The following is a 57,342-nucleotide window of genomic DNA, read 5'->3' as shown; positions in this document are numbered from 1 at the left end:
ATTGAGGCGCATCCGACCCACCGCCGCCCCGCGCCGAGCCCCGCTTTCGCGCGCCGATCGGCGATGGATCGCCGAGGCGGCACCCCATCAAAGAAAGACCGACATGCTTTTGCAACTCTTCCTCATCGTCGTCGGATTCGCGCTCCTCGTATGGGGCGCCGACCTGCTCGTCAACGGCTCGAGCCAGATCGCCGCGCGCGTGGGCCTGCCCGACCGCGTGATCGGCCTCACGGTCGTCGCCGTGGGCACCGCCATGCCCGAGCTCGTGGTGAGCGTAGTCTCGGCGATCGACGGGCATGCCGATATGGCGTTCGGCAACGTCGCCGGTAGCTGTCTGGCCAACCTCCTGCTCATCCTCGGCATGAGCGCCGTCATCACGCACCTGCCCCTGGCCCGCCACACGCAGCGCTTCGAGATTCCCGTGAGCGTGGCATCCGTACTGCTGCTCATGCTGCTCGCCAACACGGGCGGAGAGCTCACCGCCTTCGAGGGCATCATCCTGCTCGTCGTCTTTGCCGCCTTCATGTCCTACACCGTGTTCCTGGGACTGCGCGAGGGCGATAGCGGCCACGACGACCTCGATCCCGAGACGCAGCTCGAGCCCCACGAGCTCGAAGATGACGACGCCGACGCCGATGAGCCCCGGGGCATGCTCGTGTCCATCGCGCTCGTGCTGTTCGGCATTGCGCTGCTCAAGTTCGGCGCCGACTACGTGGTCAACAACTCCGTGTCCATCGCCACCACCCTGGGTATCAGCGAGCGCGTCATCGGCATCACCGTCATCGCGCTGGGCACGTGCTTGCCCGAGCTCGTCACCTCCGTCGTCGCCGCATTCAAGGGCAACACCGATATCGCCGTCGGCAACGTCGTGGGCTCCAACATCACCAACGTCCTGCTGGTCATGGGTGTGCCGGCGCTGTTCTCCCCCGTTGCCTACGCCACTGGGTACAACCTCGATTTCGCCCTGCTCGCCATCTTCTCCATCATGCTCGTGGGCTTTGCCTTTGTGGGCACCAAGCACACCATGACCCGCCGCGAGGGTGTCATCTTCGTGTTCCTCTACGTCATCTACATCGTGGCCTCCACCGTACTGTAGGACGCCGACTCGCACCGACTGAGCGCGCGACCGTCCCGCATACATCGCCCGGCAGATCGGGCACTTCTCACAGACCAGACCCGTGAACCCCAAGTTCGCGGGTCTTTTTATGGCACTCGATGCACCCCTTGCGTTCTATATTTTAGAACATATGTTCTGTTTTGTGCTATACTCTTTCCACAAGATTTGGACGGGAGGGGGCCGACGTGAACGCATTCAACCGCTATGCGCCTTTTATCCAAGACTTCATCTATGCCCATGACTGGGAGAACTTGCGCTCCATCCAGGTTGCCGCAGCGGACGCGATCTTCAATACCGAAGACAACGTCCTGCTCACCGCATCGACGGCGTCGGGCAAAACCGAGGCGGCCTTCTTCCCCATCCTCACCGAGTTTTGGGAAAACCCGCCGGCAACCGTCGGGGCCCTATATATCGGCCCGCTCAAGGCCCTCATCAACGATCAGTTCCAGCGGCTCGACGCCCTTTGCGAGGAAGCGGACATCCCGGTCTGGCGATGGCACGGGGATGTCTCCTCTTCCCACAAGGCAAAGCTTCTCAAAAAGCCGAGCGGCATCCTGCAGATCACTCCGGAATCGCTCGAGGCGCTGCTGCTCCACCGCCACGCAGCGGTCGGGCGTCTGTTTGGCGACCTGCGCTACGTTGTTATCGACGAAGTTCACTCCCTACTGCGGGGAGATCGCGGTGGACAGGCCCTCTGCCTCATAGAGCGCCTATCTCGCATGGCGGGGGTCAATCCTCGGCGTATCGGACTATCGGCAACCATCGGCGACCCCGAGCGCACGGGAGCCTTCCTCTCAGCTGGCACAGGAAAGGGCTGCGTCATCCCACGCTTTGAGGAACCACGCCGCACATGGCGCCTCTCCATGGAGCACTTCTATATGGCCGGGCCACAGGCGCCGGAGCGTGCCGTCGAAGCCCTTGGCACGCTCGAAGCCGATGTGGTGCATGGCAGTAACCCGCATAAAGCTTACGCGGATGACGAGGTGCGCATCGATGCGCTTCTCAGCGGAGAAATCATGGCGCGAACCGACATCGCGCCACAGGAGGCCGATCCAGGCCTCGGCTACATCTTCGAGCACACGCGCGGACGCAAATGCCTCGTCTTCGTCAATTCCCGCGAGGAAGCCGAGGCCGTCTGCTCGTGCCTGCGCTCGTATTGCGAAGCCCAACACGAGCCCGACCGCTTCCTCATCCACCACGGCAACCTCTCTGCCTCATATAGGGAGAGCGCCGAAGAGCTCATGCGCGATGACGAGCAACGCCAAACCACCATCACCACCGCGACCCTGGAACTCGGCATCGATATCGGTCGGCTCGAGCGAGCCTTCCAGATCGACGCGCCATTCACCGTGTCGAGCTTCCTACAGCGGATGGGGCGCACGGGCCGGCGCGACCTGCCGCCCGAGATGCACTTCGTCATGCGAGAAGAGCAACCTGAACCGCGAGCGATGCTGCCCGAGACCATTCCCTGGAAGCTGATCCAGGGAATCGCCTTGGTCCAGCTTTACCGCGAAGAGCACTGGGTCGAACCCCCGGCGCTCGACCGCTTGCCCTACAGCCTGCTGTATCACCAGGTCATGAGCACACTCGCGAGCTGCGGCGAACTCACACCAGCAGAGCTCGCGAACCGCGTGCTCACCCTCTCGTACTTCCATCGCATCAGCGCCGACGACCTGCGCTGCCTGCTGCGCCACCTCATCGAAACAGAGCACATCGAGGTCACCGAGGGAGGGGGTCTCATCGTCGGGCTATCCGGGGAGCGAATCACCAACTCCTTCAAGTTCTACGCGGTGTTCCAAGAAAACGAGGAATTCACCGTACGATGTGAATCCGCGGAACTCGGAACGATTGTGAACCCGCCACCTGCAGGGGAACGCATCGCCATTGCAGGCCACTGCTGGCTCGTCGAAGAGGTTGATTGGAAGCGGCATCTCGTTTACTGCACCCAGGTGAAGGGTCGCGTTCCCGCCTATTTCGGCGATTGCGCGGGCGACATCGACACCCATGTGCTCGAGCGCATGCGGCGCGCACTCGAGGAGAACGACATCTATCCATACCTGATGGGCAACGCCCGCGCACGTCTCGCGCAGGCGCGCCACGTCGCAGCCAACGCAGGGATAGCCGGCAGGAACCGCGGCTCAATCGCCGTGTGCGCCAAAAACCGCATCGATGACGCCGAGGATATCTGGGAGGCCGATGAACACGGCACGATCCATTGCGTCGGCTCCGCGGTCGCACCAGCTGACGCACGGACCCCAGACGAGACGCGCATGGCAAACGAGGCCGGGGTCGACCCGTCAATGGGAGCGGGACCTCTCATCAACCTGGGCGGAGACACATGGGCGCTCTTCCCATGGCTGGGTAGCTACGCATTTCTTGCGCTCGAACGACTGCTCAAAATCAAGTGCGCAGCCGAACTGGGAATCAAGGGGCTCGATCCGTCCCGCCCCTATTTCATGCAGTTTCGCATGAAAGCGGATGCGCGCACGTTCTTCGAGGTGGTAGCAGCCGAAGCCGAAATGGACTTCGACCCAATCGAGCTCCTATATCCCGGCGAGGTCCCCTACTTCGACAAATACGACGAATTTTTGCCCGCCGAGTTGGTCCGCAAGGGCTTTGCCGAAGGCGTGCTCGACATAGATGGCATGCGTCGGAGAGTCATCGGTTGGCGCGATGCGATGATGCGGGGAAGGGAGCTGTAGTACGGAAAGAGCGCGTAGCAAGATGCGGAGAGGCGGGGGCAAAGATCGATCGATGGGGCTACAGCGGATTGACCTCAAGCAGCAGAGACGATGACGCGCGGTCATATGAAGCGCCGAGGACTTTCGACGCAAAGTCATGGCAACCGGCCACCGTGAACGAGGGGAAATCCTCAGTCGTCTCCACGTTGTTCCCGCCCGCGAGCTCGTCACTGTAGTCGGCGAGACGATAGACTCGCATCTCCGTATCCGATCGAGATGTCTTGTGCATTACGGTCGGCTGGATGGAACACGAGGTGATCGCGCATACATCGCCGATCTTCTCCACCGTGAGACCGGCGAGACCGCCGACGGTCCGAGGCGCTTCCATCTGACGTGAGATGAGATTGCCAAGCGACCAGAAGACCGGCACACGCCGTCCATCTGGTCGATGCATCAATTCAACGGGCTGCAAGACATGCGGATGCGTTCCGATGATCGCGTCCACCCCCGCCTCAACCAGACGAGAGGCGAGACGTCGTTGCGCCGCATTCGGCTCGTAGACATACTCAGTCCCCCAGTGAGGGCAAGCGATGACGATGTCGGCACCCGCCTCGCGAGCACGGGAGACATCCGCCGCGAAGTTCGACCTGTATAAGCTTTTGACGCAATACGGATGCTCGGCCGGCATGGGGATGCCATTGGTGGTCTCTGTGTAGTTGAGAATCGCAACCGCAATGCGACCGCGAGTGACGATATGCGGCCTATCTGCCGCTTCATTCGAATCGGCAATGCCTGGCACGAGCATCTCCGGATGCCTTTCGCGCCAAAAACGCAGGGTCGCTTCAATCCCCTCGAAGCCCTTGTCGAGCGCATGGTTAGTCGCGGCGAGCGCGACATCGATGCCGGCGGCCGCTTCGGCATCGCCGAGCTCCTGGGGACTGTTGAAGGTCGGGAAGCCAGATAGGCCCATCTCCACCCCGCCCAACACCGTCTCCTGGTTGACCATCGCTATGTCGGCAGATTTGAACGTGGGCGCGATCGCACTGAAAAGATGGTCGTAATTGCGCGTGCCGTCGGCGCGCTCGCCGCTCATCCAAATGCCGCGATGTGCCAAGACGTCTCCGCCCATAACGATCGAGACACGATGCGCACCCCGTTCGCTGTCCTGAATCGTCGCAAGCGAGGCGTGACCCGCAGCGTCGAAGTCACGCGATCCCACCTCACCGGGGAGACCCGAACAACCCGTCGCACATGCTGTCACAACCATGCCGAATCCCGCCGCGGCAGTTGCCAGGAAGCGGCGACGGGTCATGCCGCCGACAAGTGCAGACCCGGGCCGTTCGTCCATCGCAGAGCGAATGGAAGACGCACGCGCAGGACCGTCCTCACGGTCGAATCGGGCATCGGGGCGGTTGAGACCGAGATGGGACCCAAAAAGGGCCTCGCTCTTAGACATCGCGCATGACCTCGCCGTACAAGGCCTCATCGAGAGGCAGCCCACCATGGAAGGAATACGCGCCGTCGGTTGCGATGAGCAGATAGTTGTCCTCGGCGCCAAACGCGGCATCCTCGCAAGGAACCACATGGACATGCGAGAATACCGCTGCGGCGGTCGCGACGGCGTCGCGGAGAAAATCGATGTTCTCCCCACCCGCGGAACTAACGACATTCGCCAGGTACAAACCTCCGGGATTCAGGCAGACCTTGACCTGGCACAGGGCCTCCACCGTGGCGAGGGCGCGAACGGGCTCGCAGCCCGCAAAGCAATCGTTCACAACCGCATCGTAGCGCGTCCCCTCGGCAAGGGCTTGGGAGATAAACGTACGCGCGTCCGACGTGATCAGGCACAGCCGATCGGCGGCGATGTGCTCGAGCTCATCGAGGAAAAACCACCGGCGAGCCAGCCTCGTAATGGAGGGGTCAATTTCAACGACATCCATGTCGAGGGCCGGATGCGCAGTGAGCGCGTGCTTGGGATACGCGTATCCGCCGCCGCCCATCACGAGCACGCGATCGATGCCGCCACCCGTTGCCGTGCGCTTGGACGCCTCGGCATCGAACATGCGGTCGAACGCCCGGTAGTACGCAAACACCGGCTCAAAGCGTCGCTCATCCAAATACGTGGCGCTCTGATACACGCCGCCCTGCTGGAGAACGCGCACCTGATTGCCAGCAGCATCTCGAACCTTCTTCACCCGCGCCATGCCCGACCTGGTGCGCACGAGCTGCAGGCATTGAGACCCTACAAAAATCGCCGCCGCGCCGACGGCGACGGCGCCGAGGGCCACCCCCGCCGCGATTCCGGCGCCCGCAGAAGCGTTCGAGGGCTTTTGAGTCATGAGAGCTCCTTTTGCTGATACAGGCCACAATCGATGAAGCCGAGATGGCGATAGTATTCACGCGTGCCCACCGCGCTGATCACATTGAGACGGCTGTAGCCTGCCTCACGAGCGATCTCGGAGGCCCGCTCGACGAGACGACGACCCAAGCCCAGGTGCTGGGCGGATGTTCCACCTGCGCCAAGCTGTGTCGCCATGCCGTACACGTGGACCTCGCGGATCATCGCCTCACCGATTGCGATCGGCGCCGGGCCGCCCGCGAACCCGCTCGCAGCGGCCTCGGGCGCCGCCTCGACGGAAGCCGCGAGGGCGCGCACGTACCCCTCGTCCGGCAAAGACAGGCGCAAAAAGCCCGCGATGCGATTCTCGGGCGCCACCCATTGCAGGAAGCGCTCGCGCGTGTTCGACGTCTCGTACTCGACGACCTCCATGCGCAGACCCTCGACGGAAACATTACCCGTGGCGACCTCGCGAAAACGAATCTCCTGGACGCCCCGCACGTCGTCCTGGGACCGCAGGCGGTTCTCGACGAGCTGGCGAAGGTTCGGCTTCTTATTCCCCGCAACGATATCGTGCGAGGAGAAATCGCGGATCATGCGCGAGATGCGGCAAAACGGAGGGGTTGCGGCGACATCGCTCACCAAGATATCGAGCAACTCTTCTTCCGAATAGGGCGCCCACTCCCCCGCTTCGAAACGCTCCTGCAGCCGCGCGCCCTCTATGAGCGCGCACGGGTAGAGCTTGATCTCGTCGGGCTGGAACGGCAGGCCGCGCACAAGGCGCAGGTAGTCCATCTTGTCGCGCTCCGGTGTAGAGCCCAGCAGGTTGACCATCGCGTGCGCGTGGATTTTGAACCCGAACACACGCAGCAACTCGAACGCCCGCTCGATCTGGGAAACCTCGATGCCGCGGTCGTTCGCATCCAGCACGGTCTGATCAAGGGACTGGATGCCCATCTGCACCTTCGTGCATCCGAGACGGCGGATCGTGGTGAGCGAGGCTGGATTGATGGCGTCCGGACGCGTTTCCACCACGAGCCCGACCACGCGGCAACGGGCGGTTTCGTTCTCGCGCTGCAGCCGCTCGAGCTCATCGAATGTGGCGACCTGCTCGGCTGCGACGGCGCGCCAAGGGGACCCGACGCCGTAGTGCTCGGAAAATGCCTGGTTGTAAGAGCATGCGTGCTCGTCCAGCTGGCGCTGGAGATCTTCCGCCGCACGACCGAACTGCGAACCGTCCTGAGGGAATCCGAGCTTTCGGTATAGCTCTCCGCGTTCCTCGGCACTCGAACGGGCGAGAGCGAGGGGCGGCCCATCATCTGGCGAGCGCGCGGCGGAAGCGCACGCCCCGTCTACAGCGGGCTCGAACTCGTTCAACGCGCGGAACAGCTCCGCGATGAACCACACCTGATAGCCCCGCGGATAGTCGCTCCAAGTTCCTCCGAGCACGATGAGCTCGATCTTGTCGATGGCGTGACCCATCTGGTTGAGCGCGGTCAGGCGTGATGTGACCTGCAGATACGGATCGAACCAGTTTTGCTCGGCGCGTTCGCACGCGGGTTCGTTGTGCAGATAGCTCTTGGGCATGCGGATATCGTTGGGGCAGAACAGGCAATCGCCCCCGCACGGCCAGGGCTTGGTGATGACCGTGATGGTCGCCACGCCGGAGGCGCTGCGACGAGGCTTCATGCGCAAAACGGCGAGGAGCTGTTTTTCAAGTTCGGGGGTCACGCCCCACGACTCCCAGCGGGCGCGGTCCCCGCTCTTTACCTGCTGGTAGAACGGCAGCAGGCGGCGCTTGGCGAATGCGCGCTTGTCTGAGCCGGAACGACGCGCGGCGGCGTGCCCCATCTTGAGCAAGGTGCGGTCGTCGACGTTCCTGCCGGCGCGCAGCTCTTCGAGTATGTCGAGAATGATCTGTTCCATGGGCCCATTGTATATGAGCACCGCGCCGCCGCCCCAACGGATGCGAGCCGAGCCACATTGTCGTCTCTGCGCTCCGCTTTACAATAGCCGTACCGATATGACCGCATTTTTGCCGGGAGCCCCATGGACCTCACCACTGCGCACGAACTCATCGAGCTTAACAACCGCTTTTATGCCGAGCACGCAGCATCATTCTCCGCAACGCGCAGTGCGCCGTGGGAGGGCTGGAATCGCGCGGCCGAGCTCCTGGCGCAGCTCCATTGGCCCCGAGCGCACAGCGGCGCAGACCGCCATTCGCCGCTCGCCCTCGATCTCGCCTGCGGCAACCTGCGCTTCGAACGGTTCCTCCTCAACGCCCTTCCCGACGTCGACCTCCGATTCCACGCTGTCGACGCCTGTGCCGACCTCGCGAAAGACGCCTCCCAGATCCCCGGCGCGGACTTTTACGAGATGGATGTTCTCGGGAGCTTTCTCGATGACTGGGCACGGCTCGGCGCCCTTGGACACACCGCCCCGAATCGCCGCCTTGCCGACGCCGGCATCCCCGAGTGCGACCTGGCCGTTTGCTTTGGTTTCATGCATCATGTCCCAGGGTTTGACATGAGGGCGTCCGTGCTCGACGCAATCGTTGAACGCACCGTGCCCGGCGGGGTTGCGATCGTTTCATTTTGGCAGTTCATGCGCGATGAGAGACTTGCGCGCAAGGCCCTCGTGGCCGATTCCGCCGCCCGCAAGGCCGCGCCGAGCGGCACGTTCCCGCTCGGCGAAAACGACCACTTCCTCGGCTGGCAATCCGACCCCTCCCCCTTGCGCTACTGCCATCATTTTGACGAATCGGAAATCGACGAGCTTGTAGCATCTGTGGGAACACACGCCCGCGAGGTCGCGCGCTACTCCGCGGACGGGGGCTCTGGTACCCTCAATCGGTACCTTATGCTCGAGCGAGTCGCATAATCAACCCGCTCCGCCCAGAAGCTCCAATCCCATCCGAGAGGCCCCCATGCACGCACGTATGCCCAAGAACTTCGTCCTCGACCAGCGCATCGAGCGCGCGTCCGACGCCATCGAGACCGGCGCCGCGGCGTACCGGGGCCGTTGGGCCGAAGCATGCTGCCCGCTCATCCCGGGCGGCGTCGAGCGCTTCGATCATGTGCATCTCGATTTGGGCTGCGGCAAGGGCGCTTATATCGCCGCCATGGCGCAGCGCCACCCCGACACCCTGTTCATCGGCATGGACAGCGAGCCCGTGTGCGTTGTGCACGCAGCCCAGCTCGTTCTCGACCTGAGCCTCAAAAACGTGCTGGTCATTCCCGGCGATGCCGCCAACCTCGCCGGCATCTTCGCACCCGGCGAGCTCTCGAGCATCTCCGTCAACTTCCCCACGCCCCATCCCAAACGCCGCCATGCGCGGCTTCGCGTAACCACGGCCGAACATCTCGACGGGTATCGGTCGCTCATCGCCGAGGGCGGCATGCTCATGCTTCGCACCGACAGCCTGCCGCTGTATGAGTATTCGTTGCCGCAGTTCAAAGCCATTGGATGGGAAGTGGTGTGCGCCACGCATGACGATCGCGCCGCCCATCCCGAGCAGCCCATCACCGAGTACGAGCAGCGCCTCACCGAACAGGGCGCGACTGTACACGCGATCTATGCGAGGCCCGCGAGCAAGCCTGCCACGCCCGAGCAGATCCAATTCGCTCTCGATATGCCCCAAAGCCTCATCGACTATCTGCCTGAGGACCTTTTCGCCGATGACTACATCCCGTACGGCATGAGCTACGCCGTCGACAACCTTCGCAATCGTCGCCAACATCTCGCAGCGCGGCAAAATGCATAAATCCATTACCTATTAAGCTTCCGCTGCATATCTTTTTCTCGTTTGCCGCGTAATGGGCGCACGTTTTCCCGATGATGGTCAAAATACCCTGATTGTGCGGCGAAGCTGCGCACGCCGCGCAACAAATGCCCAGGATTCAATCGGGCGACCGCGTTGGCAACGACCGCGCCGAAACGGACTGTCCGTCAGGCGATATCAAAACCCCAGGATTTTTCTAGCAGTGGGGATATACATGCCTCTCGACGGGGCTCGCTCAGCGCACAATCAGGGTATTTTGACCACTTCTGTGATTCCATATATTTAGCGACCCCCTATCGAGGCCTGAACGGCTCGCTTTTACGCCCCGAACCACTAACGACCGGCGCCCAACGCTCCAAGCGCACGTCCAACACGCCGCGTTCGGTCATAATAGGCACAGCAACATCGACGAAACGGAACGCATATGCCTGACGCGACCAACTTCACCGACCCCTTTGCCCACGGCTCCCTAGGCTCGCTCGCACCTAGCTGGTGGGAGCCGGAATCTGATGAAACCGAACAGGCCTCTGAGCCCGAACCCTGGCTGACACCTGAAGAGGCATACGAGCGATTCATGGAATGGGTCTCCTCTCGCGGCATTGAGCCCTGGGAACACCAAGAAGATGCGCTGTTCTCCCTGGCCGCGGGCAGCAACGTGATCTTGGGCACGCCCACGGGCTCGGGCAAGTCGCTCGTAGCGCTCGGCATGATGTTCATGGCCATGGCCAGCGGACAGCGCGCATACTACACGGCACCCATCAAGGCCCTCGTTTCCGAGAAGTTCTTCTACCTGGTCGACATCCTCGGCCGCGACAACGTGGGCATGATCACCGGCGACTCGCACATCAACACCGGCGCCCCCGTCATCTGCTGCACCGCCGAGATCCTTGCCAACCAAGCGCTGCGCGAGGGCGAAGACACCGATGTGGGCTGCGTCGCCATGGACGAATTCCATTTCTTCTCCGACCCCGACCGCGGGTGGGCCTGGCAGGTCCCGCTACTCACGCTGCCCCACACGCAGTTCCTGCTCATGAGCGCCACCTTGGGCGACATGACCGCCATCGGCGATACCCTCACCCGCACCACCGGCCGCGACCTGGAGCTCATCGCCGACGCTCCGCGCCCGGTGCCCCTCTCCTACGAATACGTGAAAACCGCCCTGGAGGGGACGGTCGAACTCGCGCTTCGTCAAGGCGACTCACCGCTTTATATCGTGCACTTCTCCCAGGACGCGGCCCTGCAGTCCGCCCGCGCGCTGGCGAGCTACGGCGTTGCCAGCAAAGAGCAGCGCGAGGCGATCAAGGAGGCCATCAAGGGAGGGCGCTTCACCACGGCGTTCGGCAAGACGCTCAAGCACCTCATCTCGAGCGGCGTGGGCCTGCACCACGCCGGCATGCTGCCCCGTTACCGCCTGCTCGTCGAAAAGCTCGCCCAGCAGGGTCTTCTTCCCGTGATCTGCGGCACCGACACGCTCGGCGTGGGCATCAACGTGCCCATCCACACCGTTCTACTCACCGGTCTTACGAAATTCGACGGCTACAAGCAGCGCCGCCTGCGTTCGCGCGAGTTCCATCAGATCGCCGGGCGCGCGGGCCGCTCGGGCTTTGACACCGAGGGCGTGGTCATCGCCGAGGCGCCGGAGTTCGAGATCGAGAACCACAAGGCCGAGCTCAAGGCCATGGGCGACCCCAAGAAGATGAAGAAGCTCAAGAAAAAGCGCCCGCCGGAGGGCTTTGTCACCTGGAACGAAGACACCTTCACCCGCCTGATTGAGAGCGAGCCCGAGACCCTTAAACCCCGTCTGCGCATCACGCACTCCATGGTGCTCGCGGAGGTCGAGCAGGGCGGTGACGCATGGGAGCGCGTGCTGGCGCTCATCGACGCATCACTTCAGACCCCCGAGGAGAAGGCCAAGCTGAAGGGCCGTGCCGCCGAGATCTTCGCCACGCTCATCGACGCTGGGGTCGTGGTCCGAGAGGCTTGCGGGACGGACGCGGACGCCAATGGCGACAGCGTCAATTCGGCTCAGACGGTCTCGCTCACCGAGGCCCCCGAGAACCTGGAGGAGCTCAGGGCACTCGACGCCGAGCGCGATGAGGAGGACGACGCGAATGACGAGGTCGGCCGCGCGATCGTCGAGGCGAGCGCGGCAACGGGCCACCCCCTCGACGGGGCGGCGAACTATTTCCTCACCTTCGACCTGCCTGAAGACTTCGCCCTCGACCAGCCGCTCTCCCCGTTCCTGCTTGCGGCGCTTGAGCTGCTTGATCCGGAAAGCCCCACGTACACCCTCGACCTCATCTCCATGGTCGAGGCGACGCTCGAGGATCCCAAGCAGATTTTGCGAGCACAGGAACGTCGCGCACGCGATGCGGCGATGAACGCCATGAAGGCGGAGGGCGTCGACTTTGAGGAGCGCCTCGACCGTCTGCAGGACGTCACCTACCCCAAGCCGCTCGAAGAGATGCTCGACGTTGCGTTCGCCACGTACTGCGCGCAGGTCCCGTGGGCAAACGATTACGAGCTCAGCCCCAAGTCGGTCCTGCGCGACATGCTCGAAACCGGCTGCGACTTTAAGAGCTACATCGCGCAGTACAAGATCGCGCGCTGCGAGGGCATCCTGCTGCGGTACCTCACGGAGGCCTACCGTTCGCTCGACCGCACCGTCCCGGTGGAGCGTCGCACCGAGGAGCTCGACGATATCGTGTCCTGGCTGGGGCTTGTGGTGCGCTCGGTCGACTCGAGTCTTGTGGACGAATGGGCCAACGCGGGCATGGAGCCGGACGCGGCGCCCATCAAGCACGGCGACGAGGTGGTTGCCGATCGTCGCGGCATGACGCTCATGGTTCGCAACACCCTGTTCCAGCGCGTGCGACTGGCCGCCCTCGACCGCGCCGACGCCCTCGGCGACCTCGACGTCGACTGGGGCTTCAGCGAGAGCCGTTGGGCGCGCGTGCTCGATGCGTTCTACGAAGCACACGAGGACCTGCTCACCGACGCCGATGCGCGATCCACCGCGTTCCTCGAAATCGACGAATCGGACGAGCAGACCGATCACGTCTGGCACGCGCACCAGGTGTTTCACGATTCGGACGGCGACCACGACTTTGGTATCATGGCCGACGTCGACCTGGACGCCACGCAAGACGGCGACGGCATCGTCTTTAAGAACTACCGGGCCGGCGTGATCGAGGACCTCGTTAGCTAGCCTCTGTTCCTTCCATCGATTCTCCCGCGCATCGCCGGCCCGCTCTCATTGGGCCGGCGATGCGCCGTATTAAGTCATTTTTAACCTCCCGTTAAGCACCGTGACCAACCTGTCACGCAGGCGTCACGGGAACGCATGGGGCTCTCTTCATCATGGTTGGCATAACGAACATCCAAGGAGTTGAGCCATGGGTACCTATGGGAGAAATGACGACCGACGCCCTCTGAGGGAATTTGACGGACCCCTTGAGGGAGGCAGATTCCGAGCCGATCACGGAACACGGCAACGACGTGCCGCCGCACCGCAACAGACCGGCGCGCCCCGACGAAGGCCCGCCGCGGCCAATCGAAGGCCCGGCACGGCGCCGAGAGCACGGAAACCCAAATCGCGCATGGGAAAGATGGCGATCATCGGCCTCGGAATCGTAATCGCCTTCGTTCTTGCGACCCAATCGCTCACGCGACAGGATGCAGGGACGGACCGAAGGAGCGCACCGTCCCAAGAGGAAACCGCCCACTCGACACCGGCACACGCTTGGCGCAAGGGAGAGGTCCCGTTCCTATACCAAATCGACCCCCAATGGTCCGACGAACCCTATGCGGGAGGGAACATCCACGAGAACGGATGCGGCCCGACCTGCCTTTCCATGGTCTACATATCGCTCACGGGAAAGGCCGACCTCGACCCCGCGGCAATGGCACGTTTCAGCGAACAAAACGGCTTCACCGTCGACGGCATGACGGCCTGGGCGCTTATGACGGACGGCGCGGCGATGCTCGGCCTTCGCAGCGCCGAACTCTCCGCAAGCGCCGACGTCGTCCGTGCCGAGCTCGAGGCGGGGAGACCGGTCATATGCAGTGTGCGACCCGGCGACTTTACCACCACGGGGCACTTCATCGTGCTCGCAGGCCTGACCGATGACGGGCAGGTCATGGTGCGGGATCCAAACAACGCCGGCAACGGTGATCATCCCTGGGACCTCGACCGGATCCTTGGCCAGTGCGCGAACCTGTGGAGCTTCTCCGCATGACCCCGCGGATGGGTCGCCGCGACCCCGTCCGCGCGGCGATTGATGAGGCCCCATCTGCGCACCGAGCCCTCGCGCGCCCGGCGCTGTGACCGTCGCGCACGCGCGCCTCGCACAAACGCGCTACCATGGGCTCATCAACCCCGTTGCGACATATCGCACAGAAAGGTGGCATCGCACATGAAGCTCGCAGTTCCCTCCGTTGGCGAAGGCGGCCTCGAGGCCCAGCGCTCCGCCCACTTCGGCCACGCCGACTGCTTCACGATCCTGAACGTCGAGAACGGCCAGGTCTCCCTCGAGGGCACCATTGCCAATCCCCCGCACGAGGAGGGCGGTTGCATGCGCCCCGTCGGCATCCTCGCCGACGCCGGCATCGACGCCATCGTGGCCGTGGGCATGGGCATGCGGCCCATGCAGGGCTTCGCCGCCGCCGGCATCACCGTCCTGCACGACGCCGAATCCCCCACCGTGGGCGCCGCCGCCGAGCGCGTTGCCGCCGGCCAGCTCGAGGCCATGGGCCCGGAGCACGCCTGTCATCACTAGAATCTGCGGCAGCATCCCCATTCACGCCAAAGGCGTCGTCCGCCAACGTGCGCGGACGACGCCTTTGTTCATGCGGGTTCTTTAAGCCCATCCCATCATCACGGCAAACAATGCACTGCCAAACAGCACCACGACCATGGTAATGACCCCGTAGACGGTTTCGCGCAAGATGCCCCACCGCGCGAGCTTTGGATATCTCGCGCGCAGCCTCCGACGATCCATCAGGAGATACGCCCCGATGATGAGGAGCGGATCGACGCACAGGATGTTCTGCGCGAACAAATACTCCATCGACCGTCCCGCGTCCTTGGGCATGGGATTGAAAATCGTCTCGACGCTCATCCACAGCATCATGGCGAGCATCACGAGAATCGCGCTGTTCCAGACACGTCCCGCCCATGAGGGGATCAGTGAAAGCGGATTCCAGTTTCTCAGCGCCGGCAGCCTAAAGCTCATCGAGCGGACGGGGATCCGCCTGCCCGTCGCGCACGTCGATGCGCAAGGGCGCGATTCGGCCGCGATCGATACCGCCGCGCCAAAATCCGCAACCGAAGCATATCGGTCGGCGGGATCGAACGCGCAGGCCGTGCCCACGAGCTGCGCCCATGTCTCGCCCATGCCCTTCTCCCTGCACTCGGCAGCCCCGCAGGTGTTCGGGGGCTGCTCGCCCGTCAGGCAGAAATACAAGATCTTGCCCAGCGCATACACATCGGTTCGCTCGTCGGTCTGGCCAAAGCCGAACTGCTCGGGCGGGGCATAGCATCGCGTGAGGAAATGCGTGGTGTCGCTCGATGCGTCCGGATGCCACATCCGCGCGCTTCCAAAGTCGATGACGACGGCCTTGCCATCGCGCATGATGACATTCGATGGCTTGAGGTCGCGGTGTATCAGAGGGCGCGGCAATGCCGTGTGGAGCTCCGTAACCGCTCGGCTCAGCGGCGGCAGCACGAGCATCGCCAGGCGCTCCCCCGCGCCGATAGCCCTTTGCAGCGCGTCGACCGTGCATCCGTCGACATGCTCCATCACCACCGTCAAGGTGTTCCCGCTGCGCGCGCACTCGACCAATCGAGGCACACATGCGAGGCTTTCGCCCCGCTCTTGAGCGCGCCACAGCTCCTCGTACGCCGCACCGGCGCCGGAAGCGGCATCGATGACCTTGCGAACGTACCTGCCGGCGACGCCCTCCCTCGGACGGCCTCGCACCAGTTCCGTCGTCTCAAACTCCGACTGCTTGATCACACGCTCGACATGCCAGGTCGTGGCCTCGGCAGATTGAGTCAAGTATGCCTCAAGCTCGTGATGGAACGTCTCGTCCCCAGAGCTCGAGGCATCGGCCGCGGATATGTCATCGGAATTCTTCATGGCCTGCATCATACCAGCGCGCAAGGACAATTAGCAGACGGTCTCCTCGCCCAGGCGATAAAGTTCCTCGTTGACCTTCTGAAGGCTGCACCCCTGGTCGATGCAGAAGATGATGATCGCGTCGCGGCGGCACTTCGGGTTGAGCGAGCTCACCCCTGCGGCGCGCAGCGCGCGATTCGTCTCCCGCAGCGTCAGCGCCATGGCAAACGCGATTTGAAGGACCTTGTCGCGCGAGGGATTGCGGGCCCCGGTGAAGATCTGATAGCCGAATGTCTCGTTGAGGTCGGCCATGCGCACCACGCGCGAGCGCTTGAGGTTCTTTTTCTCGAGCATATGGCACAGGAACTCGGACAGCGTCTCGGCGGAAAAATCGTGTCCCTCGATGAAGCCGTCGAGCGTCGGTGCCTCGATCAGCTCCTGCAATACCTGCTCTGTCAATCGCTCTGTCATGCCGTCCTCACCCAGTGCCCTTCACACCCATGGTATACCGCGAGACGACGAACCGAATCGCGCCGCCCAGTCATTTCCCGCCGTCGCGCCGATATCGGCACGTTACGCCACGGTCCAAGTCACAGCGGGATCGTCCGCGATGGGGCTGGAGAAGTAGAGCACCTTGGACAGCGTCCCATCGAAGTAGATGTTGCCCGAAACCGATCCGCCGACGGAAAGGTCACCGTAGCTGATCGCATTCTCCTCGCCATCGAAATACGTGGTATCGCTGCGAACGCCCGTCTCGTTCTCCCCCTTCCAGTCGTATGAACTGAAGGAGACGGGCTCATCGCCGTTGTTTTCGTAGGTGACGTTGACCCGGGTCACCTCGGTCCCATCGTACTTGACCAGACCTGGAGCCACCTCGTTGACCGTCACGGACAAGCCGTTTTCGAGCTCGACCTTGGAACCAATCGCCAGCTCATCTGCGGGCTTCGGCTCGCCGTCCTCCCTCTTCCCATCGCCCTCAGACGACTGAACGGCCTGAGGCCCGTTCATCGCGTCGTCGACAGCGGCGCCGTACATGCTCTGGCTCATCAGGACGGCTGCAACTGCCACGACATTCACCGCGACCGCAATTCCCGCCAAACCCTTGCCCGCCCGCTTGCCGCGAGCGCACGAGACCATGCCCGCAATCGCAAGCGCCGCGCCGATCAGCGCCACGAAAAACGAGATGTTGTTGACGAACGGCATCAATGATGTGAGCAGAGCCAGAATGCCGATGATCATGCCCACGATCGCAAGGCCGGATCGACGCTGCTTGCCAGAAGCCTCTTCCATGGTTTCATCCTTCCACGACAGAGGGCCCTTCCGTCGGGCCCTCGACTGGCCCCATTATTGGAAAGCGCCCCCTGGGTTTCATTAGCCCGCAGCTAATGAGCCGACACCCCATCGTCGTGAGGCATGCTCTACCATGTTCACCAGAGAGAGAACCGGGAGGCACCAATGGCGAGCAATAAAAGATCGGCGCGTGCCAAGCAACGCGCGGCATTCGAGGCCGGGTTTGACGGAAACGCCATGGGCGACCTGTTCACCCGCGAGCGGGAACGCGAGGATCGCCTCGATGCCGAACATGAGACAGCGCTCCGCCGCAAGGCCTGCGAGTCCAAGAACCGCTACTCGAGCAAAGCGGAGGCGGAGGACGCCATAGCCTCATGCGCCGAGCACGGGCGTCGCGGGCTTTCGGCCTACCGCTGCCCCTACTGCAACGGATGGCACCTCACGAGCCACCCGCGATAAGTCGGCCGGCCGTCGTTGGGCCGAGCGCCACTCGCAACCGGCGGGCACCGACCGCCCGCCAAGAATCGCCTAGGCTTGAGCCTGGGCTTGAGGGTAGTAAGGGCATTCGCACCCAAGGCAGACCTTGTTCCGATCCGCCACGGCACATGTCGGGTCGAGCTCCCCGAGCCTCAGACTCGTTCCGAAATACTCGTTAAACCATGGCACAGCCGCGCGAACGGCGATGCGCGAATCTCGTTTGCAGCAACGAGGCGACCCCGCCCGGGCGATGGCGCCCAGGATCTCCGAGACCATGAGCTGCCCCTCGCTCCACCCTTTGGAGCGCAAGGGCGCGTTGCCGGCCAAAACGGCGAACGCCATGCCGCAGGAGGCTGCTGCTCCGCATACGCCCCACTTGGCGCATGCGGCTCCCGGCACACAAGCCGCACGGGAGTCGAGTTCGGCCAACGCCTCGGAAAGGCCGGCGCCGTCGTGGTGAACGGACGGCCATGCGCAGGTCATCAACGCGGCACCGACCAAAAAGTGATGCACGGGCCCAAACGCCGCGCAGCGCTCATCGGACATAAGCTCCTCCAACAGCGCCGCGGGATCCTCTCCCCGCCACGCCAAACACGTCTCGTGGATCCATGCCGTTCCATCTGAGCCCACCGTGTACCTGCCTTTCCCATACAAGTATCGATATCCGTCGATATGTTATTATATCGACGGATATCGATATTTAGCAATAGCAGGTAGACATAGGAGAATCAGAGTATGGGCAAGCCGGTCGTAGCATTCGTCTGCACGCATAACGCCTGTCGGAGCCAGATCGCGGAGGCAATGGCGCACCTTTTCGCGGGCGACGTCATGCTCGTCCGCTCCGCGGGAACGCATCCGGCCAAGTCCGTCGATCCCGATGCCTCGCGTCTGCTGGCAAGCGAATACGGATTCGACATCGCATCGCTCGAACCCAAATCCCTGACTTGCCTACCCGAAGTCGACATCCTTATCACCATGGGATGTGGCGTTGAATGCCCCTCCCTGTCGGCAATGTATCGCGAAGACTGGGGGCTGGAAGACCCAACCGGCAAGGGCGACGACGCGCTCCTGCAAACGATGCGCGTCATCCAGCAGCGGGTCATCGGGCTTAGGGCGCGCATCGTGGCCGGCGAGTTCAACCGCGAAAGGCTCGCATCGAACCTCAAGGCGCTGGGCGATCCCAACCGTCTCCGCATCGTCGAGCTGCTATGGGCTGGCGATGAGCAGTGCGCCTGCAACCTCCTCGCGGAGCTCGAGATCTCGCAACCCACGCTCTCCCATCATATGGCGGCGCTCCGAGACGCCGGCATCGTACGAGCCCGCAAGGACGGTCGCTGGATGCACTACCGGCTCGATCACGATGTCCTCGATGCGATCGCCGCGCTGCTCGGGCAGAGCATCGCGTACCGCGCATGGGAAGATCCCGTGGAATAAGGTATCGCGGCCTGGCATCCGACGATCAAAGGCCAGGCGCTTGTCAACGGCGGGCGGGCGCCCATTCCTCGGACACCCGTCCGCCGGGCGATGGACCGTCCGCCTCGGCCGTGCTACACTCACCATCGCCCGCCCGGTAGATTCGGGCCCCATGCGAGGGCGCCACCGCGAAGAGACAAGGCGACCATGCGCTTCTAGACATCCCCATCAACTGACCCGTTGACCTCCGATAGAACAAGGAGGGGATGTCTTCATGCAGCTCGCACTCTCGCGCGTGACCTACACGCACCCCGCGGCACAAGACCCCATTTTGAATAACGTGACCATCACCTTCCCGCAGGGCTGGACCGGCCTTTTGGGTGACAACGGCTGCGGCAAGTCAACGCTCGCCAAAATCGCCTGCAGCTTGATCGCACCCGACTCCGGCACCGTATCGAACGGGTTGTTCGCCGTCTATTGCCCGCAAGAAGCCGACGAGGCGCCTGAAGCACTCACGGACTTCGCGCTCGACTTTGACCGCGAGGCCCGCAGTCTCCGCAAACGCCTGGGCCTCACCGATGACATGCCCTGGCGCTGGGACGAACTCAGCTTCGGCGAACGAAAGAAGCTACAAATCGCCTGCGCCCTGTGGCAGCGCCCCGATGTGCTCGCGATCGACGAGCCCACCAATCACCTCGACTGCGCGGCCCGCGCTCAGCTCGAGCAGCTGCTCGAGACGTTTTCCGGCGTCGGGATCCTCGTGAGCCACGACCGCGACCTGCTGGACGCGCTCGTCATGCGATGCGCGTCCTTCGAACCCGCCGGACCCCGCGGAGAGATCAGCATCGTCGTCCGTCCGGGAGGGTACTCGGCGGCCCATGCGCAGGCGGAGCGGGAACTCGCCGCGGCGGCCGGGGAGCGCAAGCGCGCGAAAGACGAACTCGCCCGTCTCGCCAATGAGCGGGAGCAGCGCGCCCAAGAGGCGGCGCGCTCTGACGCACGGCGTTCGAAGCGGGGGCTCGACCCCAAGGACAGGAGCGCGCGGGCGAAAATCGATCTCGCCATCTTCACCGGGCAGGACGGCGCCAGGGGCAAGCTGCTGCGGCAGATGGACGGCCGCATGGCCGCGGCGCAAAGCAGGGCCGACGCGGCATTCGTCCCTAAACGCTACGACGGCAGCCTGTTCCTGGACGCCAAACCCAGCCCCCGCAAAACCGTGCTCCACATACCCGCGGGCATCATCCCGTGCGGCGAGGGGACGCTTGAGCTGCCAGAGATCTTCGTAGGGAACACCGACCGAATCGGCATCGTGGGACCGAACGGAGCGGGTAAATCCACCCTGCTCGTCCACGTACGCGACATACTCGGGAAGCAGGCCGAGCAACTGGGGGTAAACGCCCTCACAGTCCTCGACATCCCCCAGGAGCCGAATCCCGCGCAGCGCAGGCAGGTCCTCGAGACGGTCCGCTCCCTCTCCCCCGCCGATCGGGGTCGCGTGCTCAGCTGCGCCGCACAATTGAATTCCGACCCCGACCGCATTCTGGAAGGAGCCGCCACCAGCCCCGGCGAACTGCGGAAACTCATGATCGCCCTCGGCCTGCTGGACGCGCCCGCCCTCATCATCATGGACGAGCCCACCAACCACCTCGACCTGCACTCGGTCGAGGCGCTCGAACGGGCACTCGCGCAGTTCGGCGGCGCGCTGCTGTTGGTGAGTCACGACCGCGCATTCTTGCGCGCGTGCACAAACATCACCTGGGAGATTAAAGGCGGGACCCTGCTCCAGCGTTTGTAAATCGGAGGCGCTCCCATCCGCGGCGTCGCGGGCGAAACGAGAATACGGGCGGGTCCATCTCACCCGGTTTAGGCAAACAGCGCCCTCAACCGCAACAAACGCCACCCCATTCGAAGTTCTGCCGCAGTTTTCGAGGACCTCGTGAGTAGACGACGATTACACCCCGACAAAGTCGCAGGTAGAACGCTTGGCGGTTTATTCGTTTACCTTCAAGGTCACCGAAAACTGCGGCAGAACTTCCCTTCGGAAGCGAACAGGGGGTTCCGCTCATCGCGAACGGAACCCCCTGCATCGACAACAGCCGGATTCGGGGAGGGCGCGAGCTTGAATTATCATCTGCCCTCATGGGGATCAACTTGCGCCTGCCCCGATTGTCCGATTACTCGAACTCGATGGTCCCGCAGGGCTTCGGGGTGAGGTCGTACAGGACACGGCAGATGCCGTCGACCTCGGAGGCGATGCGGTCGCCGATCTTCTTGAGGAGCGCCCAGTCGAGCTCGGGCACCTCGGCAGTCATGGCGTCGACGGTGTTGACGGCGCGGATGAACGCCGGCCACTCGTAGAGGCGCTTGCCCTCCTTCACGCCGGTGACGCGGAAGTCGGGCACGGACACGAAGTACTGCCAGACCTTGCCCTCGAGGCCGGCGTTGGCGAACTCCTCGCGCAGGATCGCGTCGGCCTCGCGCAGGGCCTCCAGGCGATCACGGGTGATGGCACCCAGGCAGCGCACGCCCAGGCCGGGACCCGGGAAGGGCTGGCGCTCGACCATGTTCTCAGGCAGGCCGAGCTCGCGACCAACCACGCGGACCTCGTCCTTGTACAGCAGGCGGACGGGCTCGCAGAGCTCGAACTGCAGGTCATCGGGCAGACCGCCAACGTTGTGGTGGGCCTTCACGCCGTCGGACTCGAGGATGTCGGGGTAAATGGTGCCCTGGGCGAGGAAGGAAACCTCGTCGCCGACCTTGCGGGCCTCCTCCTCAAACACGCGGATGAACTCGGCGCCGATGATCTTGCGCTTGGCCTCGGGCTCGGCAACGCCGTCGAGCAGGGACAGGAAGCGGTCGGTAGCGTCAACGTAGACGAGGTTGGCGTCGAGCTGGTTGCGGAACACGTCGACGACCTGCTCGGACTCGCCCTTACGCATGAGGCCGTGGTTCACGTGCACGCAGATGAGCTGCTTGCCGATAGCCTTGATCAGCAGCGCGGCGACCACGGAGGAGTCGACACCGCCGGACAGGGCCAGAAGGGCCTTCTTATCACCGATCTGCTCACGGCAGGCGGCAACCTGCTCCTCGATAAAAGCCTGAGCGAGCTCAGGGGTGGTGATGCGGACCATGTCGTCGGGGCGCTTGTTCAGATCCATGGGTCTCCTTTCAAGGGCGCGCGTAGCGGGCGCGACGGGACGTCTTTGTAGGCGGGACGTCATATATCACCCAGCATTATGCCTTTTCCGCGTGATAGATGCAGGAGAATCGTGCGGCAATGATACGATTTCCACCGTAGAAATCTTCAAAAGGAGGACCGATGGTCACCCTATCCGACGCACGCATCGACGAGCTCATCGCCGAAGACGTGCCTTATATCGACCTGACCAGCCATATTCTGGGAATCGACGCCCAAGCGGGAGCCATGGAGTACTTCACCCGCGAGGCCTGCGTGCTCGCCGGAGGCGAGGTCGCGTCGCGTATCGCCACCAAACTCGGATGCGTCGTCACCAACATCCTGCCCGACGGCACGGCGCTCGAGGCCGGGCAGTCGTTCATGACGATCGGCGGAACCGCTGCCCAACTCCATCAGGCCTGGAAGGTCTGCCTCAACGTCTTCGACCATCTTTCCGCCGTGGCCACCAAGACCCGCGCGATGGTCGACGCCGCGCATGCCGCCAGCCCGTCCTGCGAGATTCTTACCACGCGTAAGAGCATGCCGGGCGTGAAGGACCTCCTCGTTGAGGCCACCATCGCGGGCGGGGCGTTTCCCCACCGACTCGGGCTGTCCGAGACGGTCCTGGTGTTCGATCATCATCTTGAGTTCATGGGAGGAATCGACGCGTTCATCGAGCAGCTGCCGCAAATCCGCTCTCACTGCATCGAGAAGAAGCTGTTCGTCGAGGTGAACGCCGAGCAGGCGCTCGCCCTCGCATGGCACAACGCCGCCTGCACGCGCGCATGCGCTGCCTCGCGCGGGGGCGTAGCCTGGGCCGGCGTCGACGGCGTCCAGCTCGATAAGGTTGCCATCAACGAGCTCGCCGAACTGGTGGGCAACCTGCGCGCGCTCGACCCGCGACTCACCATCATCGCCGCCGGCGGCGTCAACCCGGGCAACGCCGGGGAGTACGCGGCCACCGGCGTGAACGGGCTCGCCACCACCGCGCCCTTCACCGCCAAGCCCATCGACATGAGCGTCCGCATGCGACGCTTGGGATAGGAAACCATGACCCCCTCTTCTGAACCCGCCCCTTCCGCCGCCTGCGAGAGCACCGCCGACGCCAACACGGGCGCAACCAACGCCGAAGGCGCCGTCGCGCGCACGGGCGCCGCGGGCGACACCGAAGGCTCCTGCGCCAACACGGGTGCCGCCGTCGCCGCCGACACGACCCCGGTGAAGCGTTACTCGCTCACCACCGCCATCTGCCTGATCGTGGGCATCTGCATCGGGTCGGGCATCTTCTTCAAATCCGACAACATCCTCATCGCCACCGGCGGCAACGTCGCGCTCGGCGTCGCCATGATGCTGCTCGCCGCCACGACCATCATCTTCGGCGGCCTCACCCTGGCCCGCTTCGCCTCGCGCACCACCGGACATGGAGGCCTGATCGCCTATGCGGAGGAATTCCTGGGCCCGCGCCGCGCCGCGCTCATCGGCTGGAACTTCACCTTCCTGTACATGCCCGTCGTCTGCTCGGTGCTCAGCTGGGTCGTGGGCGTGTACGCGTGCATGACCTTCAACCTGCCCGGGACGTTTGCCTGGCAGATGGGCATCGGCCTGGCATTCCTGCTGGCTTGCACCGCATGGAACATCCTGTGGCCCACCTTGAGCGGCTACTTCCAAAATCTCACCACGCTGGCCAAGGCCCTGCCTCTGGTGCTCGTTGGCGTCATCGGCCTTATGGTGAACGGCCCGGTCGCCCGGCTGAGCTCCGACATCGCCGCCGCGCCAACGGCAGGCACCGCATGGATCGCCGCGGCGGCGCCCGTCGCCTTCGCCTTCGACGGCTGGAGCTCCGCAGTGAGCATCGCGCCGGAACTAAAGGATGCGCGCCGCAACCTGCCCCGCGCGCTCATCGCCGCCCCCATCATCATCCTCGCGCTTTACCTGGGATACTTCGTGGGTATCTCGTGCTTCCTCGGGCCGCAGACCGTCATCGAGGCGGGCGACGCCAGCCTCTCGCTCATGTTCGTCAAGCTCTTCGGCGAGCAGGCGGGTGCGCTGCCCAACGTCATCGCGCTCATCGCCGTGCTCGGAGGCGCCAACGGCATGGTGCTCGCCACCCTGCGCATGCCCCAGTCCCTGGCGCTCCACCACATGATGCCGTTCGAGCGCACCGTGAGCCGCATGAACCCGACCCTGCGCTTCCCCGTGGTGAGCGCCATGATCGCATTGGCCGCCACGTTGTTCTGGGTGGGCGTGCACACGGTGGTGAGCACTCTCGGGTTGCTGCCAAACGGCGATATCTCCGAGGTTGTGGTGGCAATGACCATGCTGATCCTGCCGCTGTATTACATCGAGGCGCTCCGCGGGGCGCTACGCGAGGACGCCCCCGCGCTCATGCGCGCCCGCCGTGCCACAGCTCCGGCCATCGCGCTCGCGAGCTCACTCACCATCGGCCTGTCGAGCATCTCAGATCCCACGCGCTGGCCGTTCGTCGCGGCCTTCACGGCGCTGCTCCTCATGATGACCTTCGCGTTCACGCCCAAGCGGGACGCGTAGGCAGCGAAAAGCCCCTGCCCATCACGGGCATCACGCGAACGAAAGCTCGAACGCCCCGGCAAACGCGGCCTTCATGGTGGGGTTGTTCCGCGTGAGCTTGCGGATGGTGAGCCCCTGGACCTTGTCGTTCGCCAGACGCAGGTTGTTTTCGCTCGAGATCAGATTGTTTCTTCTATCGCGATGAGCGGGCGCGCCGTCGCTCGCGTTGCGACTCGATCATATGGCGTATAGCCATCACGGGGTGATGGAAGAGCATGCGCGGACCCGCGTACCGCATCACCGTGCGGATGCGCTCGCGCATCTCGGGTCGGTAGCAGTGCACCGTGCAATTCGAGCAGAACGTCTTCTCCTCCATGAACGGGCAGCGCTCGCTGCGCGCGCGGGCATACGCCTCGAGCTCGGCGCATTCGGGACAGAGGTCCCGCCGTTCCCCGGAGCCCCGCTCCCGAAGGGCCGCCCCCTCCCGGACCTGCTGCATCTGGCCGCCCCGCTCTCGCAGCGGCGCCGAACGATGCGCGGAATGATTGCCCTTGCAGTACAAGGCGATCATCTGGCTTACGATTTCCTGCTCGCGCTCGCGCTTGCGCTTCAGCGCATCGGCCGTCAGGCGCGGTTCGCTTTTCCCCATCGCCCGCTACACCTCGTAGCTATCCGCAAGATCGGGCTCGGCGCCCGGCGCCTCCTCGACGGCGACGCCCTCGCGGGCAGCGCGCTCAGCCTCCTCGCGGGCCTCGGCAAACGCGGCCTTCATGGTGGGGTTGTTCCGTGTGAGCTTGCGGATGGTGAGGCCCTGGGCTTTATCGTTCGCCAGACGCAGGTTGTTCTCGCTCGAGATCAGATTATCTTTGACCTTCTGCAGGTGCTTGATGGTGGTATCGATCTCGTCGATGGCCGTCTGGAACTTGCGACTTGCCAGGTCATAGTTGCGATTGAAGCCCTCCTGGAACCCCAGCAGCTTTTCCTCGAACTCCGTGACGTCGATGTTCTGCTGGCGCACGAGCTCGAGCTCCTGCTTGTAGGCGAGCGCGTTCATGGCGGCGTTGCGCAGCAGCGTGATCATGGGGATGAAGAACTGCGGGCGGATCACGTACATCTTCTCGTAGCGGTAACTCACGTCCACGATGCCCGTGTTGTACAGCTCGCTCTCCGGTTCGAGCAGGGTGACCAGCACCGCGTACTCGCAGCCCTTCTTCTTGCGGTCCGAGTCGAGCTTCTTGAAGAAGTCCTCGTTCTTGTGCTTGGTGGCCGTGGTGTCGTTCTCGTTCTTCATCTCGAACATGATCGACACGATCTCGTTGCCGGCCTCATCGCACTCGCGGAAGATGAAGTCGCCCTTGGTGCCGTCGGAGGCGTCGTTATCCTTCTCGAAGTAGGCGTGCGGGAACGCCGTGACGCGCAGCTGGTTGAACTGGGTCTCGCAGTGCTGTTCGAGGGTCTCGCCCACCATCTTGGTGGAGAGGCGGGCTTTCATGTCGCGCAGGCGCTCGATCTCCTCGTCCTTGTAGCGGATGAGATCCTGGCTGTTCTTACGCGCCTGCTCAAGCTCAAGCGCGTGGGCGGTCTCGATCTGCTGCTTCTCGGCGGCGCGGACCTCCTGCTCACGGGAGAGCTCGAAGCGGGCGGCGTCCAGGTCGCGGGCGAGCTTGGCGCGCTCCTCCTCAAATGTTGTACGCGCCTCGGTCACCGCCTGCGTCACCGCAAGGTCGCGCTGAGTGGCGCCGGCATCCAACTGGGCCTTGAGCGAGGCGATCTGTGCATCGCGCGCGGCCAGCTGTTCGCGGAGCTCCTCTTTTTGGTCGGCGGCGTCCTGCTGAGCGACCATGCGCTCGCGCTGGGCGGCGACCCTCACCGCGGACTCGCGCTCTTCAACGGCGGACTCGAGCTTGGCGGAGAGCTCGGCGATGCGGGCATCCGCCTCGGCACGGACGCGCATGAGCTCGGCCGTACGCTCGCTCTGCTCCTTCGCGAGCTGAGCGGCGCCGGCAGACTGGGCCTGCTGCAGGGCCGCGGCGCTGGCGGCACGGGCCTCCTGCAACTCTGACGCACTGCGAGCCTTGACCGCCTGCAGCTCGGCCGAGCTACGAGCGAGCGCCTCTTGCAGCTGCGCCTTTTGGGCGGCCATCACGCGGTCGAGCTCGGCCTTGGCCTGAGAACGGGCAAGTTCGAGGGCCTGCTCGTGCTCGCGACGCAGTGAGGCGGCGCGCTCCTCCACCTCATGGGCGAACTGATCGTCGCGCACTTGGCGAACGATGCCCTCGTAATCGCTCTCATCGAGATTGATGACCGTCCCGCACTTGGGGCACGTAATCTGGTTCATATGCGCTCCTCGCTCCGCCGCAACGCCCGGGCGCGCCCTACGCACGCCGCTGCATATTCCTTACCGTCAGACTATACCCGCCCGTGCGGACAAAAGGCCGCACGGGCCGCTCGAGGCCACCCAACGGGGTGCGGTGACCGCGACGAGCCAGGACGTCGAACGCGACTTCCGCAGCTACAGTCGCCTTTTGAATATGACCATGTCCTTAAGCTGAACTCCGGCCTCAACGATAGGATGATCGTAATTCTCGATGAAGAAGTTCGGCAGCACATGCGAACGCGTGAAGCCACACACCTCGTAAAAGGGAACGGTCAGAGGGCTGTCGCCCGTACCGACCCGCAATATGTCGTACTCGCGGGCCGCATGTTGAACGGCGAATTCCAGGAGAGCCCGGCCGATACCGCTGCGCTGATGCGCCGAATCGACGGCGAGGCTCTTCACCTCGGCGATGCGGAGCCCCCGCTCATCGACACCCTCGTCCGTCACAATCATGCACCCGAGCGCGCGATCGGGCACAGGCGCGGAGCCTGCCTTGGTGAGGGCCTCATCCTCCGCATACGCCGCGAACATCTCGCCTCGGTGGAGGTAAAGCTCGACCATGTCCCACTGCTCGTCGGCGAGCAGCAGCAGATCGCGATATTGCTCGCGATCGCGGTCAACCGATGTGATGCGCAGCGCCGGCGCCATACGCCCCTCCGAAGGAACTTGAACGAACTCATGCCGCCATTCTATCTTGTCTAGCATCCTCATACTATAATTCGAATAGAATTCTAGTATTGGAGATGCCATGGTCATCAAATCATCCACTGCCCTCCGCAGCGACTACAACTCCATCTCGGCACTGGCACATGAAACCGATGAGCCGATCTTCATCACCAAAAATGGAGAAGGCGATCTTGTCGTCATGAGCACGGATGCTTATGAAGGTATGACCAGGGCCCTCAACGTGCGCGCGAAGATCCTCGAGGCCGAGGCGGAACGACTGGCCGGGGCTCCAACTTACAGCACTGACGACATTCGCTCCGCACTCAAAAGGAAATACGACCATGCCCGCGCCTAGAATCCTTCCCGCGGCATATGAGGATATCCTCAACATCGCAGATTACCGCATCCGAGAGGTCGGCCCAAACTCTGCCGAGACGATTACGAACCGGTTGCTCGACACCAGCGATCTACTTGAAGAGACGCCGCTGATCGGCCCGCTTCATCATGATCCCGCCCTTCAATCCATGGGCTACCGAAAGCTCCTATGCGGGCACTATGTCTGCATCTACCGTATCGTCGACGACATCCCCATCGTGTACCGCGTCTTTCACGAATCGCAAAACTACACAGCCGATTTCCTCTGGGAAATGTAGGGAGGGTCAGGCTGGCTGACCAAACTCCGCCCTATCGCGCATCGCGCACGAACACGGCGGCTCGGACCTGATGCCAAGGACTGCGCTCTGGGGCGACCTGGAGCACGCGGCATTCGAAGGCAGTGCCATGTCCGTAAAAGAACAGGGTCGAAAGCGGGCCCACCGAGTCCGCGGGAACGTAACCGAGCATGGCGCCACGGAATTTGACCGCGATGGCCTCCGCATCATAGGGGTTGTCGCGCTCGGGCACGAGCTCCAGAGTGTCACCGGCCTTGAGCTCGCCCAGAACCAGCGCACCGTCATGATGCTGGAACCCGGCGATATGGAACGAGAACAGATTGCGAGACGGCTCGTACATGATGGGACCCCCTTCAAGCCCTGCGCCGCGCCTTACGAGCACGGCCGTTTTCATGGCTTAAAGGTACGGCCCCGTGCGGACAAAACTATATCGACCACACCTCAAGCAATCTAAGACGCCCTATAATCGGTGCGAAAAGATCTCGACCCCTGGAGCATCCTCATGAAAACCATCCACGTAGCAGCGGCAATCATTCTAGACGGCAATAAGATCCTCGCCTGCCAGCGCGGATATGGCGAGTTCAAGGGCGGCTGGGAGTTTCCCGGCGGCAAACTCGAACCCAATGAGACTGCTGAGCAGGCCTGCATCCGCGAGATCAAAGAAGAGCTGAGCGTCGATATCGAGGTCGCACGCCATCTCTACACCGCCGAGCACGACTACGACACCTTCCACCTTTCGATGGATTGCTTCGTCTGCTCCATTGTTGCCGGCACCATCGTCGACACCGAGCATGAAGACATGAAATGGCTTCCCCTCGACAACCTCTGGTCGGTCGATTGGCTTCCAGCCGACATCAAGGTGGTAGAGGCGATCGAGGCAAGCCTGGCATAGAGCCCCCGACTTTATGCCTCGTCGCCCTCAACAAACACGCTCGTGATGTACTCATAGATATCGCGCCTGACGGGCGTTTCCAACTGATAGCCGATTTCGACGGCGTTCTCGTTCGCGATCGTCATCGTCTGCACAAAATGCCCCGTCGGGTGCATCTGACCGAGGAAGTAAAACTCCTTACTTCCCTTGTCGTTCGTGTTCTTGCGAACAAACAGATAGATTTTCATGCCGTTGCCCGGCCATGCCATGAGCCGCTGAATATCCTTCGATGCAAGCGTTCGTCTCTTTTTCGAGATGCCGATGAGCTCACTATCCGAGACGAAACGATCCTCATATTTAATGGTATCGCTGATGTCAGGCGCTTTATCGTAGTTGATGAACACCGGAAACGTATTCGTCTTCTCGTTGTACATGTAACCGCCGATGTTTTGCGGCGTTTCGCTTCGATCCCATCCGAGTAGGCGGCATACCTCCTCATAGGTATACTTCGCGTTCAACACGAAGCTCGTATCCCGATATGTCTGCGCGTAAAGTTCCTCATGGCGATGAATACCGAATTCGACGACCTCATTCAACTGTCGCCTGAACTCCGGATCCAGCAGACTTGCACGGGCCGCATCCGTCCAGCGAAGGACACCATCGGCCCCCTCCTCGACGAGAGAAACGAACCAATTCGGCGAAGAAAAGCCACCGTTAAGCACATTCGTTGCAGACTTCAGAGCTGCCACTCTCGTGCCAACAGGGCTCTCCGCGCTCGGCTGCTTACCGCCATCGACAACAGCAAAAGCCCCATCCCGTGCAAGAAGCGCACGCAACAGATACAGTTCATCGGCGCGCTTACCGTTCGCGAGCTTCTTTGAAACGAATTTGAGAATGTTCTCCTGCGCCTCGCTGAATGTGACGTCGTACGCCTTTTCATATCGAGACAGAAAACCGTGATAAGAGTCATATTTATTAAAGATGAGCAATGGGTCGATCGATCCGTTGCGATCGAAATCGAGCAACGAGGGAATCGCGCCGAGCATCTGGCGCAGCCCAAGGTACTCGTCCTTCAAAAACCGAGCAGCGGTAAAATCGCCCTGATCGATTGCCTGGTAAATTCGTCCCTCCGACACGCGGTCGAAGCTCACGGTAGAGGCGCCAGGAATAACCGTGCTCCCCTCTTTTACGATCGCGCGCAAACGATCCTTGTTGTAGGTCTTATCGCCCGACAAGGCCACGGGAATCAAGAAGTTCTGCTGGTAATTTCCAATGAAGTCGAGAACCAGCGTGCTTTCCTTGTTATCAGCCTTACGCAAGCCACGACCAAGCTGCTGCACGAACACGATGGAAGACTCCGTCCGGCGCAACATGATGATCTGGTTGACCGCAGGGATGTCGACGCCTTCGTTCAGAATGTTCACCGAAAAGATGTACTCAAGCTCGCCGCTTTCAAGCTTGCGGATCACCTCATCTCGTTCCGCATCGCTATCGCTGCCGTCAATCGCTTCCGATTTGTATCCGCGCTGGGTGAACTGCTTCGCCAGTTCACGTGCCTCCTCCAGTCTGCTGCAGAACACCAGGCCCTTCCTGCCATCTTTCTTGACCGAGTACTCCTCGATCTTATCGATGATGTGGTTCACGCGAGCCTCGCTCGTGAGCTTGGAAAACAGCGTGAAGTCGCTCTGCTCTTCCTCGTCGATGGCAAGGTCTGCGATACCAAAGTAGTGAAACGGCGCGAGCATGTCCTCGCGCAAAGCGTCTTGCAAGGTGATCTGGTAGGCGATCACATGGTTGAACAGGGCGAAGACGTCATAGCCGTCGGTTCGATTGGGGGTCGCCGTCATGCCCAAGCAAAACTTTGGTTTAAAGTGCTCGAGAATGCGCTGGTAGCCCTTCGCCCCCACGCGATGGGCCTCATCAATGACGATGTAGTCGAACAGCTCGGCATCGATTTTTTCGAGATAACCACAGATGGTCGAACACATCGCAAAGGTGCAGGTGAACTCGGTTCCATCGCCACCGGCCCTATACAAGCCGTACGTGTAGTTATCCCCCAACAACTTTTTGTAGCTCGCCATTGATGCGGTGAGGATGCGCTTCCTGTGCGCCAGAAACAGGATACGGACCGGGGCCGCCGCCTTCACATCAAAGGCCGAGAGGTACGTCTTTCCGGTACCCGTTGCCGAAACGAGCAGGGCGCGAGGATCACGTCGCTCGTGCAGAGCAGCAAGGGCCTCAAGCGCCTTCTCCTGCATTTTATTCGGCTTGATCTTTTTACTCGAAGCCTCGTTCTCTCCGAGAACAGCAATGGTGCTGCCGTCCGAAAAAGCAGCCTTGCCCTTAGGGCGGGGTGCCATTGCGGTCGAAATGTACTCACGATAATGGCTGATCCACGTTTCGGTAAGGGGCGCCGTCTCCGAGCAATTCCAAAGCAGCTCGAACTCGCGCTTCAAATCTCCGACCGCACCATCCGCACCATAAGAACGGAAGAGGACATTCCACTCCTGATTGCAGGTCAGTGCTCGGTCCGTCAGGTTTGAGCTGCCCACGATCACGGTGTTCAGGCCAGACCTGTTGAACATATAGCCCTTGGCGTGCAGATTCTGCTGGTAAACGCGTGTCTCGATGTTGTCGTACGTCAAGAGCTTTCGATACACATCGGGGCTGTTGAAGTTAAGGTACGTCGAGGTGAGCAGTCGCCCTTTGATGCCCCGGGCCTTCAACTCCGAGAGCATCTGCACCAGACACGTCAGGCCGCCCTCGGAAACGAATGCGACGCAGAAGTCGAACGTGTCGTTCTCCCCCAGATCCGCGAACTGACGACGCAACACCGACAGAAGGTTGTCACCCGTTGTCTTCGAATTCGAAATGAAATGAGGACGACTATCGAACTCAACGCTCGCCCCGGCCAAAGCGCCAACCAGATCGAGCCGACTCAAGCCATTTTCAGCAGTTGCATTCACGTGTTCCTCGACGTTAGCCATGCTCACACCATTTCAAAATACAACAGGTCATGGCCAGGATACCAAAGCGCCGCATATAATGGCAGGCAGCCGGCATTTCAGATGTGCCCCAGCTCGACTCACCAAAGGAGCCTTCGCCATGTCCAACTCCTACCTCATCGTCGTTGACATGCAAAATGACTTCATCGACGGCGCCCTGGGCACGCCCGAGGCGCAGGCCATCGTCGAGGCAGTCGCCCAGCGCGCCAGCAGCTTCAGCGGCACGGTCGTTTTCACCAAAGACACCCACGGCAGCGACTACGCCGCCACGCAAGAGGGCCGTAACCTGCCCGTTCCCCACTGCATCGCCGGCACGACCGGCTGGGAACTCGCACCCGCCCTCGAAACGGTTCGCGCCCGCCGCAGCGCTCCCGTGTTCGAAAAGCCCTCGTTCGGATCGCTCAACCTCGCCCGCTGGCTTGTCGCACAAAACAACGCCGCGCCCATCGACTCCATCGAGCTCTGCGGTCTATGCACCGACATCTGCGTGGTCAGCAACGCCCTCACCATCAAGGCGCACCTGCCCGAGATCCCGCTCGCGGTGAATCCCTCCCTGTGCGCGGGCGTCACCCCCGCCGCACACGACGCCGCGATCGCCACTATGGCGAGTTGCCAGGTGCAAATCCTGTAACCGGGCTCGGGCCTCGTCTTGCGGCGGCCTTTCGCCCCGATGACCCGCCGGAGACAGGCCCCATGCCCACGCACGGATCTCACCCCGCGCCGCCTCTCGCGACCTCGCGATTGACGGCGTTCTTGTATTTTGGCCAGCTACCGCGCCAACGACGCAGTGTACCGCTTGAATGCAGGAATGAGCTGCATGCGCAGCACATTGCGGCGCGCATCGAAACCTCCGCTGCGGATTCTCAGCCGAATGCCCATCGCACGTGCAACGTCCGCGACGAGCTGGTTGTACAGATGCTCTTCGACAATGTCCTCGTACCAGACGTTCAATATGGTCCAACCTGAGCCGACCAGCTTGTTCTGTCTGCGGTCATCGCGGCCGGCCTGCTCGATTGCATGGAACTTGCGACCCTTGTACTCGAGACCGACCTTATGGCCTGGGAATGCAACGTCCACATAGCGGTCCCCGTCGGCGGTTGAGACGCGATGGTTAAGCGAGACGGGCCCGAGGGCATAACCACCGAGTCGCCGCGGCCAGGCAAGCAATGCGCAAAGAACGGATTCCATGGGCGAGTTGGAGCCGTCGCCGACCAGCTCAAGCGCCTCGCGAGCCCGGACGATCCCCGGCGCTCCGGGCATCGCATCCAGCACGCGGGCGATCTGCTCGACGGAAGTCAGGGGCTTCGCCGTGTTGGTAAGGCCATCCCATGAATCATCAAGGAGGTAGGTTCCGCACAGCTCGAGGCCGATCATCGCCAGCTCCTCGACGGTGCGCTGCCGCTTCTTGTGCAGGTCCACCGTTGCAAGATGCAGAAATGTCAGAGCCGGGCTCGTCACTAAGACATCCCTGTTCACGTAAATCAGCGAGCGAGGCGGCAACTCCGCCGCACAGCGATGGCACACGATGTCGTCTCGGCTGCGGGCGCCCGACTCTTTGGACACCAGGATATGCACGGGGCGCGTTTTCACACCCAAACGCTCCATGTCGTCCGCAAACATCGCTTTTGGCGATATGCCGCAGCCATCCAGCTTTTGCGTGCGCGGCCTATCCAAAAACTCCGGCGCCAATCGCCCGCTCGATCGCATAAATTCGAGCGCTGACTCTCCAAAAATGCATACGCTCATGACCGTCGCCCCCTCGGCCCGATACGTTTTGCTCAATGTGGTCAAAATACCCTGATTGTGCGCCGAGCAATCAGTGACGCAGTCGCGTTTGCCCAGGATTGGGCAAACTGATTCCGCCGACCACGCGCCCTGGCACCCATTGCCTCCAGCCGCCATCAACAAAACCCCAGGATTGCCCTGCGCGAGAAAATATGCACGAGTGTTTTGCCCTCGCTTTCAGCGCACAATCAGGGTATTTTGACCACTTTCTCGAAAACGCATATTTTATAACCCCCTTTTGTGGGCTTGAACGCTTTTTCGCGCGCCATTTTGCCGTTGTAGAACCACCCGCCGACCCCCCCTGAGCACCCAGACAAAAGCAGGGGCCCAATCAGCGCTTGGCCTGTTCGGACGACTGCTTGGACGCCCCATCTGCCCCGTCAACACGCCGATCGCCATTCCATAACCATCGTCGCAAGGCCTTGAACTGCACGTTCATTCATTTGTGAACTATTTGAGAATGAATCCTAATATGTTTCCGTTTTAGGCTCATATGATTCTGGAACTGTGCCATAATGCAGATGTCAAAGCGCGACCGCGGGTTCGCCCCAAGAAGCGCATTCGCCTGTGTTCAAAGGAGAACAAACATGAAGTTCGTTTGCCCCGTTTGCGGTTTTGTTGAGGAGTTCGACGGCGAGGAGCTGCCCGCCGACTTCAAGTGCCCCCAGTGCGGCGTCTCCGGCGACCGCTTCACCAAGGTCGAGGAGGGCAAGATGACCTGGGCCGCCGAGCACATCGTGGGCGTTGCTCACGAGGAGGGCGTCACCGAGGACATCATCATGGACCTGCGCGCCAACTTCGATGGCGAGTGCTCTGAGGTCGGTATGTACCTGGCCATGGCCCGCGTTGCCCACCGTGAGGGCTACCCCGAGATCGGCCTGTACTGGGAGAAGGCCGCCTACGAGGAGGCCGAGCACGCTTCCAAGTTCGCCGAGCTCCTGGGCGAGGTCGTGACCACCTCCACCAAGAAGAACCTCGAGATGCGCGTTGAGGCCGAGAACGGCGCTACCGCCGGCAAGTTCGACCTCGCCAAGCGCGCCAAGGCCGCTGGCCTGGACGCCATCCACGACACCGTGCACGAGATGGCTCGCGACGAGGCCCGTCACGGCAAGGCCTTCGCTGGTCTCCTGGCTCGTTACTTCGGCTAAGTCGAGGCAACGCTTCGCAAAACGTTCCATAACGGATCGAAAAAGACCCTGGGGTTCGCCGCAGGGTCTTTTTTCATATGTGAAAAGCAGGGCCCACGGCATTAGTTTTTATGAACGAACACCCACGTCTATAGGGCATGTGCATCCGAATGGTAACGTTGTATCTTTAACGCTGGGCAACCGTGTCGGTTTGTACCCAAGGGACACCCGTGAGGAGCCACTCGATGACAAATGAGCTTGAGGACCGCGCGATGTGCGAATCGCGAAAGAGCTGCGCGGAAGCCTGCCCCACGCATTGCGAAACCAGTCCCATCGACGAGGTCGCCCACATCGCCCAGGTCTTGGAAACGCAAGGCAGGTTCGGCCTCACGCGAAGCTTTATCCAGCACGGTACCATGAGCGTGCATGCACACGTGATCTCCGTTGCACGCGCCGGCCTCGCCATGGCCGAGCGACTCGAGCGCCTGGGGATCCGCATCGATCGCGCTTCGCTCATTCGCGGCGCGCTCCTTCACGACTACTTCCTCTACGACTGGCACGACCCCGACCCATCGCATCGCCTGCACGGGTTCACGCACCCATTCGCCGCGCTCGCCCGCGCGGAGGAGGACTTTGACGACCTGACCGAACGTGAGCGCAACATCATCTCCCGTCACATGTTCCCGCTGGTTCCCATCCCTCCCACCTGCCGCGAAGCATGGCTGGTATGCTTGGCGGACAAGGTCTGTGCGCTCCATGAGACCATCGCGGGGCGGATACCCAAGCGCTCCACAGGCGGCAAGGAGGTATCGCTATGATGGCAGATTTGAGCGGAATCATCTCTGAGCTGAACTCGACGGGCGCTCCCCTTTCGGCGCTGTTTCTGTCGTTCATCGTCTTCTCATTCATTGGCTGGCTCTACGAATCCACCATCTGCGCCCTTGCGAACTACGGCCACTTTGCCAACAGCGGATTCCTGCTTGGCCCATGCTGTCCCATCTACGGCGTGGGATCGCTCGCATGTTGGTTCTTGCTGCGCGACATTCCAAACGTCGCCGCTCAGTTTGCGGCCGCCGCGCTCGTATGCAGCGCCATCGAATACGGCGTGGGAGCGGCGCTCGAACAGATCACCGGAGCGCGATTCTGGGATTACTCCAAGTTCCCCTTCAACATCAACGGCAGGGTCTGCCTATACGGCGCCGCGCTCTTTGGAGCGGGGGCGGTGCTCATTTGCCGTATCGCCGAGCCCGCCCTTCTGAACGCATTGGAACTCGTGCCACCGACCATCCTGGCAGCGGCAGCCCTTGCATGCGCAGCGCTCCTGGTCATCGACGCCGCTTTCACGCTGGTCAGTTGGCGCCAGCTCTCGCAAAAGCTCGAGCTGCTCAGAATCGAGCTCGCCGACAAAGTCAACGACTCGCTCAAAGATGCTTCCGACTCTCTGCTCGACAGGGTGCCCGACGCGGCGTTGGATTCTGCAGCGGAGATCAGGGCCCGAAGCGGAGAACTCAATTCATGGCTCGCCGAGATGTCGGATAGCGCTTTCGAGGCCGTGCGCGGCAAGGTGGAGATGCCCTCGTTCATAGCCGAGGGCAAGCAGAACCTCAGGCTGGTTGTGCGCCATGCACGCAGCATTGCCCAGCGCGCCGAGATCTCCACCCCCGAAAAGCTGAAGACCGTCCTCACCCGCCGTGAGCTGCGCTTCTTCAACGCGTTCCCAGAGATCAAGCTGAAAGCATATGAGGGAATCATCCGCGCCACGAACCTCAAGGAGCGGGCACACGAGCTGTTTTATAGGAGGTAGTGGGTAACCACAACGGGCAGCGGCATTATCGCTCCATTCGCGGATTGGGACCGTCGTCCCATCATGCGCCACCCCCTCCTGCGCCATACTCAGGAGCACCGAGGTGCAAAGACGCCCCCTGAATAGAGGGGCGCGCTCCACTTTTACCGAAAGAAGCCGCGAACTGCGAACCGCCGCGGGCCACCGTGCCGCACCTCAATTTAGAGACTGTCCCTAAATTGAGGTGGCACGGCCTCCTACTCGTCGTCGCTCTTGCTCGCACGCTTCCAGTGCAGACCGCGGCTCAGACGGTGCGCCACGCGCTCCACCTCGGCATCGCTCGTGAGATGGTGCGGCTTCATGCGGCTCGTCACCGAGTCGCGGCGGATGGTGGCGATGGGCTCCATCACAAAACCCTTGCCCGCGCGCATGTTCTCCTTGGCCACGCTGATCATGAGCTTGATACGGTTGAGCTGGTTGACCTCGCTCGCACCCGGGTCATAGTCAACGGCCACGATGTTGCTCTCGGGGTGCAGACGGCGCAGCTCCTTGATCACGGCCTTGCCCACCACGTGGTTGGGCAAGCACGCGAAGGGCTGCGTGCAGATGATGTTCGGCGCACCATGGTCGATCAGGTCGAGCATCTCGGCAGTGAGCAGCCAGCCCTCGCCCATGTTGTTGCACAGGGAAAGGATCTGACGCGCCTTGTCCTGCATCACGGAGATGGGCTCGGGGCGCTCGAAGCGATCGCTGCGCTCGAGCATCTCATCCACGGGCTTGCGCATCCAATCCACCAGACCGATCGCGGCGTCCATGCTGGCGCGCGTCGCAGCCGAGCTGCCCAGCTCGTCCTTCTGCACCTGCGCGTTGCTCATGGAATACAGGAAGAAGTCGAGCAGGCCCGGCACCACGGCCTCGCAGCCCTCCGCCTCGATGACGTCCACCACGTGGTTGTTCGCCGTGGGGTGGAACTTCACCAGGATCTCGCCGACCACGCCCACGCGCGGCTTGGAGCCCTCACCCGTGAGCGGCAGCGTGTCGAACGCCGTGATGGCCTCGCGGGAGAGCTTGGTGAAGCTGCGGCGCGTGAACGTCGGCGCGAGGCGACGGGCGCGCTCCATGAAGTCCTCGAACAGCTCGTTGGCAGCCCCCTCCTCCGCCTCGTAGGGACGCGTGCGATAGAGCATCTGCATCATGAGATCGCCGAACAGCACGCTGTACACGCAGGACTTGAGCAGCGGGACCGTGAGCTTAAAGCCCGGGTTGCTCTCGTCGAGCTTCACGGCGGAGAGGCTGATCACCGGGATGTCGGGGTGCCCGCTGTCGCGCAGGGCCTTGCGAATGAGCGCGATGTAGTTGGTGGCGCGGCAACCACCGCCAGTCTGGGTGATCACCACAGCGGTCTTGGACAGATCGTAGCGTCCGCTCTCGATGGCCTCCATGATCTGACCCGTCACCAGGATGGACGGATAGCAGATGTCGTTATTCACATAACGCAGACCCGCCTCCACGGCACCGCGGTCGGTGGAGGGCAGAAGCTCCAGGTTGTAGCCGCCGGCGCGGAAGACCTCCTTGATGAGGTCGAAGTGGATGGGCGCCATCTGCGGGCACAGGATGGTGTAGCCCGCCTCGCGCATCTCCTCGGTGAAGGGCACCTTGGGAAACGCCGCGCTCGCGGCGGCGCGTTGCGGCTCGAGAGCGTATTTGTGCGTGGCGAACACCGGCGCATCAGAGCTCGGCGCAACGGGCGCGGCTGCGCCCTGCTCGTACGCCTCACCCGTGGCGGCCGCCTCGGCGGCGCGCTCGGCCTCCTGGTCTTTCAGGGCGGCCATGAGCGAGCGGATGCGGATGCGCGCGGCACCCAGGTTGGACACCTCGTCGATCTTGAGCACGGTGTAGATCTTGCCGCTCGCCTCGAGGATCTCCTGGACCTGGTCGGTGGTAAGCGCGTCCAGGCCGCAGCCGAACGAGTTGAGCTGGATGAGGTCGAGGTCGTTGCGCATGGTCACAAACCGCGCCGCGGCGTACAGGCGGCTGTGGAACATCCACTGGTCCACCACGCGGATCGGACGCTCGGGCTTCACCAAATGCGCCACGGAATCCTCGGTGAGCACCGCGAACCCAAAGCTCGCGATGAGCTCGGGCAGGGCGTGGTTGATCTCGGGGTCGTTGTGGTACGGGCGGCCTGCCAGCACGATGCCATGACCGCCGTTGTCCTCGATCCAGCGCATGGCTTCCTCGCCCATGGTCTGGATATCCTGATGGAAGCGCGCGTCGGCCTCGTAAGCAGCGTTCACTGCGTCGTCGATCTCGGTGCGGGTGAGCTTGGGTCCGCGCACGCGGCCTCGGCCCGCCTCGGCATCGGCCACGCGCTCCACGGCGAGCAGCTCGTACAGGCGGCGCTTGAGCTCGACCTTGTCATGGTAGGGCACGAACGGGTACATGAACTCGACGTGGTTCTCGGTGATGGCGTCGACGTTCAGGCCCAGGGCCGTGGGGTAGCTCATCACGATGGGGCAGTTGTAGCAATTGCCCGCCGTGGGGTCCTCCTTGCGCTCCCAACGCACACAGGGCATCCAAATGAAATCCGGGTCCTTGGCGATGAGGTTCATCACATGGCCGTGGGAGAGCTTGGCCGGATAGCACACGCTCTCGCTCGGCATGGACTCGATGCCGCTCTCGTAGGTCGCCTTGTTGGAGTTGTCGGAGAGCACCACCGAAAAGCCCAACCGCGTGAAGAACGCATGCCAGAACGGATAGTTCTCGTACATGTTGAGCGCGCGCGGAATGCCCACCGTGCCGCGCGGGGCCTCGTCGGGGCTTAGGCACTCGCGGTCGAACAGCAGCTTGTTCTTGGCGGCGAACAGGTTGGGCGCCTCGGTCTTGCGCTTCTTGTGACCCGCGCCCTTCTCGCAGCGGTTGCCGGTGATGAATTTGCGCCCCTCGCCGAAGTCGTTCACCGTAAGCTGGCAGTTGTTGGAGCAGCGACCGCAGCGCACATGACGCTGAGCCACCGTGAGACCGGCGATCTCGTCGGCCGAGAGCACGGTGGAGGTGCCGGTGGCGCCGGCACGGTCGCGCGCGAGCAGGGCCGCGCCGTACGCACCCATGCAGCCGGCGATGTCGGGGCGCACGGCGTTCACGCCGGTGAGCAGCTCGAACGCACGCAGCGTGGCGTCGGACATGAAGGTGCCGCCCTGGACGATCACCTGACTGCCGATCTCCTTGGGGTCGCGCAGCTTGATGACCTTGAACAGGGCGTTTTTGATGACGGAGTAGGACAGGCCGGCGGCGATGTCACCCACCGTGGCGCCTTCCTTTTGCGCCTGCTTCACGCGGGAGTTCATGAACACGGTGCAGCGGCTGCCCAAGTCGACGGGGCCGCGGGCGGCGATCGCCTCGGCGGCGAAGGCGCGCACGTCCATGTCCATGGACACCGCGAAGCTCTCGATAAAGCTGCCGCATCCGCTGGAGCATGCCTCGTTCAGCATAATGTGCTCGATCACGCCGTCGCGCACGCGCAGGCACTTCATGTCCTGGCCCCCGATGTCGAGAATGAACTCGACGCCGGGCAAAAACGCACGGGCGCCGCGCAGGTGCGCCACGGTCTCGATCTCGCCGGAATCGGCCTTGAGCGCCTCGATGAGCAGGGCCTCGCCGTATCCGGTGGTGGTCACGTGGCCAATCGTGCACCCTGACGGGATGTGCGCGTAAAAGTCGGCCATAATCGTCTTGGCCGTGCCCAGGATGTCGCCGTTGTTGTTGCCGTACCAGGTGTGGAGGAGCTGGCCGTCCTCTCCCACCATGGCCGCCTTCATCGTGGTGGAACCGGCGTCCAAGCCGATGAACACGCGACCCGTGTAGCCCTCGAGCTCGCCGCGGGGCACGACCTCCTTGGCATGGCGCGTGCGGAACTCGGCAAGGTCGTCGTCGGTCGCGAACAGCGGCTCGAGGCGGGCGACCTCGGCGCCCTGCGTGTCGCCCAGGCCATCGATCGCCTCGACGAGCTCACCAAGGCGCACGAGCTTGCTCGACTCATGCGCCATGGCGGCGCCGGAGGCCACGAACAGATGCGCGTTCTCGGGCACGATGATGTGCTCGTCGTCGAGGTCGAGCGTGAGGTAGAAGCGGTGGCGCAGCTCGGAGAGGTACTGCAGCGGGCCGCCGAGGAACGCCACATGCCCGCGAATGGGACGACCGCACGCCAGGCCCGAGATGGTCTGCGTCACCACGGCCTGGAAGATGGAGGCGGCCACGTCCTCGGGACGGGCGCCCTCGTTCAGCAGCGGCTGCACGTCGGTCTTGGCGAACACGCCGCAGCGGCTGGCAATGGGATAGATGTTCTCGGCGCGCTTTGCGAGCTCGTTCAGCCCCGCGGCATCCGTGTGCAGCAAGGTTGCCATCTGGTCGATGAACGCACCGGTGCCACCGGCGCACGTGCCGTTCATGCGCTGCTCGATGCCGGAATCGAAATAGATTATCTTGGCATCCTCGCCGCCGAGCTCGATGGCGACGTCGGTCTGCGGGATCAGGGTCTCCACCGCGCGCTTGCTCGCGATGACCTCCTGCACGAACTCGAGGCCGAGCCACTGGGAGAGCAGCAGGCCGCCCGAACCCGTGATGGCGCAGGTCATCTGCGCCTCGGGCAGCAGTGACGCCGCACCCTCGAACAGGTCGCGCGCACATGCGCGGACATCGGTGTGGTGGCGCTGGTACTTGGCGTAGACGATTTTGTTCTCGTCGTTCAGAACCGCGAGCTTGACGGTGGTGGAGCCAACGTCGATGCCCAGATGGAGCGCGCCGCGCGCGTTCTCGGGATTCCAAACCGCGTTCTCAACGGCCTTGGTCTGTATGTCGGTCATCAGTCGTTCCTCCCTGTGGAACCTGAGGTGATGTCGTTGAAGTCTATAGCTGGAATGTCAATATTCAGTCCCATGAGCTTGGCACCGTAGGCGGGGACCTTGACGTCGATAGGCATGCCGTACAGGTCGCCCGGACGCACGAAGGCGATCACCGTCATGATGCGCGCCATGGTCTCGGGGCTCTCCGCCAGATCGCGCTCGAACCACAGCTGGACCACGCCGACCTCGGCGGAAACAACCGAAGCGAGGTAGTAGTCGAAGAACGCACCCACGGCGGCGGGAAGGATTCCGGTCTGCATGCGGTCGGACACCTCAGAGCACGACATGTCAATGACCTTCTTGATAAAGGCTTGGTCGCCGCTGGGCCCGATGAGAGCGCCAATGAGGTCGCGGTTCTCGGAGATGTACGTGAGCAACTCGACCGATCCGGGTGCCGGCTCGAGGCGCTCGATGTTCTTGTACAGATCGGGCAGCGTCGCCTCGGCAATGGCGCGGACGCGGACGCGAATCTCATCGAACAGGCTGTTCTCGACCTGCTCGATGAAATCGGGGATGTCCTTGTAATGCGAGTAGAACGTGCGGCGCGTGAGGCCCGCGCGCTCGGTGAGCGCGGCCACGCTCACACGGGCAATATCCACGCCCGAGTTGAGCTCCGCCACAAGGGCCTCGCGCAAAGCGCGCTGCGAGCGCAGGATACGCCGATCCGACTTCAGGGGACGCATGGCCTCCATCTGGGCATCGAGTCCTTTCCATATGGGATATTTCACTCGACGTGCATTATTGCACACAGCGTGAATCATCACGGAACGTCTATCGAATTGGGGTCATTTCTGCACAGAGCCCCAATTGAGATCCAAGAGACTCTGTGCTGGTAGAATAGGTCGCGATTGAATTTGAAGATTGGAGACCCATGGCACCTGTCATCGCCATCATCGGAGCGCTCGAGAAGGAAGTGCGCCAGATCTACGCCGCCGTCGAGAAGGGCACCGTCGCCGACGAGGCCGGCCTGCACATCGTGGGCGGCGAATACCACGGCTTCAAGATCGTTGCCACCACGGCCGGTATGGGCACCGTCAACGCCGCGGCCGCGGCGCAGCACCTCATCAGCGCGCACGGCGCCAACGCCATCATCTTCTCCGGTATCGCCGGCGGTCTCAACCCTGCCCTGCACATCGGCGACGTCGTGATCGGCGAGCACCTGCGCTATCTCGACACCGACACACCCCTCATCGCCGAATCCGCGCCCGGCCTCGAGGAATTCTCCAGCAGCGATTTCCTCGTCGAGCTCGCCGAGCAGACCCTGCGCGCCCACGGCTTTGTCGATGCCGCGCTCTCCGAGGGCGATGCGGCAACCGCCCGGGCTGAGGCCGACGCCACCCTCTTCCGTCGCAACAACACCGATTCCGAACCGCAGCGCTTCCTGCGCGGCACGATCGCCACGGGCGACCGCTTCGTGAGCGGCGCGGAGGCCAAGGCAGCCGCGATCGCAGCGACGCAGGGCGACTGCGTGGAGATGGAGGGCGCCGCCATCGCGCACGTCGCGGCCAAAAACGGCATCGACTGCCTGGTCTTGCGTGCCATCTCGGACAACTGCGACGAGAGCTATGACGCCCTTTCCTCCCGCGAGTTCGATCTCGAGGAGTACGCCAAGAGCGCCAGCACCCTCGTGCTTTCCATCGTTCGCCGCCTCGCAGTCCAGCTCGGCATCGAGCCGCGCGACTAACGGCGCACCGCGCATTCCCGGACGCGCGGGTTTTTCCGCGCGCTCCGCAAGCCCCATCCCCGATCACGCAGAGAGGCATTTCCTATGGCAGAGGCCATCAACTACAACAAGGTCCATTTCGTCGCCAGCTACGGCAAGGCATCGCAGATCCCGCCGTCGACTTGCCCCGAAGTGAGCTTCGTGGGCCGCTCCAACGTGGGCAAATCCTCGATCATGAACAAGCTGTTCAACCGCCGCGGCCTCGTGAAGGTCTCCTCCACCCCGGGCAAGACCGCCAACGTCAACTTCTTCGAGGCCGACGGCGTGCACTTCGTCGACCTGCCCGGCTACGGCTTCGCACAGCGCAGCAAGGCCGAACGCGACCGCTGGGCCCGGCTCATCGGCGACTTCTTCGATTCCGAGCGCAGCTTCAACCTGGTCGTCTCCCTTGTAGACATCCGCCACGACCCGAGCAAGCTCGACCTGCAGATGATCGAATTCCTGCGCGAGAACGGCTTCAACTTCATCGTCTGCCTCACCAAGGCCGACAAGCTCTCCAAGTCGCAACAGGGCAAGCAGGCCGCGTCGATCCGCAAGCAGCTCGGCGTCCCCGCCGATCGCCTCATCGTCACGAGCAGCGAATCCGGCCTGGGCATCGACCGCCTCAAACAGGCCATCGTCGATTTCTGCCTGGATGACGAAGACGTCGTCGACTAGTTGACGCCCCTGAAGCCCTTGCCCACGATCTCGGAGCTGTCCACGATCGTGATGAAGCACCCCGGATCGACCTCGCGCGCGTATCGGCGCAGCTTCACGGCCTCGCGGCGGCTCAAGACGCACATGATCACCGTCACGAGCTGACCCGAGAACGCACCGTATCCACGGCTGATGGTTGCCGTGCGGTTGAGCTCCTTGACGATGTAGGTCTCGACCTTCAAAGGCTCCTTGCAGATGATGGTACAGACCTTCCTCAAATGGATGCTCTCGATGGCCTTATCGACCACCAGCGTCTTGGCGAACAGGCCGAGCACGCAGTACAGGCCCACGCGCGGGCCATACAGCACCGCCGCGATGCACACGATGCCGATATCCACCAGCAACAGCGCGCGTCCGATCTCGAGCGTGCTGTGACGCTTGAGGATCATGGCGAGGATGTCGGTGCCACCCGTCGACGCGCCGATGTCGAACACCATGGCACTGCCTATCGCGGGCAAGATCACGGCAAAGCACAGGTCGAGCCACATATCCCCCGTGATGGACGTCGTCGACGCCCCGGGAAACAGCATCTCGAACAGGGACACGTAACCCGAAAGCGCGAACGATGCGAACACGCTCCACAGGATCGCCTTGCGCTCCAAGAAGATGAACCCCAGCACCACCAGCACGATGTTGATGATCCACATGAAGGCGCCAACCGGCAACGTGGGGAACAGCGTCGAAAGGATGACCGACACGCCGGAGGTGCCGCCGAACGCAAAGTGGTTGGGCGTTTTGAACAACACGATGGCCAGGGCGGTGAGGATCAGCCCGCCATTCAGGATGGCAAAGAAGCGCAGGAGGCCCGGGTCCTTGCTGCGACGAGCGCCCGCCTGCTCGCCGCGGCGGATGTCCTCCTCGCTCACGAGATGCTCAAGGGGCTCGACCGGTGTCGTATGATGGGTCGCCGCCCATGAAGAGGCGGTCTCCGTCGCCGTTGGCCTTGCTTGCTCTTTCTGCTCTTCCACGCCGCACTCCGCTTTTCGAATCGGTTCCTCGCGCCCCTGATGGTAACGCGCACGGCCCCTTATGTAAGCAGTGTTTGCGACAGTTCGGGCAACGGACGATCACGGGCGCTATCGGCATGAAAAAGGCGGCCGCCCCACGGCGACCGCCCCATATAGTCTCTTATCACCCGAGACGATACCCAGGTCCAAAAACGGCAGCGAGACCTAGAACGCGGGGAGCACGTCCTCGCCGTAGTTCTCCTCGAGATAAGCCTTGAAGTCCTCAGAAGTAAGCACCTCGACGAGGGCCTTGATCCCCTTGGAATCCTCCTGGCCCTTGGCGACGCAGATGATGTTGGCGTACTTCTCAACGGCGAGCGAATCGGAGGACTCGTGTGCCAGGGCGTCGGCAACGTGGTAGCCGGCCTCGATGGCGTAGTTGCCGTTGATGACCGCAAAGTCGACCGAGGAAAGGGCGCGCGGCAGCGCGGCGGCCTCGAGCTCCTGGAACTTGAGGTTGTGCGGGTTCTCCTTGATGTCCTTGGGCGTGGACTCGAGGTTCTCGGGGTCGGAAAGGGTGATCAGGCCAAGATCCTGCAGCAGGAGCAGGGCGCGACCCTCGTTGGTGGGGTCGTTCGGAATCGCGACCGTGGCGCCGTCGGAGATGTTGTCGAGGTCATCGGACGTGCCGGCGTACACCGCGAAGGGCTCGTAGTGGATCAGGCCGGCGGACACGAGGTCGGTACCGTTCTTCTCGTTGTAGTCCTCGAGATAGGTGATGTGCTGGAAGTAGTTGGCATCGACGGAGCCGGCGGACGTGTCCTTGTTGGGCTGGATGTAATCGGTGTACTCCTTCACCTTGAGCTCGATGCCCTGCTCGGCGAGAAGGGGCGCGGCGAAATCCGTCAGGATCTCGGCGTGCGGCGCGGGGCTGGCGGCGACGGTCAGCACGGCGGAATCGGCTGCGGCGGAGCCGGCGGGAGCGGAAGAGCCGCCGCAAGCGGTGAGCCCGCCCAGGGCAACAATGCCCAGACCGGCGGCAAAAGAGGTGAGCAGGGAGCGACGGGAAACGGAAGCGTTGAAGTTCTTCATGATGGGATCCTTTCGGAGAAAAATGTTGAGAAGCGGGTGTCTTGGGATGTTGAAAACCGGACACCCTTGAACCAGACGGGGTTTCCCAGATGCCGCAGGTGGCGCAAGCGACGATTGAACGCCGGGATGCGATGCCTGGGAAAGCCCGTCAGCGGTGATCGACCTTGCGGGCGATGAGATTGCATACGGACTGGATGAGCTGGACGAGCACGATGAGCAGCACGACCGTGGCGATCATGGCGCCGTCCTCGTAACGGTAATAGCCATAACGGATGGCGATATCGCCCAGACCGCCCGCGCCCACGGCGCCGGCGATGGCGGTGTAACCCAGCACGGCGATGAGCGTCACGGCAATGCCGCGCACGATACTCGGCAGCGCCTCGGGCAGAAGCGCCGAGAACACGATACGGGGCACGGACGCGCCGCACGCCTCGGCGGCCTCCACGGCGTCGCGGCTCACCTCGGCGAGCGATTGCTCGACCATACGGGCCACAAACGGGGCGGTCGCAACCACCAGCGGCGGGATGACGCCCACCACGCCCGTGGAGGTGCCAACGAGCGCCTGAGTGGCGGGCATAAGGGCGATCAGCAGAATGATGAACGGCAGGGAACGGCCGATGTTGACCACCCAGCCCAGCACCGCGTTCAGCACGGGCACGGGGCGCAGGCCGTCCGGCGCGGTGAGGTGCAGCACGACACCGAGGACCGTGCCGATCACATAGGCGACCGCAGTGGACGCGAACACCATGACGAGCGTGTCGATGGTGCCCTGAATGAGCAACGGAGCAAACTCCGCGAGGAAATCGTTAAGCATCCCAATCCACCTTTCCGAGCAACACGCGCGTAGCCTCGGCCTGGGGATCGGCGAACACCTTCGCCACGCTCCCCTGCTCCACCACTCGACCGTGCTCGAGCACCGCGACGTTGTTGCAGATCTTCTCGACCACATCCATGGAATGGGTGATGACCACCAGCGTCACGCCGGTCTCGCGGTTGATGTCGCGCAGCAGCTTGAGGATGGTGTTGGTGCTCTTGGGGTCGAGCGCGGAGGTCGCCTCGTCGCAGAGAATCACCTCGGGCTCGCAGGCCAGTGCGCGGGCAATGGCCACGCGCTGCTTCTGCCCGCCGGACAGCTGGCTGGGATAGCTCTGGGCCTTCTCGGCCAGGCCGACGCGATCGAGCAGCTCGAGCGCGCGGGCGCGGTTCTCGGCAGTCACCTTGCCGGAAGCGGCGAGGAACGGGAAGCACACGTTGTCCAACACGGTCTTTTGCGCAAGCAAGCCGAAGTTCTGGAAAATCATGGCCACGCGACGACGATACGCGCGCAGCTCCTCGCCGGATAGGGCGGTGACGTCGCGGCCATCAACCTCGATAGTGCCCGACGTGGGGCGCTCGAGAAGGTTGATGGTGCGCACGAGCGTGGACTTGCCCGCACCGCTCATACCGATGATGCCAAAGACGTCACCGTCGGCGATATCGATGTTGATATCCGAGAGGGCGTGCTCGCCGCCGTCATAGGTTTTGTCTAGATGCTTGATGCTGATCACGAGGAAAACTCCGCTTGAAGATGGTTTTGGGATAAACGGCCATCTCCCGCCGGAGACAACCTAGTGGAGGCGCCCGGTCTCGGTCAGCACGCGGAAATCGCGCGGCATGACAAAGTGCCCGGGCGAGGGCATCTCCATGACCATCATCATGCTCGCGATATGTCCGACAAACGTAATCATGGGGATGAGCTTAACAGGGTACCCCATATCGGGCAACCATGGAAACCGCCATGAAACAAAAATGGTTGCATTCCCATGGGTCGACGACGCAATTAGATACGGGCGCGCTTTGTGTAATTGGGGACGGGTGCGTTTTACACATCTAGCCTCGATGTGTAAAACGCACCCGTCCCCAATTACACATGCCGAGGGCTTGAACAAAAAAACGGCCGCCTGAAAACAGACGACCGCATGCTCTTTGGCGGCATGTTGCAAATTGTACCTGTCCCCAATTGGGCAGCTTTGGCGATGTCTTACTCGTCGTCCTCGGCGTGGCGTTTCCTGCTCGCCTCGTACTCCTCGCGCGTCACCACGTCCTCGATGCGCAGGTTGATGCCCGCGACCTCCAGACCGGTCATGGCGGTCAAGCGCTCGGTCACGCACTCCTTCACATCCTCGAAGATCGCCGGCGCATAGCAACCGTACTCGATGATCACGGAGATGTTCACGATCACGCGGTTGTCGTCGGTGACCTCGACGGTCACGCCCTTGGTGAGGTTCTCGGCACCGAAGGTCTCCTGCACGAGGTGCATGAGGTTGCCCTTCATGCCGAGCACGTGCGGGACCTCGCGCGTGGCCATGGCGACGATCTTCTCGATGACGCCGTTGGAATAGGTGAGGGAATCCTCGGAATCGTCCTCGAGATCCTCTTCGAACTCGGGCTCGTCCTCGAACGCGGGCTCACCGGCCCCGTTCATTGCCTGCTCCGCAACCTGCAGAGCCTGCTCGTCACAATCGGCGTCCACGCGGTCCACAACCTCGACGTCAACCGAATCCTGCTTCTTCTCGTCCGCCATGATGTCCTCCCCTTCCGGGATCTCTTCGTTGTATCGAATATGCCCACCGTCACGCGCTTCATGCACGTCGTGGGGATCGTCGCGCTATTTGTCGAACAAGCGGCGGATGAAGTTCACCGCCGCGTTATCACCGTCGCGCATTTGGCCGATGACCACACCGACGCCCACGAACACGGCGATGACGATGGTGTCCCACAGCCCGATGACCAAGATGAGCACCGCCAGCACAAACCCCATGATGCCGTACAGCGTGGCATGCGGATGCGCATCGGCGTGCTCCCACATCCTGCGTCCCAACTCGCGGAAAAAGCCAAAGGTCGCCTCGTGGAACGTCTCGGGACGGGTGGTCCCATCCGCACCGGCCGCGCTCGCCCGCGAGCCAGTCTCGGCGGAAGACGCATGTGCCCCGCCCTCGACGGGCTCGACGACATGCTCGATAACGGCTTTGGGCGCCTTCTGCGCGCCCTTTGCAGTGTCACTCACTTAGCAAACCTCCCTGGTAACGGTCACGGTCTTGCTCGGCAAGAACCGAACGCGCACGGAAACGCCGGGCACGCCGAGCATCTGCTCGCACGCCCGCTGCACGCTGCCCTGCATCTCCTGCCCAAGGGCCGCAAGGTCCCCATCCACGAGCGCGATCGCCTCGATCTCGATATGGGCCTCCGAGCGGTCACGACCCCGCACGTGCGCCCCGACCTCCTCGATGAGCACGTCGTCGCGCTCGGCGGCGGTACGGGAAATGGACACGAGCGCAGGTAGTGCGACTTCGAGCCGGGCATCGCCGGCCAGTCGCAAAAACGCGGGCTCCGGCCTGTCCGCAATGGCCGCGATCAAAAGCACCGCCATCTGGATGAGCACCACGCACGCGCTCGCAAATGCGAGGACACGCACCCATGGCACGGTCAACAGGGCATTGAAGCGATCCGTATGGGGTCCGAATTGAGAGCCCGTGAACAGGCCGGTCACAACCACGGCGGCGATCAGGTACAGCGCCACGCCGATCTTGCGCATGCGCCTCATGGGCCCTCCTCTCTCTCCCTCGTCGCGCGCAATGTCCCCGCGCGATCTCTCGCCATGCGCACGGAGCCTCCGCACGCGATAGCGCTTTCCCATTATAAAGCGAGCCGGGCCCGCGGCGATGCGGACCCGGCTTCGCAAGCACTTCTTAACCATACGGCGAGAACCGCGTGGACGCTACTCCTCCTCGAGGGCGGCGATGACCTCGTCGGTCATGTCCATGGTGGAGTACACGTCCTGGACGTCGTCCAGGTCCTCGAGGCGGTCGATGAGACGCTGGACCTTCTTGGCGTCGGCGCCGGAGACGGCCGTCGGGGTGGTCGGGACCATGGTGAGCTCGGAGCCCTTGACCTCGATGCCCTGGGCCTCGATGCCCTTGGACACGGCCATGAGATCGCCCGCGGCGGTCCACACGACCCACTCCTCGCCGGCGTCCTCGTAATCGTCGCCGCCGGCCTCGGCGACGGCCATCATGAACTCTTCCTCATCGCCGGCAGCGCCGTTGGCCATGAGGTTCTCCTTCTTGTCGTTCGGGTCGACGATCTGCTTGGAAACCACGACCTGGCCCTTGCGCTCGAACTGGAACGCGACGGAACCGGTGGTGCCCAGGTTGCCGCCGGCGTGGGAGAAGGCGGAGCGGACATCGGCGGCGGTGCGGTTGCGGTTGTCGGTCAGGCACTCGACGTACACCGCGACACCGGCCGGGCCGTAGCCCTCGTACACGATGTTCTCGTACACGGCGGCGTCGGCGCCGGAGCCAAAGGCCTTGTCGATGGCGGCCTTGATCTTGTCCTTGGGCATGGACTGGGCCTTGGCCTTGGCCACGGCGGCTGCGAGGGAGGCGTTGTTATCCGGGTTGGGGTCGTTGCCAAGGCGGGCCGCGACGGTGATGTTACGGCTCAGCTTGGAGAACAGGGCGGAACGCTTAGCGTCCTGCGCACCCTTGCGGTGCTTGGTAGTTGCCCATTTAGAGTGTCCGGACATGTGATGCTCCTTCTATTTTCCCGCCCGCGGTGTTGGCGCGAGCCCATATAAACACACGTTCAGCATGATATACCGATTGCGGACCGCGCGAAAGACTTTTGATGCGGCTTCACACACGGTCTCAATCGGGGGTCTCAATCGGGGACAGGTACGAATTGCGACATCGCCTCATCGAAGCCCTGGTCGCGTCAGAGCCAATCGCGATGCTGCGGGCGCTTGGTCTTCCACGCATACAGCAGAAGGCCCGCGCCCGCCGCGATCAGCGGCAGGCTCAACAGCTGACCCATGGTGAGCCATCCGCCGGCAAGGTAGCCGAGCTGCGCGTCGGGCAGGCGAACGAACTCGATCGCAAAACGCACGATGCCGTAGCCGAGCACGAAGACCCCGAGGTACGATCCCTGTGGCAGCGGCTTCGCACGACGGCTCAGCACGTAGAGGATCGCGAACAGCACAATGCCCTCGAGCAGCGCCTCGTACAACTGGGACGGATGACGGGGAACGGTCCCCGCCGCACCGCCGAAGACGACGCCCCACGGCAGGTCCGTGGGCTTGCCCCACAGCTCACCGTTCACGAAGTTCGCGCAACGCCCCAGGCACAGCGCCAGCGGCACGCCCACAAAGGAGGCATCGGCCACCGTGAGAGGAGAGAGTCGCAGGTATCGGCAGGCGATGAGCCCTCCCAGCAGGCCTCCTGCGAGACCGCCGTGAAAACTCATGCCGCTGATTCCGCCGCCGTTCGTGCCGAGGAAGATCTCAAGCGGGTGCGTGAAGTAATACTCGTTGCTGTAGAACAGCACGTACCCCAGGCGCCCGCCGATCAGCAGGCCGAATACGACGGCGATGACGACGGTCATGACGTCATCGGGGGTGAATCCGATGTTCCAGCGCTTTTGGGTCCGGTACATCACGAATCCCGCCAGCAGCGCACCGACCATATAGGCCAATCCGTACCAGTAAATCGTGATGGGACCCGCCGAGAACGCGACGGGATCGAGGCTGTGATACAGCTCGTTGAGCATAATGCCCCCTTGCGGCGCACCGACGAGGCACGCCTTTACATAAAGAGCCGGGCCGGCCGTGGTGTCCACGATCCGGCCCGGCTCCATCACGGATGATTAGAACGGCATGTACTCGTCGTACAGGTCGTTTGCGGCATCAGCGCCGCCGCCAACCTGCTCGACGCGCGTCACGCCGGGCACATGCTCCTTGAGGATGCGCTCGACACCCATGGAAAGCGTCAGCGAGCTCATGGGGCAACCGGCGCAGGCACCCTGCAGCTCCAGCTTGACCACGCCATCCTCGGTCACGCCCATGTACTCCATATCGCCGCCGTCGGCCTGGAGGTTGGGGCGGATCTGCTCAAGCACCTCTTTGAGGAGGGTCTCGTCTACTGCCACGGAGACTCCTTTCATCTACCGCGAGCCGGCCGATGGGCGGGCTCACGTCAATCGCACGGGTGGTGCACATGATACTACAGCGTGATACCCGCCCGTGGGGCTTCTATGCACCCCGTTTGCTCACGGAGCCGCCACACGGGCCCTCGCACCGGAAACGGACGGCAAGCCCTACTTGTGATACGGCTCGCCGCGCATGATCTTGAACGCGCGGTACACCTGCTCGAGCAGGACCACGCGTGCCAGGTTGTGCGGAAGTGTGATGCGCCCGAACGAAAGCCACTCGTCGGCACGAGCGCGTACCTCGGGCGAAACACCACACGAACCCCCAATGACGAATGTGATCGAGCTCTCGCCGCGCAGCATCAGGTCGTCCAGATGCGAGGCGATCTCCTCGCTCGAACGCTCCTTGCCGCCGATGTCGAGCAGCACCACATGCGAGCGTTCGGGGATGGCGGCGAGGATGCCCTTGCCCTCGAGGGCGCGGCCCGCCTCCTCCCCACCCGACTTCGCGGGGTCCCGGTCGGCGATTTCGACCATCTTCACGGTCGCGTACGCCGAGAGACGTTTGGCGTATTCCGCGCAGGCATCGGCCCAAAAGCGCTCCTTGAGCTTGCCGACGGCAACGACGGTGATTTTCATGCATCCTCCTCGGAGCCTTTCGCGCACCGCCCGCAGCGGCGATGACCGTCCGCCGCGCAAGCAATCCGCAACTTGGAAACCCGCCCCCCTAGCGCTGGCGATACGTCTCGAAGAATTCCGCCAGGTCCTCCATAGCCTCGTGGAGCACGTCCATGGGCGGAAGGTAGACGATGCGGAAATGGTCGGGCTCCGGCCAGTTGAAGCCGCCGCCGCGGGTGATGAGGATGCCCTTCTGATGCAGAAGATCGAGGGCGAACTGCTCGTCGTCGCGGATATTGAACTTCTTGACGTCCATCTTGGGGAAGATGTAGAACGCCGCCTTGGGCTTGACCGCGGTGATGCCGTCGATCGCGTTGAGGGCCTCGTACACGTAGTTGCGCTGCTCGCACACGCGACCGCCCGGCACCACATAGCTCTTCACGGACTGATGCCCACCGAGCGCCGTCTGGACGATGGACTGCGCCGGCACGTTCGAACACAGACGCATGTTGGAGAGCATGTTCACACCGAGCATGAAGTCCTCGCCCAGACGCTTGTTGCCCGACACGATCATCCAACCGATGCGATAGCCGGCAATCATATGGCTCTTAGAGAGGCCGGAGAACGTGACGCAGAACAGGTCGGGCGCGAGGCTGGCGATGGAGACGTGCTCCGCATCGTCCATGCACAGGCGGTCGTAGATCTCGTCCGCGAAGATCATGAGCTGGTGCTTGCGGGCGATCTCCACAATGCCCTCGAGCACTTCCTTGGCGTACACGGCGCCGGTGGGGTTGTTCGGATTGATGATGACGATCGCCTTGGTGCGAGGCGTGATCTTGGCCTCCATGTCGGCGAGGTCGGGATTCCAATCGGCCTGCTCGTCGCAGCGATAATGCACGGGCGTGCCGCCGGACAGCGTGGCGCAAGCGGTCCACAGCGGGTAGTCCGGGCTGGGGATGAGAATCTCATCGCCGGTGTCGAGCAGGGCCTGCATGCACAGGTTGATGAGCTCAGACACGCCGTTGCCGGTGTAAATGCCATCCATGCTCACGTTGGGCAGACCCTTGAGCTGGGCGTACTGCATGATCGCCTTGCGCGCGGAGAACAGGCCGCGGCTGTCGGAGTAGCCCTCGCACTCGGGCAGCTGATCGCGCATGTCCTGGATGACCTCGAAAGGCGTGCGAAAACCGAACGGCGCGGGGTTGCCGATGTTGAGTTTGAGGATGTGCGCTCCCTCGGACTCGAGGCGGGCCGCCTCGTCGACCACGGGGCCACGGACGTCATAGAGGACGTTGTCGAGCTTGGAAGACTTCTTAAAGGTGCGAATGTTCTCAGACATGATGTTCCCTTCGGAATGCGAGCTGGAAGTCGAGCGGTCCGCGAAAGTGCGGGGCTCCGGGAAGGCGGCGGCAGGCCGCGCCTCGGCTCGCTCGGGAGGATCGGGCATCGCGGGGCTGGAAGGGGTGAAAGCGGACGTTGCAGGCGCATCGGCGCCGTCGGGCGTGGCGGGCGTGGCGGGCGCGGGCACAGCGGCGTCATCGGCTGTGGCGGGCGCGGGCGCGGCGGGTCCGGCGGCCGTGGCAGGCTCAGCGGACGCAGGTTCGTGCTCAGCCGCCCGATTCTCGCCCGTCAACTCGAAAGGTTCAATTTCAAGGATATCTGCGAGCAGCTGCACCACTGCGCGACGCGGGAGCGTCTTGCCACTCACGTACTGGCTTACCTGGCTCTTGCCGAGCTTCGACCCGCGATCTGCGGCCATGCGAATAAGATCGGCCTGCTTGAAGCCACGTTTATCCATAGCGTGGCGCAAGCTCGCAGCAAAAACCTCTGCCGTTGTCGGCGATGTATTCACGGTGTTTTCACCCTCAGCCACTTCTACTCCAATCACGAAATTGAACCATAAGTTCAATTTCGCAAGAGTCTATCACGAGAGTTCAATTCTTCGATCAACAGAGTTCAATTTTCATTGCACATCAAGAAGCCCACATCCAATCGGGACGCCCTCATGCGGCTGCACGTCCACATGCACCTGTACGTCCGACTCGATCTCTCCTCCCTATGTAACCAACGCACGCGATCTGGATACCGTGCACGGTTTGTAGGTTATGAACGATTGGAGGATATGAACGATTGCCGCTTCTTGTACTATTGGAAGTTCAGCATTTCCCCAGGTAAATACATGTACAGAAATGGAGGTTGTGAACGAACCGTTCATAGCTTGCAATTTCTGCCAGGTAAATCGTTCACAGCTTCCAACCGTTCATATCCTGCAAAAATGCCCAAGCGCATGCCGCCGAGCTCGGTGTGGACTCGGTACATGCCGACGCTCACCCAGCAATCGCCCCGCGGACGCAGCCGACACGCGCTCGGCGCACGCCCGGCACCCATCCCGCACTCTACAGGGACACACCTCGGGCACTCACCCCGTGCACGGCCAACACGTACCCCGTGCACGCCCAACACGCGGCCGCCGCCGCAACGGCAAAACCGGGCAACAAAAAGGGGCGCACGGGAGACCCTCCTCCCGTGCGCCCCTGAGACATGCGTGCAGCTATCTACGCTAGCAGTGCTGCCATCTGCACCAGCCGCGCTTCTATCTTCGCCAGATGCGCTGCTATCTGCGCCGGCTGCGTCGAAATGCGCAGCTCCGAAGATCGCTCTAGAAGCGACGGCCACCGCGATCGCCGTAGTTGCCACGGCCGCCGCGGTCACCGTAACCGCCACGACCACCGCGGTCGTCACGGCCACCAAAGCCGCCACGGCCACCACGGCCGCCGCGGTCACGATCGCCAAAGTCGCGACGAGGACCGCGGTCGCCAAAGTCCTTGCGGGGACCACGGTCACCGAAATCGCGGCGCGGACCACGGTCGCCACCGCGGTCGCCAAAGCCACCACGGCCGCCGCGGTCGCCACCACGGCCACCGAAGTCCTTGCGCGGGCCACGGTCGCCACCGCGGCCACCAAAGCCGCCGCGACCGCCGCGGTCGCCGCCACGGCCACCGCGATCATCGTTGTCCAGACCCATCTCGGTCAGCGGATCGATGAGCTTGTCCATGAGCGCGACGATGTCCTCGGCGTCCAGCTGGGACAGCTGCGGGACGAGCTTCTTGCGCTTGCCACCGATGGAAGCGGCGAGCTCCTCGGCGTTCTCGTTAGCGGAGACGAGGATGGCGCGCATGTCCTCCTCCTCGGGCATGATGCGGGTCACGGCGCCGACTTCCTCAGCCTCTCGCAGGATGCCGTCGAGCTCGCGCAGACGCATGCCGAGCAGGTCGGACATCTCCTTCTGCTCCATCTGGGGCTTGAGCTCGAGGAGCTTGAGGGCGCGCATGAGCTCGCTGGCGCGGGCGGCGTCGGCCTCGGCCTCACGGCCCATGGCGAACTTGCGGTTGCGGAGCAGGCGAGCAGCGCGCTGCACCTTATCGAAAAGCTGGTCGTCCAGGCTGGGCTCCTCCTCGGCGGCCTCCTCGGAAGCCTCCTCGGCGGTCTCCTCGACGACGTTCTCGGCCTCGACAGCCTCCTCGACGACCTCGACGGTCTCGGAAGCCTCGACGACCTCTTCCACGTTCTCGTTCTCGTTCTCGATGTACTCGGACATTTCGTCCTCCTTCTGCGTCCTCGGACGCGTTCATTGGGGGCCTCGCCCCGATGCCGGCGACCTCTATTTCCGCCTGGGCACCATCTCCACGCCTTCCGGCGTCTCATGCGGCACGCTCCATCTGAGCCTCGAATGCCACCGTGCACCAGTGTACGCGCCGCGGCGCCGTTTCATTCGTGCGCTTTTGGTGGCACACACCTTTCGCATCCGCACGTCCAGCGCGCGATGCGAGGGGACCGGCCAGCGGCCCCAATCGCCATCGGGAACCTGCCCGTCGATATCGGGGCCGGCCCGTCAGTACAGATATGCGACGACCTCGTCGATGCGCGCCTCCGCATCCGCGCGACCAATCTGGTAGATCCGCTCCAAGACCTCCGGGTCCTTTACGGCGAGCGGCGCCTTGACCGACTCGCTCGGGCGGATGACGAGCGCCTTCCCGTCGCGCTCGAGGCGGGCCACCTCTTCGAGCTGGGCGTTGTAGCGCACGTGGCGGTTGGCAAGCAGCTCCACCAGCTTGGGATACGCCGCATACGCGCGCTTCAGGAGCGGCATGAGGCTGATCGGCTCCTTCACGAATCCCGCGGGCTGTGTGAGGATAACCACG

52 protein-coding genes (1 of these 52 cut by a window edge) are annotated in these 57,342 nt (G+C 63.0%); 21 read left to right on the top strand and 31 right to left on the bottom strand.

Annotated elements, in window-relative coordinates; genetic code table 11:
• Window positions 1–103 precede the first annotated feature (103 nt).
• Together FY258_RS07050 and FY258_RS07045 are read left to right on the top strand one after the other, a co-directional pair.
• Window positions 104–1,096 carry a calcium/sodium antiporter gene (locus FY258_RS07050; protein ID WP_118104527.1) on the top strand — a complete coding sequence of 331 codons (993 nt, stop codon included), beginning with the start codon at window positions 104–106 and terminating at the stop codon, window positions 1,094–1,096.
• 206 nt (window positions 1,097–1,302) lie between these two features.
• Window positions 1,303–3,819 (top strand): DEAD/DEAH box helicase, encoded by a 2,517-nt coding sequence (locus FY258_RS07045; protein WP_118104524.1) that lies wholly within the window; start codon window positions 1,303–1,305, stop codon window positions 3,817–3,819.
• Between the two features lie 58 nt (window positions 3,820–3,877).
• On the opposite strand, the gene FY258_RS07040 is transcribed toward FY258_RS07045, so the two are convergent.
• Genes FY258_RS07040 through FY258_RS07030 form a run of 3 tightly spaced genes read right to left on the bottom strand, consistent with a single transcriptional unit; the run spans window position 3,878 to window position 8,062 of the window.
• The gene (locus FY258_RS07040; protein WP_182279470.1) at window positions 3,878–5,254 is read right to left on the bottom strand and encodes a CapA family protein; all 1,377 of its coding nucleotides are present in this window, start codon (window positions 5,252–5,254) and stop codon (window positions 3,878–3,880) included.
• Window positions 5,247–6,137 (bottom strand): spermidine synthase, encoded by an 891-nt coding sequence (locus FY258_RS07035; protein ID WP_118104518.1) that lies wholly within the window; start codon window positions 6,135–6,137, stop codon window positions 5,247–5,249. Before FY258_RS07035 ends, FY258_RS07040 begins: the two co-directional genes overlap by 8 nt.
• On the bottom strand, window positions 6,134–8,062 hold the full coding sequence (locus FY258_RS07030) for an elongator complex protein 3 (protein ID WP_118104516.1): 1,929 nt from the start codon (window positions 8,060–8,062) through the stop codon (window positions 6,134–6,136). The genes FY258_RS07035 and FY258_RS07030 overlap by 4 nt, the downstream gene beginning before the upstream one ends.
• A gap of 123 nt (window positions 8,063–8,185) precedes the next feature.
• Between FY258_RS07030 and FY258_RS07025 the strand changes: the two genes are divergently transcribed.
• The 5 genes from FY258_RS07025 to FY258_RS07005 all read left to right on the top strand — a co-directional run bounded on the left by FY258_RS07025 (window position 8,186) and on the right by FY258_RS07005 (window position 14,695).
• Window positions 8,186–9,016, top strand: a complete 831-nt coding sequence (locus FY258_RS07025; RefSeq protein WP_118104513.1) for a class I SAM-dependent methyltransferase — start codon at window positions 8,186–8,188, stop codon at window positions 9,014–9,016.
• 46 nt (window positions 9,017–9,062) lie between these two features.
• Entirely contained in the window at window positions 9,063–9,899 is an 837-nt protein-coding gene (gene trmB / locus FY258_RS07020; protein WP_259324485.1) for a tRNA (guanosine(46)-N7)-methyltransferase TrmB, read from the top strand.
• 442 nt (window positions 9,900–10,341) lie between these two features.
• On the top strand, window positions 10,342–13,125 hold the full coding sequence (locus FY258_RS07015; protein ID WP_118104511.1) for a DEAD/DEAH box helicase: 2,784 nt from the start codon (window positions 10,342–10,344) through the stop codon (window positions 13,123–13,125).
• A 187-nt stretch (window positions 13,126–13,312) separates the two neighbouring features.
• Window positions 13,313–14,155, top strand: a complete 843-nt coding sequence (locus FY258_RS07010) for a C39 family peptidase (RefSeq protein ID WP_310592062.1) — start codon at window positions 13,313–13,315, stop codon at window positions 14,153–14,155.
• Between the two features lie 177 nt (window positions 14,156–14,332).
• Window positions 14,333–14,695 carry a NifB/NifX family molybdenum-iron cluster-binding protein gene (locus FY258_RS07005; protein WP_182279469.1) on the top strand — a complete coding sequence of 121 codons (363 nt, stop codon included), beginning with the start codon at window positions 14,333–14,335 and terminating at the stop codon, window positions 14,693–14,695.
• A gap of 81 nt (window positions 14,696–14,776) precedes the next feature.
• Here FY258_RS07005 and FY258_RS07000 read toward each other — a convergent pair whose 3' ends face one another.
• From FY258_RS07000 to FY258_RS06990, 3 genes are all read right to left on the bottom strand, one after another.
• Window positions 14,777–16,057, bottom strand: coding sequence for a serine/threonine protein kinase (locus tag FY258_RS07000; protein WP_182279468.1), 1,281 nt, complete (start codon window positions 16,055–16,057; stop codon window positions 14,777–14,779).
• Window positions 16,058–16,087: 30 nt separating this feature from the next.
• Window positions 16,088–16,507 (bottom strand): XRE family transcriptional regulator, encoded by a 420-nt coding sequence (locus tag FY258_RS06995; protein WP_118104502.1) that lies wholly within the window; start codon window positions 16,505–16,507, stop codon window positions 16,088–16,090.
• Window positions 16,508–16,609: 102 nt separating this feature from the next.
• Window positions 16,610–17,326 carry a DUF4352 domain-containing protein gene (locus FY258_RS06990; RefSeq protein WP_118104499.1) on the bottom strand — a complete coding sequence of 239 codons (717 nt, stop codon included), beginning with the start codon at window positions 17,324–17,326 and terminating at the stop codon, window positions 16,610–16,612.
• A gap of 165 nt (window positions 17,327–17,491) precedes the next feature.
• On the opposite strand from FY258_RS06990, the gene FY258_RS06985 reads away from it, so the two are divergent.
• A complete protein-coding gene (locus FY258_RS06985) occupies window positions 17,492–17,785 on the top strand; it encodes a hypothetical protein (RefSeq protein ID WP_118104497.1) in 294 nt (97 codons plus the stop codon).
• A 69-nt stretch (window positions 17,786–17,854) separates the two neighbouring features.
• Here FY258_RS06985 and FY258_RS06980 read toward each other — a convergent pair whose 3' ends face one another.
• The gene (locus FY258_RS06980; RefSeq protein ID WP_118104494.1) at window positions 17,855–18,433 is read right to left on the bottom strand and encodes a DUF5714 domain-containing protein; all 579 of its coding nucleotides are present in this window, start codon (window positions 18,431–18,433) and stop codon (window positions 17,855–17,857) included.
• A 105-nt stretch (window positions 18,434–18,538) separates the two neighbouring features.
• On the opposite strand from FY258_RS06980, the gene FY258_RS06975 reads away from it, so the two are divergent.
• Both FY258_RS06975 and FY258_RS06970 read left to right on the top strand, forming a co-directional pair.
• Window positions 18,539–19,237: a metalloregulator ArsR/SmtB family transcription factor gene (locus FY258_RS06975; RefSeq protein WP_118104492.1), complete on the top strand. Its 699-nt coding sequence runs from the start codon at window positions 18,539–18,541 to the stop codon at window positions 19,235–19,237.
• A gap of 253 nt (window positions 19,238–19,490) precedes the next feature.
• Window positions 19,491–21,011 carry an ATP-binding cassette domain-containing protein gene (locus FY258_RS06970; protein WP_118104489.1) on the top strand — a complete coding sequence of 507 codons (1,521 nt, stop codon included), beginning with the start codon at window positions 19,491–19,493 and terminating at the stop codon, window positions 21,009–21,011.
• A 379-nt stretch (window positions 21,012–21,390) separates the two neighbouring features.
• On the opposite strand, the gene guaA is transcribed toward FY258_RS06970, so the two are convergent.
• Complete coding sequence (guaA, locus tag FY258_RS06965) at window positions 21,391–22,374, bottom strand: glutamine-hydrolyzing GMP synthase (protein WP_118104487.1); 984 nt, start codon at window positions 22,372–22,374, stop codon at window positions 21,391–21,393.
• Between the two features lie 161 nt (window positions 22,375–22,535).
• Here guaA and modD point away from each other — a divergent pair, with 161 nt between their 5' ends.
• Together modD and FY258_RS06955 are read left to right on the top strand one after the other, a co-directional pair.
• Complete coding sequence (gene modD / locus FY258_RS06960) at window positions 22,536–23,435, top strand: ModD protein (protein WP_118104484.1); 900 nt, start codon at window positions 22,536–22,538, stop codon at window positions 23,433–23,435.
• A 6-nt stretch (window positions 23,436–23,441) separates the two neighbouring features.
• Window positions 23,442–24,938, top strand: a complete 1,497-nt coding sequence (locus FY258_RS06955; protein ID WP_118104482.1) for an APC family permease — start codon at window positions 23,442–23,444, stop codon at window positions 24,936–24,938.
• Between the two features lie 172 nt (window positions 24,939–25,110).
• Here the strand turns inward: FY258_RS06955 and FY258_RS06950 are convergent, their stop codons facing one another.
• The 3 genes from FY258_RS06950 to FY258_RS06940 form a co-directional block, all read right to left on the bottom strand.
• Complete coding sequence (locus FY258_RS06950; protein ID WP_118104480.1) at window positions 25,111–25,566, bottom strand: nitrous oxide-stimulated promoter family protein; 456 nt, start codon at window positions 25,564–25,566, stop codon at window positions 25,111–25,113.
• Window positions 25,567–25,572: 6 nt separating this feature from the next.
• Entirely contained in the window at window positions 25,573–27,255 is a 1,683-nt protein-coding gene (locus tag FY258_RS06945; RefSeq protein ID WP_118104478.1) for a DUF2130 domain-containing protein, read from the bottom strand.
• Window positions 27,256–27,429: 174 nt separating this feature from the next.
• Window positions 27,430–27,942, bottom strand: a complete 513-nt coding sequence (locus FY258_RS06940) for a GNAT family N-acetyltransferase (protein WP_182279467.1) — start codon at window positions 27,940–27,942, stop codon at window positions 27,430–27,432.
• 100 nt (window positions 27,943–28,042) lie between these two features.
• On the opposite strand from FY258_RS06940, the gene FY258_RS06935 reads away from it, so the two are divergent.
• Both FY258_RS06935 and FY258_RS06930 read left to right on the top strand, forming a co-directional pair.
• The gene (locus tag FY258_RS06935) at window positions 28,043–28,315 is read left to right on the top strand and encodes a type II toxin-antitoxin system Phd/YefM family antitoxin (protein ID WP_118104475.1); all 273 of its coding nucleotides are present in this window, start codon (window positions 28,043–28,045) and stop codon (window positions 28,313–28,315) included.
• A complete protein-coding gene (locus tag FY258_RS06930; protein WP_118104473.1) occupies window positions 28,302–28,613 on the top strand; it encodes a type II toxin-antitoxin system RelE/ParE family toxin in 312 nt (103 codons plus the stop codon). The genes FY258_RS06935 and FY258_RS06930 overlap by 14 nt, the downstream gene beginning before the upstream one ends.
• 31 nt (window positions 28,614–28,644) lie before the next feature.
• On the opposite strand, the gene FY258_RS06925 is transcribed toward FY258_RS06930, so the two are convergent.
• A complete protein-coding gene (locus tag FY258_RS06925) occupies window positions 28,645–28,971 on the bottom strand; it encodes an HIRAN domain-containing protein (protein ID WP_118104471.1) in 327 nt (108 codons plus the stop codon).
• A gap of 162 nt (window positions 28,972–29,133) precedes the next feature.
• Here FY258_RS06925 and FY258_RS06920 point away from each other — a divergent pair, with 162 nt between their 5' ends.
• Window positions 29,134–29,523, top strand: a complete 390-nt coding sequence (locus tag FY258_RS06920; protein ID WP_118104468.1) for a (deoxy)nucleoside triphosphate pyrophosphohydrolase — start codon at window positions 29,134–29,136, stop codon at window positions 29,521–29,523.
• An 11-nt stretch (window positions 29,524–29,534) separates the two neighbouring features.
• Here the strand turns inward: FY258_RS06920 and FY258_RS06915 are convergent, their stop codons facing one another.
• Window positions 29,535–32,489 carry a DEAD/DEAH box helicase gene (locus tag FY258_RS06915; protein WP_118104466.1) on the bottom strand — a complete coding sequence of 985 codons (2,955 nt, stop codon included), beginning with the start codon at window positions 32,487–32,489 and terminating at the stop codon, window positions 29,535–29,537.
• 118 nt (window positions 32,490–32,607) lie between these two features.
• On the opposite strand from FY258_RS06915, the gene FY258_RS06910 reads away from it, so the two are divergent.
• Window positions 32,608–33,138 carry a cysteine hydrolase family protein gene (locus FY258_RS06910; protein ID WP_118104463.1) on the top strand — a complete coding sequence of 177 codons (531 nt, stop codon included), beginning with the start codon at window positions 32,608–32,610 and terminating at the stop codon, window positions 33,136–33,138.
• Between the two features lie 137 nt (window positions 33,139–33,275).
• On the opposite strand, the gene FY258_RS06905 is transcribed toward FY258_RS06910, so the two are convergent.
• Window positions 33,276–34,253, bottom strand: a complete 978-nt coding sequence (locus tag FY258_RS06905; RefSeq protein ID WP_259324484.1) for an endonuclease domain-containing protein — start codon at window positions 34,251–34,253, stop codon at window positions 33,276–33,278.
• A gap of 626 nt (window positions 34,254–34,879) precedes the next feature.
• On the opposite strand from FY258_RS06905, the gene FY258_RS06900 reads away from it, so the two are divergent.
• The 3 genes from FY258_RS06900 (at window position 34,880) to FY258_RS06890 (ending at window position 37,223) form a co-directional block, all read left to right on the top strand.
• Window positions 34,880–35,440, top strand: a complete 561-nt coding sequence (locus FY258_RS06900; RefSeq protein ID WP_118104458.1) for a ferritin family protein — start codon at window positions 34,880–34,882, stop codon at window positions 35,438–35,440.
• Window positions 35,441–35,664: 224 nt separating this feature from the next.
• Window positions 35,665–36,237, top strand: a complete 573-nt coding sequence (locus tag FY258_RS06895; protein WP_118104456.1) for an HD domain-containing protein — start codon at window positions 35,665–35,667, stop codon at window positions 36,235–36,237.
• On the top strand, window positions 36,234–37,223 hold the full coding sequence (locus FY258_RS06890; RefSeq protein WP_118104454.1) for a putative ABC transporter permease: 990 nt from the start codon (window positions 36,234–36,236) through the stop codon (window positions 37,221–37,223). The genes FY258_RS06895 and FY258_RS06890 overlap by 4 nt, the downstream gene beginning before the upstream one ends.
• A gap of 236 nt (window positions 37,224–37,459) precedes the next feature.
• Here FY258_RS06890 and FY258_RS06885 read toward each other — a convergent pair whose 3' ends face one another.
• On the bottom strand, window positions 37,460–42,064 hold the full coding sequence (locus FY258_RS06885; protein ID WP_118104451.1) for a 2-hydroxyacyl-CoA dehydratase: 4,605 nt from the start codon (window positions 42,062–42,064) through the stop codon (window positions 37,460–37,462).
• Complete coding sequence (locus tag FY258_RS06880) at window positions 42,064–42,786, bottom strand: TetR/AcrR family transcriptional regulator (RefSeq protein ID WP_310592061.1); 723 nt, start codon at window positions 42,784–42,786, stop codon at window positions 42,064–42,066. Before FY258_RS06880 ends, FY258_RS06885 begins: the two co-directional genes overlap by 1 nt.
• Window positions 42,787–42,974: 188 nt before the next feature.
• Between FY258_RS06880 and FY258_RS06875 the strand changes: the two genes are divergently transcribed.
• Window positions 42,975–43,787 carry a 5'-methylthioadenosine/S-adenosylhomocysteine nucleosidase gene (locus tag FY258_RS06875; protein WP_118104447.1) on the top strand — a complete coding sequence of 271 codons (813 nt, stop codon included), beginning with the start codon at window positions 42,975–42,977 and terminating at the stop codon, window positions 43,785–43,787.
• Between the two features lie 84 nt (window positions 43,788–43,871).
• A complete protein-coding gene (gene yihA / locus FY258_RS06870) occupies window positions 43,872–44,483 on the top strand; it encodes a ribosome biogenesis GTP-binding protein YihA/YsxC (RefSeq protein ID WP_118104444.1) in 612 nt (203 codons plus the stop codon).
• Here the strand turns inward: yihA and FY258_RS06865 are convergent.
• From FY258_RS06865 to FY258_RS06795, 15 genes are all read right to left on the bottom strand, one after another.
• Window positions 44,480–45,490 (bottom strand): YitT family protein, encoded by a 1,011-nt coding sequence (locus tag FY258_RS06865; protein ID WP_118104441.1) that lies wholly within the window; start codon window positions 45,488–45,490, stop codon window positions 44,480–44,482. The genes yihA and FY258_RS06865 overlap by 4 nt on opposite strands.
• Before the next feature lie 204 nt (window positions 45,491–45,694).
• Window positions 45,695–46,561, bottom strand: coding sequence for a MetQ/NlpA family ABC transporter substrate-binding protein (locus FY258_RS06860; RefSeq protein WP_118104439.1), 867 nt, complete (start codon window positions 46,559–46,561; stop codon window positions 45,695–45,697).
• Between the two features lie 148 nt (window positions 46,562–46,709).
• Window positions 46,710–47,375, bottom strand: a complete 666-nt coding sequence (locus FY258_RS06855) for a methionine ABC transporter permease (RefSeq protein ID WP_118104437.1) — start codon at window positions 47,373–47,375, stop codon at window positions 46,710–46,712.
• On the bottom strand, window positions 47,368–48,108 hold the full coding sequence (locus FY258_RS06850; protein WP_118104435.1) for a methionine ABC transporter ATP-binding protein: 741 nt from the start codon (window positions 48,106–48,108) through the stop codon (window positions 47,368–47,370). Before FY258_RS06850 ends, FY258_RS06855 begins: the two co-directional genes overlap by 8 nt.
• 60 nt (window positions 48,109–48,168) lie before the next feature.
• Window positions 48,169–48,315, bottom strand: coding sequence for a hypothetical protein (locus tag FY258_RS06845; protein ID WP_182279466.1), 147 nt, complete (start codon window positions 48,313–48,315; stop codon window positions 48,169–48,171).
• Between the two features lie 266 nt (window positions 48,316–48,581).
• A complete protein-coding gene (locus FY258_RS06840) occupies window positions 48,582–49,124 on the bottom strand; it encodes an Asp23/Gls24 family envelope stress response protein (RefSeq protein ID WP_118104433.1) in 543 nt (180 codons plus the stop codon).
• Between the two features lie 84 nt (window positions 49,125–49,208).
• On the bottom strand, window positions 49,209–49,607 hold the full coding sequence (locus FY258_RS06835; RefSeq protein ID WP_118104431.1) for a DUF2273 domain-containing protein: 399 nt from the start codon (window positions 49,605–49,607) through the stop codon (window positions 49,209–49,211).
• The gene (locus FY258_RS06830) at window positions 49,608–50,144 is read right to left on the bottom strand and encodes an Asp23/Gls24 family envelope stress response protein (protein ID WP_118104429.1); all 537 of its coding nucleotides are present in this window, start codon (window positions 50,142–50,144) and stop codon (window positions 49,608–49,610) included.
• 174 nt (window positions 50,145–50,318) lie between these two features.
• The gene (locus FY258_RS06825; RefSeq protein WP_118104423.1) at window positions 50,319–51,125 is read right to left on the bottom strand and encodes a YebC/PmpR family DNA-binding transcriptional regulator; all 807 of its coding nucleotides are present in this window, start codon (window positions 51,123–51,125) and stop codon (window positions 50,319–50,321) included.
• A gap of 188 nt (window positions 51,126–51,313) precedes the next feature.
• On the bottom strand, window positions 51,314–52,144 hold the full coding sequence (lgt, locus tag FY258_RS06820; protein ID WP_118104421.1) for a prolipoprotein diacylglyceryl transferase: 831 nt from the start codon (window positions 52,142–52,144) through the stop codon (window positions 51,314–51,316).
• A 96-nt stretch (window positions 52,145–52,240) separates the two neighbouring features.
• Window positions 52,241–52,522 carry a NifU family protein gene (locus FY258_RS06815; RefSeq protein WP_118104419.1) on the bottom strand — a complete coding sequence of 94 codons (282 nt, stop codon included), beginning with the start codon at window positions 52,520–52,522 and terminating at the stop codon, window positions 52,241–52,243.
• A gap of 168 nt (window positions 52,523–52,690) precedes the next feature.
• Window positions 52,691–53,161 carry a 23S rRNA (pseudouridine(1915)-N(3))-methyltransferase RlmH gene (gene rlmH / locus FY258_RS06810; protein WP_118104417.1) on the bottom strand — a complete coding sequence of 157 codons (471 nt, stop codon included), beginning with the start codon at window positions 53,159–53,161 and terminating at the stop codon, window positions 52,691–52,693.
• 88 nt (window positions 53,162–53,249) lie between these two features.
• Window positions 53,250–54,938, bottom strand: coding sequence for an aminotransferase class I/II-fold pyridoxal phosphate-dependent enzyme (locus tag FY258_RS06805; protein WP_118104415.1), 1,689 nt, complete (start codon window positions 54,936–54,938; stop codon window positions 53,250–53,252).
• 861 nt (window positions 54,939–55,799) lie between these two features.
• Window positions 55,800–56,738, bottom strand: a complete 939-nt coding sequence (locus FY258_RS06800) for a hypothetical protein (RefSeq protein WP_182279464.1) — start codon at window positions 56,736–56,738, stop codon at window positions 55,800–55,802.
• A 294-nt stretch (window positions 56,739–57,032) separates the two neighbouring features.
• Window positions 57,033–57,342 carry the final stretch of a patatin-like phospholipase family protein gene (locus FY258_RS06795; protein WP_220396020.1) on the bottom strand. It continues 575 nt past the right edge of the window, so the window shows 310 of its 885 coding nt (coding positions 576–885); its start codon lies off the right edge, out of view; the stop codon is at window positions 57,033–57,035.

This window comes from Collinsella intestinalis, assembly GCF_902364775.2.
Taxonomy (GTDB): Bacteria; Actinomycetota; Coriobacteriia; order Coriobacteriales; family Coriobacteriaceae; genus Collinsella.
This window is presented reverse-complemented; position numbering and strand designations above follow the sequence as displayed.

Excerpts from the sequence above, each read along its gene's own strand:
- FY258_RS06930 (WP_118104473.1), top strand. The coding sequence starts at position 28,302 with ATGCCCGCGCCTAGAATCCTTCCCGCGGCATATGAGGATATCCTCAAC.
- FY258_RS06830 (WP_118104429.1), bottom strand. The coding sequence starts at position 50,144 with ATGAGGCGCATGCGCAAGATCGGCGTGGCGCTGTACCTGATCGCCGCC.
- FY258_RS06840 (WP_118104433.1), bottom strand. The coding sequence starts at position 49,124 with ATGGCGGACGAGAAGAAGCAGGATTCGGTTGACGTCGAGGTTGTGGAC.
- FY258_RS06825 (WP_118104423.1), bottom strand. The coding sequence starts at position 51,125 with ATGTCCGGACACTCTAAATGGGCAACTACCAAGCACCGCAAGGGTGCG.
- FY258_RS06970 (WP_118104489.1), top strand. The coding sequence starts at position 19,491 with ATGCAGCTCGCACTCTCGCGCGTGACCTACACGCACCCCGCGGCACAA.
- FY258_RS06860 (WP_118104439.1), bottom strand. The coding sequence starts at position 46,561 with ATGAAGAACTTCAACGCTTCCGTTTCCCGTCGCTCCCTGCTCACCTCT.
- FY258_RS07015 (WP_118104511.1), top strand. The coding sequence starts at position 10,342 with ATGCCTGACGCGACCAACTTCACCGACCCCTTTGCCCACGGCTCCCTA.
- FY258_RS06915 (WP_118104466.1), bottom strand. The coding sequence starts at position 32,489 with ATGGCTAACGTCGAGGAACACGTGAATGCAACTGCTGAAAATGGCTTG.
- FY258_RS06990 (WP_118104499.1), bottom strand. The coding sequence starts at position 17,326 with ATGGAAGAGGCTTCTGGCAAGCAGCGTCGATCCGGCCTTGCGATCGTG.
- FY258_RS06950 (WP_118104480.1), bottom strand. The coding sequence starts at position 25,566 with ATGGGGAAAAGCGAACCGCGCCTGACGGCCGATGCGCTGAAGCGCAAG.
- FY258_RS06985 (WP_118104497.1), top strand. The coding sequence starts at position 17,492 with ATGGCGAGCAATAAAAGATCGGCGCGTGCCAAGCAACGCGCGGCATTC.
- FY258_RS06995 (WP_118104502.1), bottom strand. The coding sequence starts at position 16,507 with ATGACAGAGCGATTGACAGAGCAGGTATTGCAGGAGCTGATCGAGGCA.
- FY258_RS07025 (WP_118104513.1), top strand. The coding sequence starts at position 8,186 with ATGGACCTCACCACTGCGCACGAACTCATCGAGCTTAACAACCGCTTT.
- FY258_RS06955 (WP_118104482.1), top strand. The coding sequence starts at position 23,442 with ATGACCCCCTCTTCTGAACCCGCCCCTTCCGCCGCCTGCGAGAGCACC.
- FY258_RS06945 (WP_118104478.1), bottom strand. The coding sequence starts at position 27,255 with ATGAACCAGATTACGTGCCCCAAGTGCGGGACGGTCATCAATCTCGAT.
- FY258_RS07030 (WP_118104516.1), bottom strand. The coding sequence starts at position 8,062 with ATGGAACAGATCATTCTCGACATACTCGAAGAGCTGCGCGCCGGCAGG.
- lgt (WP_118104421.1), bottom strand. The coding sequence starts at position 52,144 with ATGCTCAACGAGCTGTATCACAGCCTCGATCCCGTCGCGTTCTCGGCG.
- FY258_RS06935 (WP_118104475.1), top strand. The coding sequence starts at position 28,043 with ATGGTCATCAAATCATCCACTGCCCTCCGCAGCGACTACAACTCCATC.
- FY258_RS06890 (WP_118104454.1), top strand. The coding sequence starts at position 36,234 with ATGATGGCAGATTTGAGCGGAATCATCTCTGAGCTGAACTCGACGGGC.
- rlmH (WP_118104417.1), bottom strand. The coding sequence starts at position 53,161 with ATGAAAATCACCGTCGTTGCCGTCGGCAAGCTCAAGGAGCGCTTTTGG.
- FY258_RS06940 (WP_182279467.1), bottom strand. The coding sequence starts at position 27,942 with ATGGCGCCGGCGCTGCGCATCACATCGGTTGACCGCGATCGCGAGCAA.
- yihA (WP_118104444.1), top strand. The coding sequence starts at position 43,872 with ATGGCAGAGGCCATCAACTACAACAAGGTCCATTTCGTCGCCAGCTAC.
- FY258_RS06875 (WP_118104447.1), top strand. The coding sequence starts at position 42,975 with ATGGCACCTGTCATCGCCATCATCGGAGCGCTCGAGAAGGAAGTGCGC.
- FY258_RS06880 (WP_310592061.1), bottom strand. The coding sequence starts at position 42,786 with ATGCGTCCCCTGAAGTCGGATCGGCGTATCCTGCGCTCGCAGCGCGCT.
- FY258_RS06800 (WP_182279464.1), bottom strand. The coding sequence starts at position 56,738 with ATGTCCGAGTACATCGAGAACGAGAACGAGAACGTGGAAGAGGTCGTC.
- modD (WP_118104484.1), top strand. The coding sequence starts at position 22,536 with ATGGTCACCCTATCCGACGCACGCATCGACGAGCTCATCGCCGAAGAC.
- FY258_RS06900 (WP_118104458.1), top strand. The coding sequence starts at position 34,880 with ATGAAGTTCGTTTGCCCCGTTTGCGGTTTTGTTGAGGAGTTCGACGGC.
- FY258_RS06925 (WP_118104471.1), bottom strand. The coding sequence starts at position 28,971 with ATGTACGAGCCGTCTCGCAATCTGTTCTCGTTCCATATCGCCGGGTTC.
- FY258_RS07040 (WP_182279470.1), bottom strand. The coding sequence starts at position 5,254 with ATGTCTAAGAGCGAGGCCCTTTTTGGGTCCCATCTCGGTCTCAACCGC.
- FY258_RS06845 (WP_182279466.1), bottom strand. The coding sequence starts at position 48,315 with ATGGGGTACCCTGTTAAGCTCATCCCCATGATTACGTTTGTCGGACAT.
- FY258_RS06905 (WP_259324484.1), bottom strand. The coding sequence starts at position 34,253 with ATGAGCGTATGCATTTTTGGAGAGTCAGCGCTCGAATTTATGCGATCG.
- FY258_RS06855 (WP_118104437.1), bottom strand. The coding sequence starts at position 47,375 with ATGCTTAACGATTTCCTCGCGGAGTTTGCTCCGTTGCTCATTCAGGGC.
- FY258_RS06895 (WP_118104456.1), top strand. The coding sequence starts at position 35,665 with ATGACAAATGAGCTTGAGGACCGCGCGATGTGCGAATCGCGAAAGAGC.
- FY258_RS06975 (WP_118104492.1), top strand. The coding sequence starts at position 18,539 with ATGGGCAAGCCGGTCGTAGCATTCGTCTGCACGCATAACGCCTGTCGG.
- FY258_RS07050 (WP_118104527.1), top strand. The coding sequence starts at position 104 with ATGCTTTTGCAACTCTTCCTCATCGTCGTCGGATTCGCGCTCCTCGTA.
- FY258_RS07000 (WP_182279468.1), bottom strand. The coding sequence starts at position 16,057 with ATGAAGAATTCCGATGACATATCCGCGGCCGATGCCTCGAGCTCTGGG.
- FY258_RS07010 (WP_310592062.1), top strand. The coding sequence starts at position 13,313 with ATGGGTACCTATGGGAGAAATGACGACCGACGCCCTCTGAGGGAATTT.
- FY258_RS06885 (WP_118104451.1), bottom strand. The coding sequence starts at position 42,064 with ATGACCGACATACAGACCAAGGCCGTTGAGAACGCGGTTTGGAATCCC.
- guaA (WP_118104487.1), bottom strand. The coding sequence starts at position 22,374 with ATGGATCTGAACAAGCGCCCCGACGACATGGTCCGCATCACCACCCCT.
- FY258_RS06920 (WP_118104468.1), top strand. The coding sequence starts at position 29,134 with ATGAAAACCATCCACGTAGCAGCGGCAATCATTCTAGACGGCAATAAG.
- FY258_RS06805 (WP_118104415.1), bottom strand. The coding sequence starts at position 54,938 with ATGGATAAACGTGGCTTCAAGCAGGCCGATCTTATTCGCATGGCCGCA.
- FY258_RS07005 (WP_182279469.1), top strand. The coding sequence starts at position 14,333 with ATGAAGCTCGCAGTTCCCTCCGTTGGCGAAGGCGGCCTCGAGGCCCAG.
- FY258_RS06910 (WP_118104463.1), top strand. The coding sequence starts at position 32,608 with ATGTCCAACTCCTACCTCATCGTCGTTGACATGCAAAATGACTTCATC.
- FY258_RS07035 (WP_118104518.1), bottom strand. The coding sequence starts at position 6,137 with ATGACTCAAAAGCCCTCGAACGCTTCTGCGGGCGCCGGAATCGCGGCG.
- trmB (WP_259324485.1), top strand. The coding sequence starts at position 9,063 with ATGCACGCACGTATGCCCAAGAACTTCGTCCTCGACCAGCGCATCGAG.